Source organism: Shewanella sp. 10N.286.51.B8, from assembly GCF_041469325.1.
Lineage (GTDB): Bacteria > Pseudomonadota > Gammaproteobacteria > Enterobacterales > Shewanellaceae > Shewanella.
Genome location: NZ_JBFRKG010000062.1, coordinates 1 through 57,671, shown reverse-complemented (window position 1 = coordinate 57,671; position 57,671 = coordinate 1). Strand labels below are relative to the sequence as shown.

Here is a 57,671-nt window from a genome sequence, read left to right as displayed (position 1 = left end):
TGGTGTTCGCTCTATTTGGCTTCGCCATAACCTAGAAAACTTTAAGAAACGGCTTAAAGCATTAGAGGACAAGGTCGCCAATGACGGAATTATACTAACCGATGCCCAAGTTGCTGCTCTTGAAAAGAAAAAACATGATGATGAAGCATGTGGCGAGATAGAAACTCATCATCCAGGCTACCTCGGCTCACAAGATACGTTCTATGTCGGTAACCTAAAAGGTGTGGGTAGGATCTACCAACAGACTTTCGTCGATACTTATAGCAAGGTAGCGTTTGCCAAGCTCTATACGACAAAAACACCAATCACCGCAGCAGATATGCTCAACGATAAAGTTCTGCCTTATTTCGAACAACACGAGCTTCCTATGCTACGAATATTGACTGATAGGGGAACAGAATACTGCGGGCGAGTTGAGCAGCATGACTACCAGTTATACCTAGCAATAAATGATATCGATCATACAAAAACTAAGGCAATGTCACCGCAAACGAATGGTATTTGTGAACGGTTCCATAAGACAATTTTGAATGAATTTTATCAGGTTACTTTCCGAAAAAAGCTATACGATAATTTAGAAATGTTGCAAAAAGATCTAGACGCATGGATAAATTACTACAACAATGATCGAACTCATCAAGGCAAAATGTGCTGTGGTCGAACGCCACTTGAAACATTATTGGATGGGAAACAGATTTGGACAGATAAAAATCTAGCTCAAATCTAAGCTGACAGACACCATAAAAAATGGGTAACTGTCAGATCAAGTCTGAGCTACTACATTTTATTCGATCAAAACATTCCAACCATTGTGGTTTGGTTGTTTTCTCTAATGGATACTTGCCTAAATAAGGATATAAGTGGCGGGAGAATTGTGCTCTATGTTTATCTACATTTTTACGGTTTTCAGTGGCATATTCCACCAACCAATATTCCAGCGCATCTTTAACTGTGACAGCCTCTTTACGTTTAACTTTAACCAATGATAATTCGACAGTGGGATCTTCACCATTGTCCAACCATTTACGACACTGATCTCTTTTAACTCTAGCTTGCTTTATCGACGTTTCAGGATATTTCCCTAAACTGACCCACTTAGGATTCGTTTCACGACCACCAAGCCTATAACGAAAAACCCAACCAATAAAACCTTTCTTTGAAATACGAACTGATAAGCTCCCACCATCAGCAATGACAGATTTACCTATATAGGGTTTCCCCAATATTTTTCGTAAAACGTGTCAGATAATTTATTAACCGCAACCATACAACCTCTATTAACCTACAAATGTGTCTCTTGATGAAGTAACAAATTCACAAACTCTTTAGAATAATGTTCTTCTATAATTATCTGACAACGATCTTTTTAAAAACAAATATCCAGACTACTTAAAACTAAAACTTAAACTTAAACTAAAACATACATAATTTAAAAGCATATAAAATTATTTAATAATCATTTAACGAACTGAAAAGTTATATTTTTAACGATAAATGTAGGCGAAAAGATAACTTAATTCTGAATTGAACAAACAAGTAATAGGTGTTTACTTTATTTGTACATCCATTAAGTATTGAATTTAGCTGACGTTTTATACAAAAATGTTACATTACCGGAAAATACATGTATTTTTATCTTACGTAAAATATCCTTGAATTCACTTATCATGACGTTAAGCAGCCCCGAGTAAACTGGGCTCTACATAATGCTTATCGAGCATATTAACGTTCCCAATTTAGTCAGTTATGCTTAATCTTTGTAATTATAAGGCATTGATACTAATCATCTTTCATCCAATCCAAATTGGGTAATGCGTTCAAATGCTGGATATAACGTGATTCATTGAATGAAACATCATTTTCCATGATATCGGATACTTCAATAGCCAGGGCACAGGCCATCCATTGAACCGCTTCTTCACGTGGCGTGCCCGTCATAACTAAGCGCATTAAGGTTTCTTTTACCTTTTTTGGCTCACCATCTGCGATTTGATTTTCGATTGTTTCAATTAGAGTTTCTTCAGTCATGTAACTGTCTTGCTGGTTGTCCATTATACATTCTCTGTTAAGTATTTAACGCTATTATCTCGTAATCACACTGAAAACAATAGAACTAATATCAATAAATTTATGGGCGTGCTTAATAAAGTGAAATTGGGCAACAATAGTAATGAAACGAATAAAGGCCCGAGTACAGTAGTTTTTAAATCACTTAGGGATATGGAATGTTATGCGTTGTTAATTTGAACAACGTCGATATTTATCAAGTTTATGGTGGTATTAACAATCAACCTAATGATGCTAGTTTAAATAAAAAGGAATGTTGATAATAAATTCTCAACATTCCTTATAGATAGTTTTTAAATAAACGTAAATCGATATTGTGGATTAAATATTATAATTTAATTAATCTACAAACAATGCCAGAGGTTATAACTTGATGTAACGCCCTCTGCCCGATATAAATCTTTGCTTATTTTGGTACTATTTATTAAACGAGCTTACTTATTGAGTAAATAAACACAGTCTATTTTATTCTACCGAGGCCAACTTAACTACCGCGTCGTCTAAATAGATATCAACGCCTACAGCGGCATTTGAAAAATACACCGAGAGCTCAGTTAATTCACAATCAGGGGGGGTAAATGTGCCACTCACTAAGGTCCATTCACTGTCTGACACAGTAACGGCTGGGCCTGCCTCGGTGTAAACCGCCTCTGAACCTTCACAGGTTTGCTTGATGTTAATGCTAACGTTTTCACTGTCAGAACCTGCAACTCTTATCCAACCGCTGATATCATAAGCGGTATTTGCAACTCCTCGCCCCAAAAAGTCGTAGACAGGCCCTTGCCAATCATTGGTACGTGAATTAACTAACGCTGACTTTTCACCTGTGTGAGCAAAATCAGTACTTTCTTCAATGTTTGCCCCCCAAGTTGCCCAGCCATTTATACCCGATTCAAAGGTTGAATTGGTCAATAAGTTATCAGCGTCCACAGTAATGTCACTGGTAATAGACACGCTATCGATATAAATATCGACACCAATTGCGGGGCCATCAAAATATACAACGGCACTAGTTAGCGCACAATTTGGTAACACTAAACTACCGGTTAACTTTGTCCACTCGCCATTGGTAACCGTTATAGCACCATGTTGAGTGTAAGATGCATCAGCTTCTTCATCACCTTCACATAAGGTTTTTAAGGTAATGTTAAGTAGATCTTCACTAGTATTTTCAATGCGGGCATATGTGGTAATTTCATAGGTCTTACCGGTTTCAGCAAAAGGTTGTAAATTAAATATCGGGCCTTGCCAAGTCCCTGTCCTATCACTATGTAAAGCACTGCTATTACCTGTGTTGGCATAGTTTGTTGAGCTGGCTAATGTGCCGCCCCAAACTGACCAACCATCAGTGTTTATTTCAAAGTCGCTGTTTGTTACTAAGTTAGGGCCTAGATCTTTCTTTTCTTGATGAAAAGTGACGTCATCGACATAGATATCAATACCCACTGCTGGGCCTTCAAAATAAAGTATGACATCGCTCATCGCACAGGTAGGTAACGTTACCTGCCCCGCAATTAGAGACCAATCAGTTGAGTTAGCCTCCGTAGCGCCAGTGCCTAAGTACTTAACACCATCTGAACAGGTTGCACTAATTGTTGCTTTAACTTGAGCTAAACCTTCACTAATTGCCGTTCGAGCAAACAATTGGTAAGTTTGGCCTGACTCAACAAGACTCAAAATATTCGTTGATGGCCCTTGATATTCTTGGGTACGTGCAGTACCGACTAGACTTTGGGTTCCGGCAAATACTTTGCTTGTGGTGATTGCAACTGCTGATGTGTCGTAACCTTCCCAACCTGAAGCATCAATTTCAAAATCACTGTTAGCTAAAAGGTTATCGCCAAAACCATCAGTGTTAGGCATTAAAGCTTGTGGTCGAAGGCTTACTGCATCTAAGTAAAAGTCTTCACTTACATCAGCGCCTTCAACTGATAAAGTGGCGTTGACAAGCTCACAATTAGGTACGGAAAATGAACCTGATAATTGGGTAAACTCAGTGTTGCTGGCAACGGCTGAATTAACAACGATAGTGTTCGCTTCTTCAGCGACACATTCGAGTATTACATTGACAGAGCTTGCTAATGTTGTTTCGTTAGCTGACATCACCCAAGCTTTAAGGTCATAGACGCTGTTTGCCTTAAGTAAGCTGGTGATATCAATGCTAGCTGTCGCTTTAGCATCTTCACTTGCTGAAGATAACAGCGATGTTATTCCATTCTGTTGATATTCAGTGGTTCTCATGGCTGTTTCGTCTAAGGTTGTCCACCCGTCTGTGCCTATTTCAAAGTTACCATTGGCAATTAAGTTTGGCATCACACCTGATGCATCAGCTTCAATACCCATAAAGGCATCAGCTATCGCAAAATAAGCCGGTTTTCTTTGGTAATCAGCAGTGTATAAAAGTGGATCATCGGGCCCAAACTCGCTATCAATCCAACTGTATTTGTCTGTGAACCCCCAAACCGTGACAGCGTCACAACGGTCAACATTCATACATGCATTGACTGCACGATGGTATACCTGTTGTTGAATAGCCAGTTTAGTCACTTGGTCCCAAGGTAAAGAGGATAAACGCACATCAATTTCACTGATGTTAACGTCTAAGTCCAAATCTGCAAAACGTTGCAGATTATCGGTCATTTGCTGGGTTGATGGTGCATTTGATGCGTCTAAATGCATTTGAAAACCCACCCCGTGAATCGGGACTTCAGCATTGATTAATTCAGTTACCATGGTAAATACAGCATCAGACTTAGCATTGATGTTGTCGATACTGTAATCGTTATAAAACAACTTCGCTTCAGGAGCAGCATCATGTGCTCTAGTAAACGCATCTGCAATGTAGTTTTTATCTAGCTTTTCAAAGAATACAGAGTCACGATAATTAGCATCATCACCCATCACTTCGTTTGCCACATCCCACGCATATATTTGTCCGCTATAACGCGCTGCCGTAGCATCGATATGCGCATTAATTAATATGGTTAAATCTTCAGCTGTTACATCACCATTAACAAAAGATGGTGCTTGGCGATGCCATACTAAGGCGTGGCCTTTAAACGCTATGTCATTTTCTTCGACAAAATCGATCATGCTATCTAAAGCGTCATAATCCCAAACGTCAGAGCTAGTATTTTGAATAGATCCCCATTTACCGATATTTTCAGGTGTCACATAGTTAAATTCTTTCTTTACTATGTCGATATAGTCAGTCTCGTTATTGCTTAAAACACCATGACTTAACGCGGTACCAATGCGTTTATTTGCTTTGTTTGCTGCTTCGACTAAATTAGTCACTAACGGCTCTGGATCTGGATCGACTTCTACGGCTGGCGGAACTTCGGGTATTGGAGGCACTACGGGTGTTTTTTTGTCATCATCTGAACATGCCGACAATAATAGTAGTAGTAAAGGGGAAACCAGTAAGCTTGTCCTGGATAATTTAAATCTATCGTTTTGTATATTCATTTATATTTCCTGAAGAGTATTGTATTTTTAATTTGTCATTTTATAAAATCACTTTTTTTATTGTGTTTACTACGAGCTAGCTATAAGTCTTATTGACTATAAGCTTATAGTAAAGTAGACCACTTGAATGTTATTAACAATTAAAATAATCTCAAGTTAAGTTGGTTAATGGTGTTTTTTTGTTTGCTATTTTGATTGTATGTAAAGATTTTTGAATCTATTTGATTGTTTTTTAGACGCTTATTGATGTTTGATGAGATCTAAACACTTAGAAGGTTTTATTTTAAATAATGTTATTTGAGCTGCTAACTTATTACTTTGACTAGAGCAGTCTGCTTTGTTGTTCGCTATGACATTGTGAATTTATATTGAAATTTTTTAAGTTTTACTTGGCTATTTCACCAAAGTTACCGTGTGCAAGTTCGTCAATTTAACGAGATGATAAAGCTGATTTTTATAGATTGAGCAAGATGTAATTTCCCTTTACTCGTTTTAATCACCCTAACCTATTTAGAATAAAACAACTTAAATATTACGGCCTTCCAGTCTTACTATTGTCTTTTAAGCAATAGTGTTCCACATATCTCCTTATATATAACCCCATTAAAACCAGTAATAATGGCTTTATCTTAAACATTGCAAGCATCTCTGTTGCAACGAGTTAAATACAAGAGCTTGAATTGTACTTATTCGCTAGTAACAACAATCCTGACATTAAAGATGGAAAACTGATTTATGATTATTTTGCACGGTTTTGCTGCTAGTAACTATTACAACCTAGTAAAACATGTACTCTTATACAAAGAACTGCCATTTCAAGAAAACCTTATTTACGGTGGTAGTGATGAGTTACTGGCAATCAGTCCTGCAGGGAAAGTACCTGTTATAACAACTGAAGGCTTACATCTTTCAGAGTCGAGTGTCATTTGTGATTTTATAGAAGAGACTTACCCTACAACGGCCTTATATCCACAAAGTTCAAGTGAACGTGCTGTAGTGCGACAAATAATGAAAATAGCTGAACTATATTTCGAACTACCCAGTAGACGGCTAATTCCTTATGCGTTTTCTGGTACTGAAGTACCAGAATCAGTTGCCAATGAAGTGCGCCAAGTATTAACCCGTGGCATTACAGCTTTAAGCCGTTTATGTCAGTTTTCACCATGGATTGCCGGCGAGCAATTTACCATGGCTGACATCTACGTTTATTACGTAAATACCATAGTAAGCACTTTTGGCGCCAGCCAACTTCATTGGGATGTACTCGCTGAGGTGCCGGGAATGAAACAGTGGCATGACGCCATGAGCCAGTCTGCTATTGCCCAAAACGTTGAGGCAGACCGATTAGCGAATATGCCTGAGTTTATGCAAAAACTGAAAACTCAGTTACAAGCACCGGCTGCAACTAACGATTAAAACAACTAAAGCTAATTATTAATAAAACTATTTCCCAATCAATAACAGTATTGATTCAAAAATTATCACGACTTTCAGGAGTAACACCACATGACAGAGTCAAATATCCAACTCACTTCAACAATCAGTGAAGACAATAAATTAACCTTGGCATTACGAAACATAGATATGCCACAACCGGGTGTTGATGAGGTGGTCATTCGAGTTGAAGCCGCGCCATTAAATCCGTCTGACTTAGCTGTACTTTTCAGTGCTGCTGATATGACAACAGCGGCTCAATCAGGTAGCGAACTAAACTCTATCATTACTGCTGATGTTCCACCTCAGTTCATGCCAGCGGTAAAAGCCCGTGTCGGTAAAGCAACGCCAGTTGGTAATGAAGGTGCCGGAACCGTCATTGCAGCAGGTTCTTCGGCTGCAGCGCAGGCATTGATGGGTAAAACCGTTGCTGTGATTGGTGGCGGGACTTATCGTCAATATATATGCGCTAATGTGCGAAGCTGTTTAGAATTAAAACCAGGCACCACGGCTAAAGAAGGCGCATCTTCTTTTGTAAACCCGCTAACCGCTTTAGCAATGGTTGCAACCATGCGCGCAGAAGGACATAAAGCGATTATTCATGCCGCAGCAGCATCTAACCTCGGTCAAATGTTAAACCGTATTTGTATTGCTGATGGTATCGATTTAATCAATATTGTTCGTAAAACTGAACAAGAAACGCTATTACGTGACATGGGCGCAAAATATGTTGTTAACTCTAGTAGTGACACTTTCCTAGCTGATTTAACCGCCGCGATTATTGAAACCGGTGCAACAATTGCCTTTGACCCGATCGGTGGCGGAAAATTAACAAGTGACATTCTTAACTGTATGGAAGTCGCAGCGGCTCGTGATATGGAAGAACACAGCGTATATGGCTCAGACACTTTCAAACAAGTCTACATTTACGGCGCATTAAACCGTGGACCTATTACGCTTAACCGTAACTTCGGTTTTGCTTGGGGTGTTAATGGATTTTTATTATTTAATGCACTGGGCAAACTCGGCACTGAAACGGTCGTCGCTATGCGTAAACGTGTCGCAGATGAAATTACTACAACATTTGCAAGTCACTACACACATGAAGTGACATTAGCTGAGGTTTTGAATTTAAAATCGATAGCTGGTTATGCTAAGCAAGCGACTGGTGAAAAGTACTTAATTACACCTCAAAGACAGTAATATTTAAGTAGATTATTTTGTAGATAAGTAAAAGCAGATACTGATTAGGGTATCTGCTTTTTTACCGTCTTATGGCAGTTAAACAGTAACTTAAGCTAATTATTTAACTAAATTTCATACTTTATGAAGATATAGAATGAGCTAACGATGCCTTTTTAGCTGCTTTATTTTTTAAGTAAAATGCTCTCAAATGATCGTAACTTAAGTTGAAAACAAATGCATAAATGGTAATAAAAATGGTAACCCCTAAATCAAGAATAAAAGCATCCCATAAGCTGATCTTGAGGATATAAGCCATCACTGGAATCGTGAAGAATAATAACCCAGCTTCAAACAAACCAACATGAATAATACGTGTTGAAAAGGTTCTTTTTTCTTTTTCACCCTTAACTATTCGGTCAAATGCCATATTAAAAATATAGTTCCAAACCATGGCAATTGAAGCGATTGTTATCATAGTTCCTGATAATGAACTAACCTCATGATCTGTAAATAAAGCCAATCCTGCAATTGACATTGATACTGCTAAAACTTCAAACAAAACCGAGTGAAAAACCCTTTCTAATGTCCCCATAACTATCGCTCCAACAAGCATTACTGAATAAAACAAGTAGCTATTATGACTTTTAAAACCGCTAAACAAAGTTAACAGCCATCAGCTTTCGTGATACCTTGTGGTAATTAATTTATTCGTGGTCAGATTATGTATAGTTTTGAGCAATTAAAAGTCTTTGTAACTGTGTGTGAAACGGGTTCCTTTTCCGCGGCCGCGCGAAAATTAAAAAGAGCACAATCTGGCGTAAGTCAGGCTATTGCTAACCTGGAAATATCGGTTAACCAAGAGTTGTTTAACCGTGAAAAAAACATCCCTGTATTAACGGCAAACGGTGCAGCTTTACTACCTGTAGCCCAATCAATATTGCATCAACAGCAGTATTTTGATCAAAAAGTGGAGTCCTTGACGAACAAGGATGAACACGAGTTAGTGATAGCGATAGATGAAAGTCTAGTTGACCGTAAACTGTTATCCGTTTTAGCCTCATTGGCCGACAAATTCCCTATTACAAATGTCGAAATTATCACTGCCTCTTCATTTGATATAGAAGAATGGATTCGAATAGGGAAAGTGCAAGTAGGTATCATATATGCTGATGGTGAACTAAAAGTTGATATGGATTTTTTCCTGTTGGGTCAAGCGAGGTTTTTTACCATTTCATCAAAAGATCACCACTTGGCTAATCTTGATATAGTTCAAGGAGCCGATTTAAAGCGCTATCGTCAATGTGTGCATCGTAGTTTTAAACAAAATGAACTGTGGTTTAGTTATGGTATTAGCTCAATGCTTTGGTATGCCAATACACACCAAACATTAATTGAACTAGTGCAGCAAGGCGTTGGTTGGGCAAATGTGCCAGCATTATTAGTTAAACAAATTCAATCAGATGATATTGTTTGTTTACCAGTAGCACATGAATACAAAGGCTGGATAACGCCTGTTGGTTGCTTAGTTTCTCGGCAACATCAATCAGGGCCAGTACTAAGCAGTTTAATTGCTTTATTGCAGCAACTTAGTTTTGAGGATGCTCATTGGGAAATGGCTGATTAGCCTTGTAAAACACATAACCCGCAAAACCTACTTTGCGGGTTATATGAATAAGGTCTCAAAGTTTAGAAAACAAAATCTTTGCTATCTAATGCCATCATCGAATCTACACCGTTCTGAATACAGGCGGCATGACCTTTAGCTCTTGGCAACATACGTTGGATAAAGAACTGTGCGGTTTTTATTTTCGCTTGGTAAAATGCTTTTTCAGATGTATCAGTCTTTAACTTTTCTTGAGCCACTTTTGCCATTCTTGCCCAGAAAAAGGCTAATGTAACGTAGCCAGCAAACATCAAGTAATCTACTGAAGCCCCGCCTATTTCATCAGGGTTCTTTGTTGCTTTAGTACCAATAGTAACAGTAAGTTCATGCCACTCTTTAGCGTATGCCATGATGGGTTGGATAAACTCAGCCATAGCTTGATCGTCCATATTTTGTTGGCAAAATAGCGTCACATCTTTTGAAAATGGTTTTAATATTTCACCTTGGGTACCTATTATTTTTCGCGCTAATAAATCCAGTGCTTGAATACCGGTTGTACCTTCATATAAACAGCTAATTTTAGTGTCTCGCATGAGTTGCTCCATGCCCCACTCTTTTATAAATCCATGACCACCAAATATTTGTACTCCATGACTGGTCGCTTCAAAACCAAGTTCAGACAAAAATGCTTTTGCAATTGGGGTTAATAAAGCCAATTTAGTTTCAGTTTCAGCTTTTACTGCTTCATTTTTTTCTGCATGGACAATATCAACTAGTTGGGCTAAATAAGATAATAAAGCGCGACCACCTTCAGCAATTGATTTTTGAGTTAATAGCATTCTTCGTACATCTGGATGCACAATAATAGGATCAGCTGGTCCTTGTGGATTTTTCACTCCGCTAATTGATCGCATTTGTAGACGGTCTTTGGCATAGGCTAAAGCACCTTGAAATGAAGCTTCTGCAGCAGCAACCCCTTCGCTTGCAACACCTATTCTGGCTGCATTCATAAAGGTAAACATGCACTTAAGGCCACGGTTTGGTTCGCCAATTAAGTGGCCAGTAGCAGCATCGAAATTAATCACGCAGGTGGCATTACCATTGATACCCATTTTATGTTCGATAGAACCGCAGCTCACGCCATTACGATCTGAAATACTGCCATCTTCGTTTACATTAAACTTAGGCACGATAAATAACGAAATGCCCTTATTACCTTCTGGTGCGCCAGGTATACGCGCAATAACAATATGAACAATATTATCTGATAAATCATGTTCACCTGCAGAGATAAAGATTTTTGTCCCTGACAACGAATAGGTGCCATCTTCGTTAAGCTCAGCTTTGGTGCGCAACATGCCTAAATCAGTGCCACAATGTGGTTCAGTTAAGCACATGGTGCCAGTCCATGTTCCTTCAACAAGTTTTGGCATAAACTGCTGCTTTTGGGTTTCACTGCCGTGGGCTTCAATCGTTGCCAAAGCGCCATGACTTAAGCCTGGATACATGGCAAAACTATGATTCGCACTAGAAAACATCTCGGCAATGTTCATATTTAATGAGTGCGGTAAGCCTTGCCCACCAAATTCAGGTGATTGCGATAACGTTGGCCATCCACCTTCTACATACTGTTTATAGGCATCTTTAAAGCCATCAGGAGTTGTGACGTTTCCGTCAGTCCAAGTACAACCTTGTTGGTCGCCAATTTGGTTTAATGGTGCCACGACTTGTTCAGTTAATTTAGCCGCCTCAGCAATGATGGCATCAATCATATCTATACTTGCATCTTCATAACCAAGACCTTGGTAATGGCTTTCACAGCCAAGTAACTCTTGCATCACAAATTTAAAATCGCGTATGGGCGCTTTGTAGTCAGGCATTGTCATTCTCCAAATAATTATTTTATTTAAGGTGGTAACTGACTATTTGGATGATAATTCACACAAATAACATTTCCGAATATTCGATGCTAAGTTAACTAAAGCTATTATCCAAATGCATAATACTTATGACGATCTATTAGTAAAAATAATATGGTATTGATTTATGCTATTTAGTTAATCGGGACAGTGGGTATTTGTTCCTCAATGTAATTCCCATACCTTATACATAGACTGAGCCCTGCCTGTATTCCTTACATGAATAGTAATCTATTAAAACAATTGATTGGTTAAATACAGAAACTCCACATAGCATGATTTAGCGTTTAAACGTTCATAAAAGTGGTAGTTAGTTATATTCAGAAGCTTAGGTTAGCTTCTAATTTATTCCCTTGCAGTTATTGAATAACGCAAATAAAAACTAGATGTTTACAGGTTATTAATAGAGCACTTAAGTGCCACAAATAACTTAAGTAAATCAGTTTGTTGACAAGGTTACTTAATAACTATTAGTCATTATTGGGGATAAATATGAATGTAAAAAAATTACAAATCTTTAAGCACTCTTTAACCGCGTTAGCAGTTTGTGGGGTACTTAATTCATCGGCTATTGCTGAAGAAGTAAACACCAACTCAGAAGAAAAAGATGATATCGAAGTCATCTATGTCACAGCCTCCAAACGTGTTAAAAGCCTGCAAGAGTCACCAGTGGCGGTAACCGTAGTGGACGGCGCTGCAATTAAACAGTCAAATACGCTTGATATGAACGATCTACAAACATTGGTGCCCACTTTACGGGTTACGCCATTACAGCGCTCTACCAATACTAACTTCTCAATTCGTGGATTTGGTAATGGCACCAATAATACCGGGATTGAGCCATCGGTTGGTGTGTTCATTGATGGTGTCTACCGCTCCCGCGCAGCGGCGCAAATAGGTGACTTACCGCGAGTTCAACAAATAGAAGTGCTCAGTGGCCCCCAAAGTACCTTATTTGGTAAAAATGCATCTGCTGGTGTGATCAGCGTAACTACCATGGAACCTTCATATGATTTAGAAGGCATGGTTGAATTAGGCTATGGCAATTACAATCAGCAAATAGTTAAAGGCTATATAACTAATGGGCTCTCTGATACGTTTGCCGTGAGTTTATCGGGCGGTTATAACGCTCGCGATGGTTATGCTGAAAGTATTGTTGGTCTGTCAGATGTTAATGACCGCGACCGTTGGAACATTCGAGGGCAAGCTTTATATGAACCCACTGAAGATGTTAAATTTCGCTTAATAGCCGACTATAGCGAAATTCAAGAGGCCTGCTGCGCTGTTGAAAATTCAATTAATGGTCCTACTACTGCTGCCGTTCGCGCATTAGGTGGCATTGTTATCGACGAAAATGATTCATTTTCTTATCAATCTGCACTTAATTCAAATCCTGACAATAATGTCGAAGATGGCGGTGCCTCACTACAAATTGACGTTGATTTTGATGGTTTTGCATTAACGTCAATCAGTGCTTATCGCAGTAATGATTCAGGATTTAAGAATGATGTTGATTACACGTCTTTAGATATTCTCACTGAAGGTGGTCACACTGAAATAGAAACCGTCACTCAAGAGTTGCGCTTAACTTCAACAGGCGAGCGAGACTTTGAATGGATGGTCGGTGCCTATCTGTTCCATGAAGAAGTGATTTCTGGCGATACTTTATATTACGGTAATGATATCCGAAACTACTTTGATGTATTAACCGCTGCAGGCGGTGCCCCAGGGTTATTAGCAGGTGTTGAAGGAGTATATGGTCTTGAACCAGGAACATTTTTTTCAAACACCTCAGCCGTTAACTCAGAGTTTGAACAAAAAAATGATGCCTATTCTCTGTTCGCAAGCTTTGATTACCATATCACTGAACAGCTAACGGCTATTTTTGGTGTCAGTTATATTAATGACCAAAAAGACATCACCATAGAACAAACTAATACTGATGTATTTTCTGCAATTGATTTAGATAATGATCTTACCTTGTTTGGTGTGCCCATTGGTTCGATCCCCCAACTAGCTCCTGCAGTTCCAGTATTGAAAGGCTTACAATTTTTACCGCCAATGATGGAATTACCTAACGTGGTAGAAAACCATAAAACAGATGACAGCAAAACCACCTGGTCATTTCGCCTAGCCTACGAAATCAACAATAACGTCAATATATTTGCCACAGCTGCAACAGGCTTTAAAGCGACGTCATGGAATTTGTCCCGTTATAGTAGCCCTTTTGCATCAGATCAAGAGGCATTAGAAACTGCCGGTATTTCACAACCTAACCAAGCTTATGGCGGACGTTATGCCTCTCCTGAAGAAGCTACCGTTTACGAGCTTGGTATTAAAACACGTTTTGAAAATGGCGCTTTTAATGCCACATTTTTTGATCAAACTATTGAAGGATTTCAATCATCTATCTTTATCGGTACTGGATTTGTGCTAGCTAATGCAGGTAAGCAAAGTACTCAAGGGATTGAATTTGACTCCAAATATAATTTAAACAGTGATTGGTCAATCACCTTTGCTGGGACTTACCTTGACCCTGTTTATGATTCCTTTGTTGGCGCATCAGGTCTAGACGGGCCTGTGGATTTATCCGGTGAAAAACCAGCTGGTATCTCTGATTTAAGCCTGACAGCAGGACTTGCTTATAATTATGAAATCGGTGAGGACATATATGGCTACGCTAGAGTTGATTACTTATATGAAAGTGACACTAAATTAGCTGAAAACGTGCCTGATTCATTAACTCGCGAAGTTAATACCGTTAATGCCAGCACCGGATTAGCCTTTGGCAATGGTATCAATCTACAGCTTTGGGTACGTAATTTAACCAACGACGAATACTTATTGTCAGCATTCCCGCCTCCGATTCAAGCAGGTAGTTTTAATGGCTACCCAAATCAACCTCGTACTTTCGGTGCTAACATTTCCTATGAGTTTTAGTTAAGAAAAAGCCAATAGTGACAATGACTTACATTGTCGCTGTTGGCTTTAACCTTTAACGCAATTATTAACACTCTACATTTTTATACTAAGTAAAGAGTAAGCAAATGCCTATTGAAACGATTTTAAAACAACGCTATTCAGCACGTGCGTTTTTGAATAAGCCTGTACCACAAGAAACCTTAAAACACATTTTTGAAACGGTGCAATTATCCCCTTCCAATTGTAATGTTCAACCTTGGCAAGCCTGTGTGGTGTCGGGAAAAACAAAACACAAATTACAACATCAATTCATGGAATTATTAATGAGCGGCGCCAAGCCAAACCCAGACTTTAACTGGACGGCACAATACAGTGGCGTACACCGCGAGCGTCAGTTTGGATCAGCAAATGCGCTTTACACCGAATTAGGCATAGCCAGAGAAGATAAGAAAGCGCGTCAAATGGCAATGCTGCGTAACTGGCAATTCTTTGATGCTCCCCATGCGGTATTTTTTACCATGGATAAATATTTAGACATTATGGGTGCAGTAGATTTAGGTATTTACGCGCAAACACTTTCATTAGTTCTTGCTCAGCATGGCATATCAAATTGTATGCAAGGTGCCTTAGGTCAATTTCCTGATCCTGTGCGAGAAGCATTAAACCTACCTGAGGAACGCGGCATCTTATTTGGCATGTCTTTTGGCTTTGCTGATGACACTAATCCTGTAAATAAAACTAGAACAGACAGAGAGTTAATCGATAATGCAGTCAGTTTTTTCGAATAAATGCCTTTTTATATATGACATTAAAAGAGAATCAACATGCAGTTGGAGCATAAGTTTGCGTTAATAGATCAGACCAACATTCACTATGTTGAATCGAATCTTGTATCAGGCACAGTAGCAAAGCCAACGATCATTTTCCTTCATGGTTTTCCTGAATATTGGGGCGTTTGGCGTAAGCAATTAAGTTATTTCGCTGAAAATTATCGGGTTATAGCGCCTGATTTACCTGGGTACAACTTAAGTGATAAACCTACTGAAGTTGATTTTTACTCTGTCCCCAATTTAATCGCTTTCTTTTCAAAGTTTATTAAACACATTAGCCCAAATAGCGCAGTGATTTTAGTTGCCCATGATTGGGGCGGCGCCATCGCTTGGCCCCTTGCAGCCTTTCATCCACAACTAATATGTAAACTGATTATTTTGAATGCCGCGCATCCAAGTACCTTCACCCGAGAAATGGTTAATAACCCACTACAACGCCAAAAGAGTACCTATATTCATGACTTAATTAGTCAAAATGCAGAGCATTTATTACAGCAAAATAACTATCAATACCTAGCTGAGAACATCATGGTAAGTGCTTATAAAAGTACATTTAGTAATAAAACCAAAGCTGAGTACCGTCAGGTTTGGAGTCAACAAGGCGGCATTAATGGCATGCTGCAATATTACCGTGCAATGCCGCAATTAGCGGCAAAAGAAAACACTAATCATTCAGCGCTAAAACAACAAAATAACTGCTCGTCAAAAAGTGAAGACTCGGGTCAATTGAGTCCAATTAAAGACATCGCGACAATAAAAATACCCAATATACGTATTAACCTTCCAACGCTTATTTTATGGGGTGAACGAGACCAAGCCTTTGTTAATGAGAATCTTACCGATATTAACCAATACGTTCCGGATTGCACCATAGTGCGTTTCAAAAATTGCAGTCACTGGTTACAACACGAAAGACCTGCAGAGATAAACCACGTCATGAATCATTTTATTAATACATAATCACAAAAATAAAGGCTTGTTATGACCCAATCACAAACGTTAACCCACAGTGCATTTGTTTTTGAAGTTTCAAAATCAAATTTAATCCAAACCCGAGTAGTACCACTTAATATTGAACAGCCTTTAGCTGAAAATGAATTACTGCTGAAAGTAGATAAATTTGCTCTTACAGCAAACAACATTAGTTACGGCGTCACCGGAGATGCTTTAGGTTATTGGCGATTTTTCCCAACGGCAAATAGCACTGAGCAAGCCCAATGGGGGCGACTCCCAGTAATGGGCTATGCAGATGTTATTGCTTCAAATTGCCAACATATTAAGGTGGGAGAAAGGCTTTGGGGATTTATGCCAATGGCGACTCATTTAACCGTTATTGCTGGCAATATCGCTACAACGGGATTTTCTGATATAAATTCATGCCGAGAAGGTCTTTCACCTGTTTACAGTCGCTTTGATCGGGTTAATACTAATCCTTATTATCAGATAAATAACGAAGAATTTGATATTTTACTTCGAGGTTTATTTACCACTTCATGGTTAGTTGATGACTTTATGTTAGATAATAATTACTTTGACGCAGCTCAATACCTCATCACCAGTGCATCAAGTAAAACCAGCATTGCCCTGGCCTTCTCAATTAAAGACAGAGGCGAACGCCCTGCTATTGGTATCACCTCTGAATCTAATCGTAAATTTGTTGAGTCATTAGCTTGTTATGATCAAGTTGTCAGCTACCAACAAATAGCGTCACTCGACAGCGGTGTCACATCAATTTTAGTTGATATGGCTGGCGGTCAATCAACACTTTCAGCAATACATTACCACTTTGCAGACTCACTGCGTTATTCGTGTCGAATAGGGGCAACTCATCACCAAGATATTGATATCTCAGATGGTTTTAACGTTGCTAGCTTGCCGGGCGCAAAACCAGAGTTCTTTTTTGCACCAAACCAGCTTAAAAAACGTGCTGCAGAATATGGTGCCACCGAAATGATGAACCAGATGAATTTAGCATTACTGCGTTACATTGAGTTTTGCCGTGTGAACATAACCATCAACACAACTCATAACGTTACTGAATTAGATGCCATTTACCAACAAGTATTAGCTGGTAAAGCCGATGCATCTGTGGGCCAAATTGTTTCTTGGTAATTAATAATATCAATTCATTTAAATTGGCCAGCAGCAAGGTCTGTTAAACCTGAGGTTCGTATGGAAAGTATTGAATTAGTCAAATTTGTAAACACAAAAGTGATTCCAATTTGTATATTTTTAATCATGATGGGAATGGGGCTTTCTCTTATTCCTAAAGATTTTAAGCGAGTGGTAAAGTACCCTAAAGCTGTATCTATCGGTTTGATTAATCAACTCATACTTTTGCCGCTTATAGGGTTTGTATTGGCAAGTGTCATGCCTTTAGAACCAGAATATGCCGTAGGCGTCATGCTGTTAGTACTATGTCCAGGTGGTACGACTTCGAATATGTTTACCCATTTAGCCAAAGGAGATGTCGCGCTGTCAGTTTCGATGACAGCAATAGCCAGCATCATAACGGTATTTACCATTCCAGTGATACTTAACTTATCGCTTGAGCACTTTATGGGTAAAGGTACTGAGTTCTCATTACCGATTATTACCACCATGATAAGTTTAATGAAGCTGACAATATTGCCTATTAGCATCGGGATGTTAATAAAGCGATTTGCCCCCAAATTAGCTGACAGTACACAAGTTCATGTGTCTAAATTTGGTATTTTATTTTTAACCTTATTAATTATCTTTTTGACATACATTCAAAAAGACATTGTGGTTTCAGCCCTTATCGCTGCAGGGCCAGTTTCAATATTGCTCAATATTTCAACCATGGCGGTGGGCTACTATTCAAGTAAGTGGCTTGGTTTAAACCTTGCTCAGCGCACTTCAATTACCATCGAAGTAGGTTTACAAAATAGTACTTTATCCATGTTCATGGCGCTGACCTTATTGGCCAATTATAAAATGTCATTTACACCTGCTATTTATACGTTAACCATGCTATTTACTGCAGGTGTACTCGTCAGAATATTTAATTCAAAGTTTAATCGCGCCGATAAACCGAAAGTGCAGTTAGATATCGCGAAATGAAGCCCTTTAAAAAATTAACAACACGGAAGATACTCATATGATTACAGTTCACCATTTAGTTAAATCAAGATCTAAACGCGTTTTATGGTTACTTGAAGAGATGAAGTTACCCTATGAGTTAGTCATACATCAGCGTGATCCAAACACTAACCTCGCACCGAAGGCGTTATATGCCATACACCCTCTGGGTAAATCCCCCATCATGGTTGATGATGACATAACCATATGTGAGTCTGGTGCCATTATGGAATATATCTTAAACCAAGATTATTCAACGCATTTAAGACCAGACACAAATAGCAGCCAATATTATCAATACCTTGAATGGTTACATTTTGCCGAAGGCTCACTGGCTTTACCCGTTATCACGACGTTATTACTGCAAATGGAACCCCGTGCCGGTAGTTACCCACTAGATGGTTATATTGCCAAAGAATTAGCAATCGACTTTGCTTATATTGACCAATATTTAGCAAGCTACAGTTACTTTGCTGGCAATGACTTTAGCGCCGCCGATATCATGATGACCATCATGTTAGAGATTGCCATGAGTTTAAAATTGCTCAAGGGTAGAGATAATATCAAAGCTTACCTCAGCAAAGTTCAACAAAGAGCGGCCTATCAATTAATGTTAAAACACGGATAGGACTTTTTATTAGAGTAAATACTGTATAAAGTAATTAACAGCAACAATATTACAACCAACGATTGACAATAAAAACAGACAACTAAAACTAAAAAGGTAGCAAATGGAACTTATCAAGGTCGAAATCGACAACAATATACATGTAATTACGCTAAACAATGGCAAAGTTAATGCTATCTCGCCAGAGATAATTACAGAAATTAATGTCGCTTTAGATGCTGCTGAGCAGCAACAAGCCGTAGTTATTTTAACAGGCCAAGCCGGAATATTTTCAGGTGGCTTTGATCTTAAAACCATGAAGTCTAGTTCAGAGGCTGCAATAGCACTGGTAACCGCAGGCTCTAAGTTAGCCCGCAGAATGCTGGCGTTCCCGACCCCTATTATTGGGGCATGTACCGGTCATGCTATTGCCAAAGGGGCATTTTTATTACTCAGTTGTGACTACCGTATTGGCTGTGCGGGTGATTTTAAAATTGGTTTAAATGAAGTCGCTATAGGCATGACAATGCACAATGCCGGTATTGAGCTTGCGCGAAATCGTATCCCACGTAATTATCTTACTCGTTCAGTTATAGTCGCTGAACTGTTTGCCCCACAAACAGCGGTTTCAGCAGGTTTTCTTGATCAAGTTGTTGAACCTGAGCACCTGATGGCCACTGCCTATGCAGTGGCTAAGCATATGCAATCTCTTGATATGAAATCACATCACGGCACCAAACTAAAAGAACGTCACGCAATCCTTGCCGCGTTAGATAGCGCGATAGAAATCGATGCCCAAAGCACGTTAATTTTATAAGGTTAATACGATGAATAACAATGAAAAGTTTAACAGTTTGACTGTAGAAGTTAACGCTAAAATTGCTCATATCAAGCTTAATCGTCCAGATGAATTTAATTCAATGAATATTGATTTTTGGGATGAATTCCCAAAAGTGATTCAACAGATAAATGATCAAGCTGCTGCTCGTGTCATTGTTATTTCATCAACAGGTAAACATTTCTGTGCAGGAATGGATCTAGCCGTTTTTACCCAAAGTAATAATGATAAGAATATTGAATTAGGCCGTAAACATGAGCAATTACGCCGCTTAGTATTAAGGCTACAAGAGTGCTTCAACGTATTAGAAAGTGCCAGAATGCCAGTATTAATGGCCGTTCAAGGTGGTTGTATTGGTGGCGCGGTTGATATGGTCAGCGCTGCTGATTGTCGTTATTGTACCAGTGATGCTTTTTTCAGTATTGAAGAAACTAAATTAGGCATGACCGCTGACTTAGGCACATTACAGCGTTTACCTAAATTAATCTCAATGGGTTTAGTTAAAGAATTAGCCTATACCGGTCGCAGAATGCCAGCCAATGAAGCCAAAGATGCAGGTCTGGTTAATCAGGTATTTGAAGATCAACAAAGCATGTTAACAGGCGTAATGGCAATAGCAGCTGAAATTGCTGCTCGCTCACCATTGGCGGTAGCAGGCTGTAAAGAGATGATAAATTATGGCCGCGATCATTCTGTAGCAGACAGCTTAAATTATATGGCAGCTTGGCAAAGTGGTATGTTCCAACCGCAAAATGACATGATGGAAACTTTTACTGCCAAAGCGCAAAAACGAGCACCAGAGTTTCAAGAGCTAACACCAATTGATAATTCAAAAATATTCTAACTCGCTGTAGGGCTATTGCTCGATTGAATTAACCAAACAGTGTTTAAATCGACAATAGCCTTTTTATAAAAGCTTTTATAACAAGATTTTATAAAAAGATTTTAAACCAAAAGTAATCAAACATGGTATGAAGTAACTATGACCAAGCCACTGATTAACCTCGTTCACGCCAATGGATTTCCTGCAGGAAGTTATAAAACATTTCTCGGTGAATTTAATGAAAAGTTCAGTACCATTGCTCATGATCAATATGGGCATAATCATAAATACCCTATACACACTAATTGGCAGCACTTGGTTACTGAGTTGCTTGATTATTTAAAACAGCAAGATGAAAAAGTGATATGTATTGGTCATTCATTTGGTGGCATTCTGTCATTTCTTGCAGCATGCCAACATCCAGAGTTGTTTCGTGGTGTAATCATGTTAGATCCGCCTGTGGTGACAGGTCCTTTCAGTCATGTGCTTAAAGTTGTTAAAAAGACTCGTCTTATTGATAAATGGTCTCCTGCAGGCCGGGCACAAAACCGTCAACGTCATTGGCCGCTAAACACTAACTTAGTTGGTTACTTCGCACAGAAAAATTTATTTAAAAACTTTGATCCAAGGTGTTTAAAAGATTACGTTGACCATGGTGTAACCCAGCGCAATAAACGCTTAGAATTAAGCTTTACCCCCGAAGTTGAAGCCGATATTTTCAGACATTTACCTTGTAACTTAGCCAGATATAAAAACCAACTTAAGGTCCCAGCTGCACTTATTTATGGCGAAAAAACTGACGTATTCCCGGTTAAGTATTTCACTCGCTTTGCAAACTTAAACAACATTGAAGTTTCCATTATGCCCAATGGTGGTCATATGTTCCCCCTAGAGCAACCACAAAATACTGCCAATATGATTAAGGCCATAGTCAAAGACTGGTAACAACGCTAATGGTATTAATAATGTTATTACTTAATAGCAGCTAAATTAGTCAGCTATATTTATAAAGTAAAACTAACAATAGTCTTAGCTTCTGGCGGCCTATTTTTATTTACTACAAGGTGCGAAACTTTTTGCATATTTATCTTTAAAGTTAACTCCATAGTAATTTACTTAGTGACTGCAATGGTCATTCAGCCGTTTGAACGCCCTATTCGCTGTTAAGGTTTACAAGCATTGCCATACCTAGCCAAGAGAACCACACTATTTGGCTTAAGCCAAATATTTCAGTGAGGATTTCAGCAGGATAAATTGTAAGAACACCGACAGTTCCAATTAATAGTCCGAAATAGTGTAACCATTTCGGTAATTCAATCGCTTTTAACCCTGCAACACTCAATAATAGAACCCATAAGCCGCCGACAATTTCGTTGCCGCCTCCAAAAGCCTCAACGATTGTGTTTATAACCATTAAAAGGGTCATTGCTTGCTGTGGATTTTGGGCTGACAAATCGATAACAGCTGCTAATCCAACATTTGCAATCATGCCACTTGCGATGACAAGGCCAACCCAAATAATACCGAAGACTGTAGCCGTTTGTGACAAAAGAGGCGCTTTGGTTTTCATCCGTTGATGGATCGCTATAACTAATATGGCTAAAAAAAGCCCAAAAGCGACATACATAACAAAATTAACGATTGATAAAATTGATTGATGATGAATTAGATAACTGAGTTTTTGTGTATCACCTGCACTGACTGGGTAATCCCAACACGCACCAAAAAATATAAAAGCTGATATGTAAATAACAGCTTCAAAAAGTGCAGCAACGCCAGCTATTTTTTGTATGTTATTCACACCTAATCCTTATTCATAAAACCTTGTTGTTACAGCGGTTAGCTTCCGCTAGTGTTGTTGATTAACTGTACGGTCTGATATTCAAACGCTAGGCTAGTTTGTCTACCTTTAACGGTTAATGTATCACCTTTTTTTAACCTAAACCAAAGCGATTTAGGTACCCCGCATATACGGTCATTGCCGAATAATTGGTAACTTTTAATGTAAACAGCGCCAGTACAATATTGACTGCTATAGGCTGTACTCACATATTTAACAATGAACTCATGGTTAACATGCTCATATTTACCTAGCGTAGTCAGTAAAACATGACCATATCTTGCTGTGGCGAGTGGACCACAAAGGTAAATTGCAATAAACAGTAGACTATAAATACCTGTTTTTTTTAAACCTTGATGGTGAATTTTATTTTGTTTGTTGGGGCGGATATCTAGCCGATATAGGCTTAATATGATAACCGCTAAGGCTAAATACCAAAGATGGTTAGCGGCTAAGGTATGTTCATTAATGATAATGTCATTTAGAAAAACACTGACAACAATGGCGATTAAAAACAGCTCAATGGCTTTTTGGGTGATATTAATCTCTTTTATAATCATAATTTTAAATACGGTTTTTGTGATACCTCACAAAAGCCACTTATTTCTTCCTTGAATTATTTTAGCTCAATATGAAGCTGTAGTTTGTCGATTTTATATCGCGAGTTAAATCAGTTCCTTAATCGCCCTACCAATACCATCTACCGTTAGCGGGTACATTTTGTTATCCATTAACTGCTGAATTATCGATATCGACTGATGATAAGACCAATGCTGCTGGGGTTGTGGATTTAACCAGGTCACTTTATTGAAGTGGCTTAATAGCCGATTCATATAATCACTGCCAGGTTTCTCGTTCCAGTGTTCAACACTGCCACCGCGGGCGACAATTTCATAAGGCCCCATTGTCGCATCGCCGACAAATATGACTTTATAATCTGATCCGTATGTTCTGATGACTTCTTCAAGGTCAATTGTTTGTTGATAGCGTCTGCTGTTGTCTTGCCATACTTTGTCATATAAACAATTATGAAAATAGAAAAATTTTAATTGTTTGAATTCAGTATGGGCGGCTGAAAAAAGCTCTTCACAGGTTTGAATGTAATCATCCATTGAGCCGCCAACATCAAAAAACATTAGCACTTTTACCGCATTGTGACGCTCAGGCTCCATGTGTACATCTAACAAGCCACCATTTTGAGCAGTGGAGCGAATAGTGGTGTTTATATCTAACTTTTCACTGGCACCAGTTCGGGCAAATTTACGTAATTTTTTTAATGCTAACTTGATATTACGGGTACCTAGCTCTCGGTCTTGGTCGAAGTTTTTAAACTCACGTTTATCCCAGACTTTAACGGCGCTATTGTTACGGTTACCCTCTTGCCCCACTCTTATGCCTTCAGGATTATAGCCATAAGCACCAAAAGGTGATGTTCCACCGGTACCGATCCATTTATTGCCACCAGCATGGCGTTTTTTCTGTTTTTCAAGTCGCTCTTTTAATGCCTTCATTAGCTGTTCAAGGCCACCTAAGGCTTTCAGCTGTTGCTTTTCTTCATCACTTAAATGCTTTTCAAATTCTTTATGTAACCAATCTTCAGGCAAGATTTGATCAAACACATTAATGCTTTCGATGCCTTTAAAGTATTCCGCAAAAGCGTTGTCATATTTGTCATAGTAAATTTCGTCTTTCACCATCACGATTTTGGCTAAGTTATAAAAATCTTCAACATTTGCAAACACCACGCCTTTTTTTAATAAGGCAATAAGATCTAATAACTCCCGCAAACTGCAAGGTACGTTATGTTTTTTCAACGTAAGAAAAAAATCAATAAACATGATTTCACTACCTTTCTTTAGCGATTAGCGGTTTCTACGACTCATAAAAGCGAGCTTTTCAAGCAATGACACATCTTGTTCATTTTTAAGTAGCGCACCAAATAACGGAATTACGTCTGAATTTTTATCCAATAGACTCGCTTGAGAAATATCATCTGATATTAATAGCTTGATCCAATCAATCAGTTCAGAGGTTGATGGTTTTTTCTTAATGCCATTGACCTCTCGTAAGTCAAAAAACACCTCTAAACTTTGCTTGAGTAGTTGTTGCTTCACATCTGGATGATGCACATCGATGATTTTTTCCATTTCGACTTTGGTGGGGAATTTAATGTAATGGAAAAAGCAGCGTCTTAAAAAGGCATCTGGCAGTTCTTTTTCATTATTTGAGGTAATGATGATAATCGGACGCTGTTTGGCTTTGATCACTTGCTGAGTTTCATAAACATGAAACTCCATCTTGTCTAATTCTTGCAGTAAATCGTTGGGGAATTCGATGTCAGCTTTGTCTATTTCATCAATAAGTAAGATGGGTCTTTGCTCTTCTTCAAAAGCCTGCCATAACTTACCTTTAACGATATAGTTTGAAATATCATGCACACGTGCATCACCTAATTGACTATCTCTTAGGCGTGACACAGCATCGTATTCGTACAAGCCTTGCTGCGCTTTAGTGGTCGACTTAATATGCCACTGATACAACTTACAATTTAAAGATTTAGCTAACTCTTCCGCTAATTGAGTTTTACCGGTACCCGGCTCGCCCTTAATCAATAACGGTTTTTCTAATGCTATTGCGGCATTCACAGCCATAGTGAGATCACTTGACGCAATATAGTTGTCAGTACTTTTAAACATGCTTTTACCTATTGGTGATAGTTATATTGTTAGTTTTAGTTCTAGTGCTATTTTTAGTTAGCGTTTTATTTACCGTGTCTTATTCGGTCCAGGGAAAAGATATTAGTTGTTTGTTGGTAGGCCTTATATTCAGGGCGTTTTTGCACTGAATAGAAATCAGAAGGCACTGCGCCAGTATAAACAACTAAGGTGGTGTGCATTATTTTGGAGGTGATCAGTAAACCTACACCTAATAATCCACATATAACCACCGATTCTTGTTGCTATAAAGCTAGCCATGATGGGATAGCGGTAATGACTAATCCATTCCACACCATCCATTCAGCAAAATAATTTGGATGACGACTAAATCGCCATAAGCCCACATTACAAACTTGATTGTTAATCCCTGTCGATTTCATTGCTTTCAAAAAAGCTAACTTTTGTATATCGGCAATAGTTTCCATCGCAAATGCAGCCAGCCACACAATAATACCGATAATCTCAAATATAGAAATTTGCGCGCCTGTATTGCTGCAATAATAAATGCAGGTAATGCCAAATACGACGCATTGGCCAAACCTTGTATTATCGCCTCTATTTGCTGCGCTAACGCCACGTTAGTTTTACCTGCTTTTTGCCAGCAACGTTTTTGGTATTCATAACGTGGCAATTCTTTTTGCAGGTGACCTGATGTCCACAGTTTTAACGCCCCAAACCTCATTCGGCTACCAGCAAAAATATAAGCCATACTGACTAATGCGACACGGGTTGAATCGCCGTCACTGTAACACCAAGTCATAATACCAATGAGTGTGAGCCCCATGGCCAACCTATATCAACCTAGGACATTCGGCCTGTACGCCATGTAGGTATACATACCACCAAGGTGAACATGAGTAATTGCAGCAAACCATTAACAAGATCAATTGTCGCCAAAGTATCACTAAATATTAAGAGTATCCAACCAGCAATAAAAACAAATAACGGTGTAAAGTATTTCATCTGTCATGTTTCCCCTACAGTTACGCAAGTTCAATAGCAACGGGTATACCATTAAGTACGGCATTACCCGTTAACGTGTCGACCTTACTTGCATCCGTTAAGTCATTCATACTGACACCCGCCTGTGTTGCTGCAACTGACATGCGTGTACCTTGTTGATTATGCCCCCAACCTTGAGGCATACACACCACGCCTTGGAGAATGTCATTGGTAATTGCGGCTTCTATGTGGATTTCACCCACCCGAGAACTCACCTTAAGCAATTGTCCTTGTTTAATACCGAGGGTTTGCGCATCTTGGGTATGGATCTCTAAGGTACAGGGATTTTTACCTTTAACTAAACGCGCCGAGTTTTGCGTCCAGGTATTGTGACTTTTCACTAAACGGCGGCCAATTAAATCAAATGGATATGTTTGATCTCTTGGCGCAGTGCTCATCAGTGCATTTAAGCGTGATAAATCATCGAGGTATATTCGCGGCGCTAAGTCTATTTTACCTGTAGCCGTTTTAATCCTTTGCTCAATACACGGCATCAATGGGCCCATATCAATCCCATGTGGATTATCAATCAGCTTTTGTAAACTCATACCTTCTTCGCCATAAGGCCCTTGGGTTAATTCCCTATCTAAGATCATCTCAGGGGTATAAGGATCCATGGGGGTATTGGTCATACGTGATGATATTTCTTTTAAAATTTGCCAGTCACTACGCTGATTAGCATTTTTTTCAAACAATGGCGCTGAGTATTTAACCGTGTTCCTTACTGAAAAAGAGTTAAAGAAGATATCAAAATGCGAATTTTCAACGCCAGTGGTGCCGGGTAGAATAATATCGGCGTATTTTGTGGTTTCATTAAGGTAGATATCCACCGACACCATGTAATCCAACTCAGTAAATGCATCCGCTAATTGCTTGCCATTGGGCGCAGACAGTACCGGATTGCCCGCAATAGTAATCAAACTCTTTATTTGACCTTCACCTGGTGTTTGTATTTCTTCAGCCAAGGTGGAGACTGGGAATTCCCCGTTAAAAAATGGCAGCTTTCTAACCCGAGAGTGATATTGGCCAAATGATGATTTATGCCCTTTTACGTGGTTTCTTAGTAAATCATAAGCAGGCTGAGGAAACATAGCGCCACCAGCACGATCAAAATTACCTGTGATGATATTCAGTACATTGGTTAACCATTGGCATAAACCACCAAAGGTTTGTGTTGAGGCGCCCATACGGCTATAACAAACGGCTGAATCTGCGGCGGTCATATCAGCAGCTAGCTGGCGAATACTCTGTGCATCGATACCAACAAATTCAGCAACATCTTCAGGCGCATAGTCTTTTGCGACAGATTCAAGTGTCTCAACACCATCAGTCATGGCGGCTAAGTGACGTAAATTAACCTTGTTAGACGCAAATACACAATGAATGAGGGCAAAAAGAAACAAGGCATCTTTTTCTGGGCGAATAAACAGATGTTGATCGGCAGTTTTAGCGGTGCGTGAACATTTAGGGTCTACGACAACGATCTTGCCGCCTCTTTTTTGAATCGCTTTCATGCGTCCGATAACATTGGGCGCGGTCATCATACTGCCGTTTGACACCACGGGGTTGCCGCCAATAATTAACATGAAGTCGGTGCGATCGATATCTGGTACCGGGATTAACATACCAGCACCAAACATGAAGTTAGATGCTACATGATGGGGTAATTGATCAGCCGAAGCTGAGCTAAAACGGTTTATGGTGCCCAAAGACTTTGAAAAGGGTTTTAGCATCATGGCATTGCCAAGGCTGTGGGCATTAGGGTTGCCCAAATAAACTGCCAATGCGTTTTTGCCATGTTTATGTTGAATCGCTTTGAATTTCTCGGTTATTTCATCAAATGCCTCTTCCCATGAGATATCAACCCAACCTGATGTAGTACGTTTAATGGGGGTTTTTAAGCGATCTTTGTCGTAATAAAAATCTTCTAACGCGGTGGCTTTAGGGCAATTGTAACCTTTACTAAAAGGATCGTTTTGATCGCCCTTTATCGATAAGATTTGTTTGTCTTGATATTTAATTTCCAAGCCACACATGGCTTCACAAATATTACAATTTCGGTAATGGGTTTTGACTTCATTCATGTTCATCCCTGACTTGGTTAATCTTACTTTTAAAATTTCCATAAAAAAGAGCAAAGCTTATTCACTTTACTCTTAATAGCAGTGTGGTTAAAAAAGGTCTTCAAACCACTTTTTAACCGAACCAATAACCACCATGGTTTTTAATTTAAATAACGCCATACTGTCGCCAGATTCAAGTGCTTCTTCGCCGCAGCGAGGATCTGAGCGTTGCAGCGCACCCGTCATGCTGTGATCGATTGGAATGGGTTCACAACCATGATTTGATTCACAGATAAAGTCCCACTTATCGCGAGCAGGTAAATGACAAGTAAAACAATTGCCGCCAAAACGGTTATTGACATCAACAAAGCCGCGATTAACTATTTTTGAGCCGTCCTCACTGACTTCTAACTCAAAAAATTCCCAATCACCTGTGACAGGAGATGAACCCGCCTTGCCTTTTACCATCACTTCTGTTGGTACCAACTGTACTACTGAGCCTGGAGGATATTTTGCGCCCTCAGGGGCATTGGCTACTGCCAATGTTGCGTCAAGATCACCAAGTATGTTGTCCACATAAAAATGCCTTACTGGTGTCATATCGCGGATACAGCTAAAGCTGTTTTCATCAATATCAATAGCAGCTTTAGCTGCATCTAATTCAATACCCACCTCTGCTAAATCATTAGCTTGTAACGTTACTGAGCCTGCTAAAAATAGCATAATAGAAACTGACAGTTGGCTTATGGGCAGTTTTTTAAATTTCATATATTTGTTCCTGTATTTCTTGTTATTTTTCAGATGGGTCACACTAAGAAACTAAGCTTTGTCATTAATGAATATCTATAATGATTGCTAAATCATGGCAGCGGAAAACAGATCAGGTCATTATGCCCCTGATCTGCTATTAAAGTATTGAAATTTAGAACGTTAAATTCAAATGCAATCTTACTACTAGGTTATTGACTAAGAACGAAGCTCTTTTCTAAGTACTTTACCGACATTACTTTTAGGTAATTCATCTAAGAAGGTCACTTCTTTAGGGCGCTTATAATTAGTCAGTAATTCAGTGCAGTGCTCATATACCGCGGCTTCGTCTAAATCAGGATCTTTTCTAACCACAAACACTTTGACCATTTCTCCAGTTGCATCACTTGGCGCTGCAACAGCAGCGGCTTCTAATATGCCTTCATGGCTAACGAGTACTTCTTCAATTTCGTTAGGGAAAACGTTAAAGCCGGAGACAATAATCATGTCCTTTTTACGGTCAACAATGGTAAAAAAGCCATTTTCATCCATGGTGGCAATATCGCCGGTTGCTAACCAGCCATCGATAAGGATTTCATCAGTAGCATCTTGGCGATTATGATAACCCTTCATCACTTGTGGGCCTTTAACCCACATTTCACCGGGATCACCATTGGCAACGTCTTCACCATCGGCGCCTACTAAGCGGATATCCGTTGACGAGGCTGGCACGCCAATGGAACCGTTATAACTTTGTTGGTTATATGGGCTCATGGTGACTAATGGGGCGCATTCTGTTAATCCATAACCTTCTAATAAGCGAGTCTTAGTTACTTTTTCCCACAGTTCTGCGACGGGCCGTTGGACTGACATACCGCCACCAAAGCCCATTTTAAGAGAACTAAAATCTAGTTTGTCAAAACCTGGGGTATGTAATAAGCCATTGAATAAGGTATTCACCCCTGTAATAGCAGTAAAAGGATATTTAGCTAACTCTTTAACAAAGCCGTCCATATCACGTGGATTGGTGATTAGAATATTTTTACCACCAAAAGGCATAAAGGCTAGGCAGTTCGATGTGAGTGCAAAGATATGATAAAGCGGCAAAGCCGTAATCATGATTTCTTTACCTATTTCATAAACATTCTTAGTTACAGCTTTAGATTGCTCTATATTTGCCACCATATTACGGTGGGTTAACATAGCCCCTTTTGATGGGCCTGTCGTGCCGCCGGTGTATTGTAAAAAAGCTAAATCAGCACCGACAATTTCAACTGGAGTAAAAGATAATTTACTGCCTAAAGCTAAGGCTTTATTAAATTTTATTGCTTGAGGTAAGTTATATTCTGGGACTTGTTTTTTTACATGTCTTAGCGCGGTATTAATTAAAGCACCTTTAATTGTTCCTAAGCGGTCACCTACAGCAGTGATAATCACTTGTTCTACAGCGGTCTTATCAATAACGGCTTGTAGTACATTGGCAAAGTTTTCGAGAATGAGAATAGCTTTGGCACCAGAATCCTTGAGTTGATGCTCAAGTTCCCGAGGAGTATAAAGCGGGTTAACATTGACGACAGTAAGCCCAGCTATCAGCGCACCAAACAGCGCAATGGGATATTGCAATAAATTAGGGATCATAATGGCAAATTTATCACCTTTTACTAGCCCTAGCTCTTGTTGTAGATAGGCCGCAAAATCAGTAGCCTGTTGCTCAAGTTCTGCATAGCTAATAGCAACATCCATATTAACGAAGGCGGTGTTGTCTTTATATAACTTGGTATATTTAAAAAACAACTCAGCTAATGAACTGTATTTATCTGGATCAATCTCAAATTCAACCCCAGGTGGATAACTTTTTTCAAGCCAAATCTTTTCCATAATACTTGCCTCTTATTTATTATTGTTAAACCTTAAAGCACTTCAAACAAGCCCGCTGCACCTTGTCCGCCACCAATACACATACTTATGACTACGTATTTAACCCCACGACGCTTACCTTCAATTAATGCATGCATTACCATTCGAGTGCCACTCATACCATACGGGTGGCCGATAGAAATTGCACCACCATTAACGTTTAACCGATCTTCTGGAATATTTAAGTATTCTGCGCAATACAACACTTGAACAGCAAAAGCTTCGTTTATTTCCCACAAACCGATGTCATCCATGGTTAAGCCGTGACGCTCGAGTAATTTAGGAATGGCATAAATAGGACCAATACCCATTTCATCGGGTTCACAGCCTGTCACCACTGAACCGCGATAAACCCCTAATGGTTCAAGACCTCGCTCTTTGGCGAGTTCACGCTCCATAACAACCACTGCAGCAGCCCCATCTGATAACTGTGATGCGTTACCGCCAGTTATGGAGCCATTGTCTTTAACGACTTTTAAACCCGATAAACCCGCTAAATTGGTTGATGGACGATTGCCTTCATCTTTAGACAAAGTGACTTGTTGCTGAGTAATGGCGCCAGTTTGTTTATCCATGACTAATTTAGTGCAAGTTACTGGCACTATCTCATCATCAAACTTTCCAGCCGCTTGCGCTGCTGCAGTACGTTGTTGTGATAATAAAGCGTAGTGGTCTTGTTGTTCTCTAGAAATGTTATACCGCTTTGCGACTACTTCAGCAGTATCAAGCATCGGCATATAAATGGCGGGGCGATAAGCTTTTACGTTTGGATCAACTACCCTGTAGCTATTTATTTTATCGTTTTGCACTAAACTGAGGGATTCACAGCCCCCTGCGACAACGATTTGCGAACCATCACAGACAATTTGGTTGGCCGCGATTGAAATCGACATTAAGCCTGAAGAACATTGACGATCAATTGTCATTCCGGGAACTGAAACGGGTAAATTAGCCGCCATGGCAACCTGACGGCCAAAATTCATTCCTTGATTGCCCTGAGTTAACACCACGCCAAAGATGCAGTCATCAATATCACTTGGCTCAATTCCAGCTCGTTCTATGGCGGCTGTGACCGTAGCAGCTGCTAAAGTCGGCGCAGAAAGATCGTTAAAAGCGCCCCGATAAGCTTTGCCTATCGGTGAACGTGCAGCTGAAACTATGACGGCTTCTCTCATAAATCCCCTCTCTTATTTTAATTATTTTAGTTTTTATATTGTTAGGTTCGGTATAAAGCAAACAAAACTGAGTCGCTAAATTTATTATGATTGTATGTAAAATTATTAGTTTAAGAATTAGTGCTAAGATTGCATAAACGCCATTGCTTTCATAACAAATTTCTCACCTTGCTTGGCGCCTGAAGTGAGTTCTGTTTGGCTTTCTTGCGCCGTTAACTCATCCCAATGAGCACGGACTTGTTCTGGGGTTTGTGAAGATTGAGGTAAAAAGCACCCGTCCGTTTCAAAGATGCTTGCGCTAGAATACCCGCCAGCTCCGGCACATAAAATGAATCGATTAGGCGCTTCATCATCACATAAGGTTAGCATCCCAGCAGTTACCGCCTCAGGTGCGAATGCTTTTACAATTTCTTCTGGCATTAAATCTTCCGTCATTCGTGTACCTGCAGTAGGCGCTAACGCATTAATTCGAATGTTATTTTTAGCGCCTTCAAGTACTAAGGTATTCATCAAACCTAACACCGCCATTTTTGCAGCGCCATAATTTGACTGGCCAAAGTTACCGTACATGCCACTTGAGGATGTGGTCATCACAATACGGCCATAATTTTGCTGTTTCATGATTTCCCAAACAGCTTTAGTGCAGTTCACGGAGCCCATAACGTGGACATCCATCACTAACTTGAAGTCATCGAGGCCCATTTTAGAAAATGATTTATCGCGTAAGATACCAGCATTGTTGATAAGAATATCAACCCGCCCCCACTTCGCCATGGCCTGCTGCACCATGTCTTCCACTTCGTTAAAATTAGCCACATTAGCACCATGGCTTATGGCTTCTCCGCCCATAGTCTCAATCAATCTAACCACTTCTTGAGAGGCTGCACTTGAAGCGCCGCTGCCATCTCGAGCGCCGCCTAAATCGTTAACCACCACCTTGGCACCTCTTCTGGCTAACTCTAATGCGTGAGAACGCCCTAAACCATTTCCAGCGCCAGTAACTATTGCCACTTTTCCGTCAAAACTCATCGTCATAATGATTTCCTAATTGTTATATTTCTTTCTTGTTATTGTGGTTCCAGAAAAGTCTTTATTTAACCATTTGTACTGAAATCCATTGAGCAACCAGCGCTGGTGTATCACAGCCTTCTATTTCTATTGTTACTTCGGTAGATAATCTAAATTGTCCTAGTTTTTTCTCTTCAATAGATAAGGTTTTTGCAAAAGCACGAACACGACTGTTAACCGTTACAGGTTGTAAAAATCGCACTTTATCGAAACCGGCATTTAAGCCCATATAAAAACCATCGATGATGACGCTGAAGTCTTCGGCAAAATGAGACAACATAGACAAAGATAAAAAACCGTGAGCAATGGTGCTGCCGAAGGGGGTCGATTTGGCTTTTTGTTCATCTACATGGATAAATTGATGATCGAGCGTGCAATCTGCAAATTGGTTTATTTGCTCTTGAGTAATGGTATGCCAATCAGTAGCCTCAGTTTGAAAGCCGATATACTTTCCAATGTCTTCTCTATTAATTACTGTTGGCATTATGTTGTCATTCCCTTGTCACATTTAATTAATGAATAAAAATTAAGCATTAACTCATGCTAATGTGAGCAACAAGATTAAACAAATGAATAGTTTTGATACCTTCACATTCCCGTAGCGAATAGTAGATGTGGAAGTTAAAAAGATAAATTGAATGAAAATTTACCCTGATAATAAAAAAGCATGACTGATAAAATCAATCATGCTTTTGAGGGGGTTATAAATTAATTTATAAGTTAAGCTTCAAAATCACCAGATACACAATACAACCTTTAAAACCAATCAGGTTGCATATCAAAACTTGTACTGTCAGAGGTTAACAAAATGGTTGACCAGTGCTCAATTTTCGGTAGTTCAAATCGATAAAAATATTGCTGAGCCTGCAGCTTACCTTGATAAAAGTTTTCATCTGCTTGATGCGGCTTTTTACTGAGTGCTTCTGTGGCTACTATCGCTTGTTTTAACCATAGCCATGCAATAATAATGTGGCCAAACAATTCCAGATATTTAACTGAATTGGCTAATGCTAAGTCTATATTTTCAGTCGACATTGCCGTTAATACTGAGTCAGTAGTAACTTTTAATAACCTTACTGCATCACTTAACCGACTCGAAAACACTTTTAAATTTGGGTGTTTTTTTGCTACAGCAATGGTTTTAGTTATTTCGTCCAATGTTGCTATATAACCCTGCATCTTGTTCATAGGCACTTTGCGGGTCATTAAATCTAATGATTGAATGCCTGTTGTGCCTTCGTGTATCGGATTAAGACGGTTATCACGATAGAACATTTCCACAGGATGCTCATTAATATAACCATGGCCTCCCATTACCTGAATCGCATAGGAGTTGGCTTTAGGCCCATATTCAGATGGCCAGGTTTTAATGATGGGGGTTAAAAAGTCTAATAGCGTGTGAGCATATTGTCGTTGCTCTATGGTTGGCGCTGTTTTCTCGTCATCACTTAATTGGGTGCCGTATAACACTAATGATAAAGCACCTTCTGCAATGGCCTTTTGCGCTAATAGCATACGTTTTACATCTGCATGCTCAATAATATTGACCATAGGGGATAACGGGTCTTTACAAGAAGGTAAACGACCTTGTGGACGGTTTTTGGCATAATCAACTGAGTACTGATAACCGGCGACAGCAAGTACAGCGCCACTCATGCCGACCATGATGCGGGCTTCATTCATCATGTGAAACATGTATTTCAAACCGCAATGTTCTTCACCCACCAAGTAACCTATTGAACCATTTTTTTCACCAAAACTCAGCGCCGTTGAGGTTTGCGCCCGGCCGCCCATTTTATGAAATAATCCTGCCAATGCCACTTCATTATCGTTACCGATTGTGCCGTCTTCATTTAATAAAAATTTAGGGACGACAAAAAGTGAAATACCTTTTACCCCTTGCGGTGCGCCACGGAGACGGGCAAGCACCAAATGGACGATATTTTCACTGAGATCGTGATCACCGCCCGAAATAAATATTTTATTACCCGTTATGCGATAACTGCCATCTTCAGCTTTAATCGCTTTGGTGGTTAAATCCCCTAAACCAGAGCCACTTCCCGGTTCAGTCATCGCCATGGTACCCATGAAGCGACCTTCACGCATTGGTTTAACCCAGGTTTCAATCAGTTCATCACTGCCGTGGGCTTCAAGTAAATTGGCGTTTGCCGTTGTTAGCATGTTGTAACCCATACCTACGCCCCCAGCCACACTAAGATAAGCGCCAGCTGCACTGGCGACAATTGGCGGCAGTTGCATTCCACCGACATCGTAATCTGCGGTGGCTGCAGCAATACCTGATTCATTGACGGCATCAATAGCAGGTTTTAATTCAGGTATGAGATGCACTTTAGTGCCATCAAATGTCGGTTGATGTGTATCTAACTTTTGGCGAATGGGAAGAAAATGCTTCTCTGCAATGGCTTTAGCGGTATTAACGACTTCATTAAATGTTTGTCGATCATGATCTTGGTAACGCTCACGAGTAATCAAAGCCTCACTATCAAACAGTTCATAAAGCATAAATTCAAGATCGCGTTGATTCATTAAACTAGCTGGCATAATTTGTTCTCTTTATTGGTCAAAAACTCGCTGTAAATCCTGTAAAACAGTGATTCCCTAAGCGTGACTAACTCACTCTGGCTAAAAGTTGCCTTTTAAAGGGCTGATACTCCGCCATCTACTGCGATACATTGGCCTGTCATATAGGTATTTGCTGGCGATAGCATCATCAACATCACCGCGACTATTTCTTTGGGCTCACCGAGGCGTTTCATAGGTGCGCCGCGGCTCATTTTTTGTTGCTGCTCAGCATCTGCAAAATTGGTGACCATAGGGGTTAGCGTAAAGAATGGACAAATTGCATTAACCCGTATATTGGCGCGGCCATATTCAACCGCAGCGGTTTTGGTTAAGCCAATAACCGCGTGTTTTGCCATTGAATAAGCACTGCCTAATGCCGCGCCGCCAATACCCGCCATAGAACTGACATTAAGAATGACCCCTTCTCCTTGGGTCAGCATTTGTTGTATTTGATGACGCATGCCAAATTGCACACCTTTAACGTTTACCGCAAATTGGCTATCCATAATAGATTCATCTATCTGATGAAACGGCATAAACTCATGGGCAACCCCGGCGTTATTGACTCCAATATCTACACGACCAAATACCTCCATGGCAGTGTCTACCATTAATTTACACTGGTCATTTTTTGAAACATCGCATTTCATGGCTAGAATTTCTGCGCCTGTTGCCGCAATATCATCTGCCACTTTATGAACACCTGCTTCATTGATATCGCTGATCACTAGTTTAGCGCCGCGATTTGCTAGTTCTTGGGCAAGTAGTTGTCCAAAACCTTGTGCCGCCCCGGTTATGATGGCGACTTTACCGCTAAAATCTAATAATGGATCCATGAGATAACTCCTGTAATTCGTGGTTTATTTGGTTATAGCAGTGAAAGCTGCAAGTTATTTTTGGGCGATTACTTGTAGGGCCATTTTTGCTAACGGTTCGACAAATGCGCCGACTTTATTAGCATTTTCGTTTGATGCATTGCCTTGGGATGCGCGTTTAGCAACGCCTTGAGCAATAGCGGCTAACCTGAAGAAACTAAATGCGAGATAAAACACCCAATTTTCAATGCGCTCGATACCCATTCTTTGGCAATATCGGGCTACATATTCCTCTTCGGTAGGGATACCTAAACTAGTACGATCGACACTTTTCAATCCGTCGATGCTACCCATACCTGCAGGCATTCTTAGTTGCATACATTGATAAGCTAAATCAGCATACGGGTGGCCTAACGTTGATAATTCCCAATCCAGCAGTGCAATGACCTTGGCTGAGTCTTTGGCAAACATCATATTGTCTAGGCGAAAATCGCCATGGACTAGACAGCTTCGACCGTCATCATTAGGTAAATTCGCTTCTAGCCATTGGCTTAGATCATTCATCGCTTTAATGGGGGTAATTTCAGTCTGGCGGTATTGAGAAGTCCAACGGGCTAATTGACGCTCAAAATAGTTACCTGCTTTACCATAATCACTTAACCCTACCTGCTCGACATCAACACTATGCAGCGCTACCAATACTTTGTTCATTTCATCATACATTGCTGTACGTTGCTCATTCGTGGCTATGTCAGATAAAGATGCACTCCAATACACAGTGCCATCGCAATACTCCATCACATAGAACATCGAGCCGATGATGTTTGGGTCCTCACATAAGTGATATACCTTTGCGACTGGCACCTTAGTATCTTGCAATGCTTTGATCACTTTATATTCGCGATCCACAGCATGGGCTGACTTTAGCAACTTGCCAGGTGGTTGCCTGCGCAGCACATAGTTACCTGTTGCCGCTTGCAATTTAAACGTCGGGTTAGACTGGCCACCGGCAAACTTTTCAAGCGTAATGGGACCCTTAAAACCCGCAATATGGCGCTCTAGATACTGAGTTAATTGTTTAAGGTCTATTAAATTATCGTCTAACATTGGCAATTCTCTTTTAGACCACTTAGGGTCAATAGTTAACTTAATTTAGTGTCGCGAATCAAAACCACTTCACCCTTTTGATTACAGTCAGGTGATGCCAGATGTTAATTCGCTACCTTCTTAACTAAGTCACGTCCCAGTTGCATCATATGCACCTGATCGGGTCCATCAGCTAAACGTAAGGTTCGTTGCCCAGCCCAAGCATGAGCTAAAAATGTATCTTGGCTAACACCCACAGCCCCATGACATTGGATTGCACGGTCGATGACATCAAGGGACATATTCGGGGCAACAATTTTAATCATGGCGATTAAATCTTTAGCGGCTTTATTGCCTTCGGTGTCCATTTTTTGGGCTGCTTTTAACGTCATCAATCGCGCTTGTTCAATCTGACAGGCTGACTTTGCAATATCTTCACGTACCGATTGTTGTTTTATCATCGGCTGACCAAACACAATGCGTTCACTGACACGTTTACACATTAAATCTAAAGCCCGCTGGGCGATGCCAACTGAGCGCATGCAATGATGTATCCGCCCAGGGCCTAAGCGACCTTGAGCGATTTCAAAACCTTTGCCCTCACCAACAATAATGTTTGCAACAGGTACACGGACATTGTCAAACATGACTTCAGCGTGGCCTTCTGGCGAGTCATCAAAACCAAATACCTTCATCGGCCTGACTAAAGTCACACCAGGGGTATCCATTGGTACCAGCACCTGTGACTGCTGTACGTAGCGATTGCTATTTGTTGGATCCGTTTTACCCATCACAATCATAATTTCACATTGCTTGCGGCATGCGCCACTGATATAGAATTTACGGCCATTAATGACATATTCATTACCGTCACGTTCTATACGTAATTCAATATTGGTCGCATCACTTGAAGCGACTTCTGGCTCTGTCATCGCAAAAGCTGAACGAATTTTGCCTTCCAGTAATGGTTCTAACCATTGTTTCTTTTGGGCTTCGTTACCGTAACGAGCTAATACTTCCATATTGCCAGTGTCAGGTGCAGCGCAGTTAAACACTTCAGGCGCCCACATGACTCGGCCCATTAACTCTGCCAGCGGTGCATATTCAAGGTTGGTTAACCCTGCACTATATTTGCCATAGGTAACCGGTAAAAATAAATTCCATAAGCCTTCCGCTTTTGCGATTGCCTTGAGCTCTTCCATTAAAGGAGGGGTTGACCAAGGTTCAAGTTCAACTTGTTTATGCATTGCTGCTTCGTTAGGAAAAATATGTAAATCCATAAATTTGCTGACACGTTTCATTAGCTGCTGAACTTTAGGACTGTATTCAAAATCCATTTTATTCCCCTTTCAATCTGAACATCATTTTTTGCATTACAAACAGTGCAGTACGCAGGTCATGTCGTCAGTTAACAATCAACTAAGCGACATCAGTGATTTTTTGTTAAATGGTTTAATCTCGTCTATCGCATTGGACTTAATCTTATTTACCCACTGCGGATCAACGAGTAAAGCGCGGCCAATACCCACTAAGTCAAACTCATCGTTATTTAAACGGATCAGTAATTCATCAATACCCGTTGGGTTAGATGTGCCAGAAAGATCGGCGTTACCTTCACCGATAAAGTCAGCATCTAAACCAACATTACCCACTGTAATAACGGGTTTATTGGTAAGCTTTTTAGTCCAGCCCGCTAAATTAAGATTTGAACCTTTAAACTCAGCAACCCAAAAGCGTCGGGTACTTGCGTGGAATATATCGACACCGGCATTGCTGAGTAAACATAAGAAAGTTTCTAATTCCTCAGGGGTTTGGCAAAGCTTGGCGCTATAATCTTGTTGTTTCCACTGAGAAAATCGGAAAATAATTGTAAAGTCTGCACCTACAGCTGCACGTATGGCTTTGACAATCTCAACACCGAAACGAGTGCGATTTTCAAGTGAGCCACCATATTTATCATGGCGTTGGTTGGTGCCTTCCCAGAAAAACTGATCAACTAAGTAACCATGTGCCCCATGCACTTCGATAGCATCAAATCCAATATTTTTCGCATCCAATGCTGCTTGGGCAAATGAAGCAACAACGTCATCAATATCGGCCTGAGTCATAGCGACACCATTTTCTGCGCCAGGTTTGTATAAACCAGACGGACTATGGGCAGGCGCTTCTTTATCTGGACCTATGCCTAATTTTCTGACAGACCCCACATGCCAAAGCTGAGGGGCAATTTTTCCGCCAGCGGCGTGTACTTCATCTACCACATGCTTCCAGCCTGCAAGGGCCTTCTCTCCATAAATCGCGGGCACGTTTTCATAACCGTTAGCCGCTTTATGGGAAATAAAGGTACCTTCGGTAATAATTAAACCTACATCACCTTCTGCGCGGCGACGATAGTAAGCCGCAACATCTGCAGTAGGCACATAGTTTGGCGAAAAGGCACGTGTCATTGGTGCCATCACGGTTTTATTTTTTAATGACAAACTTTTGCTGCTGAAAGATTCAAATAGTTTATCGATACTATTATTGGTGTTATTCGGAGTGCTGTTGTTAGAAATAGTGCTGTTGCTTGAAATAGTGCTGTTTTGACTGCTCATAATTTTTTCCTAACACGGGTTTTTATTGGTTATTGTTTTTAGTTATTTGATGCGAATTGACTGCTATTAATAACGGTTTTTGCCATAATCTCGTTAATTAACCGATTAAATAGCCACCATCCACATTAATCGCGGTGCCTGTGGTATAGCTAGAAGCGTTAGAGACGAGATACAATACTGTGCCGGCCATTTCGTCTGGCTGCGCCACACGTTTCATTGGCACGTGATGCATCATTTGTTTGAGGATTTTAGGGTTGTCGACTAATGCCGAGGCAAATTTAGTATCTGTGCCGCCAGGTAGTAACGCATTAACTCGAATATTAAACTGAGCACATTCTTTGGCAAAAGCGTGCGTCATTGAAATTACCGCAGCTTTGGTTATCGAATATATACCTTGATAATCACCCGGGATAACGCCATTAACGGATGCCACATTGACAATAGATCCACCGCCACTTTGCTTCATCAATTTAGCGCCTTGGGTAGACATAAAGAAATAGCCACGAATGTTAACGTCGACAGTTTTTTGAAAGGCACTTAAATCAGTATCCATAATGTGGCCGAAATATGGATTAGCGGCGGCATTGTTCACTAAAATATCTAACTTGCCATGCTTTTGTGTAATAGCGGCAAACAGCGAGTCTATTTGTTCCATCTCACCAATATGACATGCAATTGCCTCTGCACTGCCGCCAGCGATAACAATGTCATCGACCACTTTATTACACGCATCAAGTTTTCGACTTGAAACGATAACATGCGCGCCGTACTGGCCTAAAAGTTTCGCAATACTTTCACCAATACCACGACTCGCGCCAGTGACTAATGCTACTTTCCCTGTTAAATCAAATAAGTTGATCTCTGCCATGCTTAATCCCTATCTATTTTTAAGTTGTTTTATGCGGCGTTATCTAAAGGTTACCCAGTCTTCTCCTGCTTGCTCTAAATGACTATAATTATTTAAATAATCGATACTTAGCATCTGTTCTGAAAATAATAATTTAGTGACACTGGTATTTCTAACCTGCTGATTTATCATCAATAATTCTTTATTGGTTAATTTAAGGATATGTTGAATGATGACTGAAATTGTTCCGCCGGAAGTAAATACCAATATATCTTTTGATTTTTTTGCATTGTCATCATTAGCACTAAGCTGGCGTTTAGTGGCCAACTCTTGATCTATTATATTTTGTAGCGCACGGATGCAGCGTAACTTGAACTGCGGCCAGCTTTCTTTATATTCGTCATGTTTATCACTGAACATCCAGCGTTCTAACGCCAGTGCAAATTCTTTTTGAAAGGTTTTATTGGGGTGCTGCAATTTATTGATATCTTCACTCATCTTGGGGAAGTTTTGCCATTGAGGGTGGTGTTTTTTTAAAATATCAACATGGTCAAATTCATTAAAGCCCGAGTGAATAATCATCGGGACTGTGCTGGTTTGATAACCTTTATTAAATCCAGATAATGTTTGCCCATGGCGTAACAGATCGCCACAATAAAACTTACTTGGCTGGGCTCTTGCGCGCCAATATTCACCAAGAAGCTGTGCTTGTTGTTCACCTTTTTTTGACAGCTGATCGTAATCAGCACTTCCAAAAGAAGCTTGCCCATGTCTTATCAAATATATTGCAGCCATATAAATACTCAGTGTGATATTGGGTTTTAAGCAGCGAAACAAAAAACGTTTATTGATGCTTCAATTTGTTTATAGCTTTTAATTACCACCTGCACGTTTATTGACTAACAACTGCTGGTGGTTTAGTTACCTTTGTAATCGGGCTGTTTAAAATCGACATGACTATGCTAAGGTTGCAACCTAGATTAAACAAATGAATAGTTCTTATACCCTACTATTTATATTTTAAATAGTTAGGCTGATAAATTTTGACCAGCGTAGGTTGAATTTTTTTGATTAAAGTTAGCAGTGTAGATTTTTAGCAAGGATGCAATGGTGTCAGCATGAAAATAGATTTAAATTTGTTTGTGGTTTTTGATGCAATTTATTGTGAGGGAAATATTACAAAAGCGGCTTCTGTACTAAATTTGTCTCAACCCGCAGTCAGTCATTCCTTAGGTAAGTTGCGTGCTCACTTTGATGATGCTTTATTTGTGCGACAAGGTAATGAAATGAGACCGACGCCGGTGGCAAAGAATGTTATTGCGGATGTGCGTGAAGCCTTACATCAGCTACAGGTTTGTTTGGTGCAATCAAGGCAGTTTGAGCCGTCAACCTCCCGTGAAAATTTTTCACTGTCATTGCATGGTTCATTAGAACCCTACTATTTACCGCCACTACAGCAAAGTTTATCTAAAGAGTCTCCGACGATAAATCTACGCAGTAATAAACGCGTAAGGCGTAGTGATTTAGAAAATAAATTAGCCAGTGGCGATATCGATTTAGCCATTGATGCACTTATTCCTGTTAGCAATAATATTTTGCATACCCAACTAGAACTAGATCAAGTGGTGGTGGTGGCACGCAAGGAGCACCCTACTATTAATAGCAGCTTAGATTTGGATACTTATTTACATCTTCAACATGTTTTAGTGTCTTCGCGCTCAACAGGGCCAGGACTTGAAGATTTTGAATTATCACGCTTAGGCTTACATCGTAAAATATCATTACGCTGCCAACATCCTTTTTCGGCATGCCGTATTATCACCAATAACGATATGTTGCTCACATTGCCTAGAAGAGCAGCTGAGATGTACAGTGAATTGTTTGATATCAACATTTATCCGATGCCTGTTGAATTGCCGGGCATTGACGTGCATTTATATTGGCATGTGAATGTCGATAAAGAGCCCGCTAATAAGTGGCTTCGTAATAAAATGATTATGGCGGCATCAAATAACTAAACTAACAATTAATTGGCCCGTTAAAAGCTTGTCAGTAACTGAACCTAGACTTAATCAATAATATTGGCTTTGATTTGAAAGTTTGATGCAAGCTGTAGTTAAGCACTGTTAACGTTTTGAGGTACCAACTCGTCATCTACTAATGAAGTTTGACATTCACTATGTCGGTAGTACTAACTTGGTTTAAAGAAGGTGATTTTAGTTTTCATAATGCTCAAATCACCCTAACTCAGAAAACATTTCTATTAAGTTGTTAGGGTTATCGGCAGGATGCTGGCAGTGTATCCGTTCTTTACAACTGAGCAGACATAATTGCCATAACTGTTGCTTTGTTTGAGTGTCTAAACTTCTAAAGTCAGCAACGCACAATTGGCCTGATTGAATTAACTTAGCAAGTTTATCGATGGATATTGAAATGTTTAATTGGGACATACTATTTTCTCAATTGATTTTTTGGCTATTATAACCAATTGAGAATGATTATCAATAAGGTTCAGCCTTTATCTTTGACTATTTATTGTCAGCTAAAAAATCAAACCATGTTGATTGCGGCTTTCCGTCAATTGAATAGTTAACTAGCGCGCGCCAAACCATATAATTACTACTACAGGAACCGTAAATAGCACTACCTTTATAGTGGTTAGGATTACTGTTTTTTTCTGCAGTAAGATTTACCGGTATTACCCCCATAAACATGTCTCTTCCTTCGATTCGCATTTTTACATCAGTGACAGGGACGGAAAAGTGTAAATCAATACTCAAAGGTTTTTCACTTGGTGTGAAAACGGGGTTAATCATCAGCATAATGTCGATACCGTTAACATTTAACTTACATACCCCTTGTTGAAATTGGCACAAACTGCTGTCTATTGCATCAGATGTTACTGTTTTAGTGTTTGATTGAGGATTACATCCACCTAAAAACACTATAAAAAAAGAGCCAACAATCCATTTTGTTAAAAACTGCACAACTTTTAACCTCTCGATTCATATTGATAACATTATCTTTAGGAAATTGATCTAGATCAAGTTTACACCTAGCTCACATATATCTTTTTTGACTTAGCTCAAGTATCATTGCATTGCCTCGTGATAGTTATAAAAAACATGAGGTAACACCTTGACAATAATTAAAAAAGCAACTCTAAAACAGATACTTTTTTAACCACCTGTCACCCTAAACAGGTAAAGATCTTTCTTTACTAATTTTAAAGTAAAAGTAATAAGCCGTGGAAGCATTATGATGAACCATTCCCAGCCTACAGGCGCTGATTACAATTACACCGTTGTTCGCCAATTTGCATTAACCACAGTATTGTGGGGAATCGTTGGTATGGCAGTTGGTGTATTGATTGCGGCCCAGTTAATCTGGCCACAACTAAACTTTGAAACTCCATGGTTAACGTATAGTCGTTTACGACCTTTGCATACGAATGCCGTGATTTTCGCGTTTGGTACTTCAGCCCTTTTCGCAACATCCTACTATATCGTACAACGCACTTGTCAAACCAAACTGTTTGCACCTAAATTAGCTGCTTTCACGTTTTGGGGATGGCAAGCCATTATCCTCTCTGCTGCAATTACATTACCAATGGGTTTCACCTCTGGTAAAGAATATGCAGAACTTGAGTGGCCAATTGATATCGCCATTACCATTGTCTGGGTGAGTTATGCAATTGTGTTCTTTGGTACCATTATCAAACGAACAACATCGCATATTTACGTTGCAAACTGGTTCTTCGGTGCTTTCATCATTACGGTTGCAGTATTGCACATTGTTAACTCAATGGCGGTACCAGTAAGCTTATTCAAATCCTATTCAATGTATTCTGGCGCAGTAGATGCCATGGTGCAGTGGTGGTATGGCCATAACGCTGTTGGTTTCTTATTAACAGCAGGTTTCTTAGGTATGATGTACTACTTTGTACCTAAGCAAGCTGGTCGTCCGGTATATTCTTACCGTTTATCAATTGTTCACTTTTGGGCATTGATTGCGTTATATATCTGGGCAGGTCCGCATCATCTTCATTACACTGCTTTACCTGATTGGACACAAACATTGGGTATGGTGATGTCGCTAATTTTATTCGCACCTTCTTGGGGCGGTATGATTAACGGTATTATGACACTGTCTGGTGCTTGGCATAAACTGCGTACAGATCCAGTATTACGTTTCTTAGTTGTTTCATTATCTTTCTATGGTATGTCTACCTTCGAAGGACCAATGATGGCAATTAAAACCGTAAACGCACTGTCTCATTACACTGACTGGACTGTTGGTCACGTTCACTCTGGTGCGCTTGGTTGGGTTGCGATGGTTTCAATTGGTTCTTTATACCATTTAATTCCTGTGCTATTTGGTCATGGCCGTATGTACAGTACTAGCCTAGTTAACGTCCATTTCTGGTTAGCGACAATTGGTACAGTTTTATACATAGTATCAATGTGGATCTCTGGTGTGATGCAAGGTCTAATGTGGCGCGCAGTTAACTCTGACGGTACTTTGACTTATAGCTTTGTTGAAAGCTTAGAAGCATCTTATCCGTTCTACTTTGTTCGCTTTATTGGTGGTGTGTTCTTCTTAACGGGTATGTTTATCATGGCGTATAACGTGTTGCGTACCGTTAATGCCCCTAAAGACACCCTTCCAGCATTAGCTGAAGCCAAAGCATAAGGAGCAGAACGATGAAATTTAATCATGAAATAATCGAAAAAAACATCGGCCTGCTTGGTATTTTTACTGTAATCGCAATTAGTTTCGGTGGTCTAGTACAGATCACCCCTTTGCTTTTCCAAAAAGATACTACTGAACCAGTTGAAGGTTTAAAGCCGTACAATGCTTTGCAGATTGAAGGTCGTGATATTTATGTCCGTGAAGGTTGTTACAACTGTCACAGCCAAATGATCCGTCCTTTACGTGCCGAAACTGAACGTTACGGTCACTACTCTGTTGCTGGCGAATCAGTTTGGGACCACCCATTTCAGTGGGGGTCTAAACGTACTGGTCCTGACTTAGCCCGTGTTGGCGGTCGTTACAGTGATAAATGGCATGAAGTGCATTTAATCGACCCACGTAGTGTAGTGCCTCAATCTAATATGCCTGCTTACCCTTGGTTAGCAGATACCAAATTAGATGGAAAACTAACGGGCAATAAAATGCAAATCTTAAGTAATTTCCACCCGGATCATAATTTGTATACCGCGGAAGAAATTGCAGGTGCTGAAGCTGCTGTTAAAGGCAAAACTGAACTTGAAGCGTTAATTGCTTATCTTCAGTCTTTAGGTCATGCACTGAAATAAGGAGGCAGTTATGGATTATGGAACATTACAAGGCATTCTAACCATTATTGTTATGGTGGTATTTGCCGGTATTTTCTATTGGGCTTATAGCTCAAAAAGCAAAGCCAAATTTGATGAAGCTGCTAATCTGATTTTTTCTGAAGAAGAAATCGCGACACGCGCTAATAATTCAGGAGATAATAAGTAATGAGTATCTTTTGGAACGTTTGGATTATTTTTCCAACATTATTAGTTATCGCCGGTTGTTTTTTCCTGCTTAGAGCTTGCTCTAAGAACAACACAGGAATTGATGAAGGGGAATCAATGGGTCATAGCTTTGACGGCATTGAAGAACTTAATAACCCACTACCAAAGTGGTGGTCTTATATGTTCTACATCAGTATCGTGTTTGGTTTGATTTATCTAGCACTTTACCCCGGTCTTGGCAGCTATCAAGGGCTATTTGGTTGGACAAGTTCGAACCAAAGTGTTCGTTCAATCGAAGAGTCTAAAGCAGCGGTTGAGTTAGCTACTGCAGAGCAACGCCTTTCTCAGTACGATCGTGAAGTCGCAAGTGCTGACAAGCAATACGGCCCTATCTTTGCTGCTTATTTAGCTACGCCAATTGAAGAGCTAGTTAAAGACGAAGAGGCACTTAAAGTTGGTGGGCGTTTATTCCTACAAAACTGTGCTCAATGTCATGGTTCGGATGCTCGCGGTAGTGTTGGCTTCCCAGATTTAACCGATGGTAATTGGTTATATGGTGGCGATCCTGCAACTATTAAGACAACGCTGATGAATGGTCGTAACGGCATGATGCCTCCTAAAGGCGGATTACCCATCGAAGATAGTGAAATTCGTGGCTTAGCTGAATACGTGTTTAAACTATCAGGACGTGATCATGACGCTACGTTAGCAGCTCAAGGTCAAGGTTCATTCATGAAAGGCTGTTTTGCTTGTCATGGTATGGATGGCACTGGTAATAAGTTTATGGGCGCACCTAATTTAACTGATGATGCTTGGTTATATGGCGGAAGCCGTTTACAAGTTATGCAATCAATTGCAAATGGTCGTTCAGGTGTTATGCCAGCGTGGAAAGATATCCTAGGTGAAGAAAAAGTTCATGTAGTATCTGCATACGTTTATAGCTTATCAAACAAATAGTTACAGCTTGATAACAAAAAAGGCCTCGTTTAAACGAGGCCTTTTTTTTAAGTGATTATTAATGGTTTTCAGGTTAAAATAGATTAATAATAAAAGTTAATAATTAGGACCGTTTTATGTCTGCTCCTCTTCCCTGGTATAAGCACTTTTGGCCTTGGTTTATCGTTGTTCTTCTTTTTGTTGTTGTCCTTAAAAGCATGGTTGCGATGAGTATCGCCATTGATAATGCTGACTCCTTGGTTTCAGATGATTATTACAAAGAAGGCAAAGCCATCAATATGGATTTGCGTAAAATTAAGCAAGCTAAAAACTTAGGCATGCAATACTTAATTGAAGTTGACGATCACGAACTTAAAATATCTCAACATGGCGGTCCTGCATACCAAGCCGTATTGAAAGTCAGTTTTATTCACCCAACCCTTGAAGAAAAAGATTTCAACATTAATGCCACTGCTGATGGCAACGGCACATATCGAATTGGTTTATCAGAAGCGATTTCTGGGCCATGGAATGTCCGACTTGAAGGCTTTGATGCAAGCTGGAGAATCCAGCAACGTATTGAAATTCATGATGATGTCGAATACTGGTTGAATTGATATATATAATGCAAAACTGCTATCACTGTAATGAACCTGTTTTAACTGGCAATGAATTCACCACTTTTATCGACAACCAAGATCAGCTTATGTGCTGTCCTGGTTGTCAGGCGGTTTCACAAGCTATTATTGATTCAGGTCTGGCGAGTTATTACCAATATCGAAGTGAACCGGGTAGCAAACAAACTGCCCTGGTCCCAGCTGAATTAGCGCAATACTCAGCTTATGATATCCCTGAAGTTCAACAAGACCTTACCCACAAAGTTGATGGTATCAATACCATTTCAGTTTCGATTGACGGTATAACCTGTGCGGCATGCGCATGGTTAATTGAACATAAGCTAAAACAATTAGCGGGTATTACTAACATAAGCGTAAATTCTACCACGCAGCGCGCTTTAGTTAGTTGGCATGAAGAGTCACTGAAACTCAGTGAAATTCTTGCGGCGATAAGCCGTATTGGCTACCAGGCTGCGCCTTATCAAGTGGATGAGCAAGAAAAGCAAAGTAAAACAGAAGGCCGAAAGTTTTTATTACGCTTAGGCTTAGCTGGTTTTGCTACCATGCAAGTGATGATGTTTGCATTGGCCTTGTACTCTGATTACTTCACCCTCCAAGATACTCAAATGCGCGATTACTTTCGCTGGGTCAGTATGACCTTGGCCGCGCCAGTGGTATTTTATTCTGCTCAGCCTTTTTATTTCAGCGCCATAAGAAGTTTACTTAGCGGTAAACTCAATATGGACTTATCGGTATCAATTGCAATCGCCGGAGCTTATATTGCCAGTTGTTTTGCAACGATTAATGGCAATGGAGAAGTGTATTTTGAATCTGTCTCCATGTTTACTTTCTTCCTATTACTTGGCCGCTATTTTGAACAAAAAGCCAAACAAACTGCATCCGTCAATTCAAGTAATCTTCATAAACTGGTGCCATTAACAGCTCATTTAAAACTTGATGGTGATATTTCAGAAATACCTGCCAAGCGATTAAAATTAGGCGATATTATCCTTGTTAGACCGGGCGATATCGTTGCCGCTGATGGGGATATTATTGAAGGGAAATCGGGTCTTAATGAATCAATGCTCACAGGTGAGCAAATGCCTCTCATTAAAACCATTAATGACAGTGTATTTGCTGGCACAATTAATATTGATCAAGCCCTGACGGTAAAAGTCACCGCTTTAGGACAAGATCAACTCGTCGCTGAAATTATTCGCTTGCAAGAAGTGGCTTCAAACACCAAACCTGCTATTGCGAAACTGGCTGATAGGTTAGCGCGTTATTTTTCAGGTACGATTTTAGCAATTGCGTCGTTAACCTATGTGGTGTGGTTACAAATTTCACCAGAAGATGCTTTTTGGGTGACATTATCGGTATTAGTGGCAACCTGTCCTTGTGCCCTCGCCCTTGCTACGCCAACTGCGATTACTTGCGCGACGGCTATTTTTACCAAACTGGGTATAATCACCCGAAAAGCTGGGGTATTTGAAAAACTGCCTCGTATCAACCATGTCGTATTCGATAAAACCGGTACCTTAACCTGCGGCACTATTTCACTTGAAAGTATTGTATTAACCGATAGCCAAAATGAACAAACCGTTTTAGCCTATGCCGCCGCATTAGAAACTGGCTCACTTCACCCAATTGCCAGTGCATTTAAAGCCCATGCTCACAGTGATATTTGTGCCACCGACATACAGCATCACGTTGGCTTAGGCATATCAGGTAACATTAATACTGATGTCGTTAAAATTGGTAATGCTGAATTTGTGGGAGTCGATGCCAATCAGTGCAACGGCAAACTGTTGTGGTTGTCTGTGAATGGCATTATTACAGCCTGTTTTTCCCTAAAGGATGCTCTCAGGGTAGATAGTCTAGAAACCATAAAACAACTTCAACATCAAAATATCGATGTTAGTATTGCTAGTGGTGACTGTGCCAGCCATGTGAACGCTATCGCGCAGCAGCTTAATGTTAAAAATAGTTATGCAGGACTTAACCCTAAAGATAAACTAGATTTGATAAACAAATTACAACAAACACAAGATGTGGCAATGTTTGGAGATGGCATTAATGATGCTCCCGTTTTAGCCGGAGCCAATTTATCCGTCGCGATGGGAAGTGGCAGCGCTATCGCTAAAAATAGTGCTGATTTGATTTTACTTGGTGATCAACTATCTAAGTTTAATCAAGCAATTACAGTTTCAAAGTTAACAAATAAAATAATAAAACAAAACTTAATTTGGGCGTTTGCTTACAATGTCATTATTCTACCGCTAGCGGTTACCGGTCATGTAGTACCGTATATTGCAGCGATTGGAATGTCAGTTAGTTCGATTATTGTCGTATCTAACAGCTTACGCTTACTCAGGATAAAAATATGAGTATCATCTACGTACTAATTCCTATCGCAATGCTATTTGTTGCAATTGCTGTTGCCATCTTCTTTTGGGCAGTCAAAAGTGAACAATTCGACGATTTAGACCGTCAAAGTGTTTCTATTTTATTTGATGAAGATAAACCAAGTGAAACAGAATCAGAGAAAAAGAATTGATTGAATACAATGTATGGGGTGCTTTTTTAGTTGGATTAATGGGTGCGGCACATTGCTTTGGCATGTGTGGTGGTTTAGTTGGCGCATTTGCATCTAACTTACCCAATACAGCATCAAATCAGCTCGCCAATCAGTTAAGTTTTTTATTAAGCTACAATCTAGGCAGGATACTCAGTTATACCCTAGCTGGTGCATTAGCTGGAGCCAGTACCGCAGCCTTAGGTTATATGTTTGACCTTGATAACTATCTTATCGGCCTGCGTATTTTTGCTGGCATTATGATGATAGCCACAGGGCTTTACATCGCCCAGCTTTGGTTTGGTATCGTGCAAATCGAAAAAGTGGGCAAAATGTTATGGCGTTTTTTAAAGCCATTGGCTAACAAATTGTTACCCATTAAACATAAACATCAAGCCGTCATGGCTGGTATAATATGGGGTTGGTTACCATGCGGTTTAGTCTATAGCACCTTAACTTGGGCTGTTGCGGCTGGTAATGCCCTTGATGGCGCCTTAATCATGTTAGCTTTTGGTTTAGGTACATTGCCCGCGTTACTCAGTGCCGGTGTAGCGGCGAAAACGTTAGCTCAATGGGTACAAAAAAAGCAGGTCCGAATGATAAGTGGGATCTTGATTGTAGTATTTGGGCTACAAACTATATATATCGCCATCATGCAGCTAAACTAGCTGTAACTTTGTTATTAGTTTAACATGGCTAAGTAGTAATTAATTGAGAGTACATATGCCTATAGACCCAACTAAACAACTTCGAGCATCAACCGGAGGTTGTGCGATACATTGTCATGATTGCAGTATGGAATCATTATGTATCCCCTTCTCGCTTAATAACAACGAGTTAGATAGACTCGATGAGATTATTGAGCGTAAAAAGCCAGTGCAAAAAGGTGACCAAATATTTAAGTCTGGTGATCCTCTCAAGTCTTTATTTGCTATTCGATCTGGAACAATTAAAAGCTACACCATCACAGAGCAAGGCGATGAACAAATCACTGGCTTTCATTTAGCTGGTGACGTTATCGGCTTTGATGGTATTCATTCTCAAATTCATCAGAGTTTTGCCCAAGCATTAGAAACTGCAATGGTATGTGAAATACCGTTTGATACTTTAGATACCTTAGCGGGCAGTATGCCAAAACTTAGACAACAGATAATGCGTCTCATGAGTAATGAGATCATGAGCGATCAAGAAATGATTTTGTTGTTATCTAAAAAGAATGCCGAAGAACGCCTAGCCGCATTTATCAGCAATCTGGCTAACCGTTTTGGTAGCCGCGGTTTCTCACCTCATGAATTTAGATTAACCATGACCCGTGGTGATATTGGTAATTACCTTGGGCTAACAGTTGAAACAATTAGCCGCTTACTTGGCCGTTTTCAAAAGTCAGGCTTTATTGAAGTTAAAGGCAAATACATCACTATTGTTGATCATAAAGCACTGAGTCAGTTAGCGGGTAATTCGCGGATTGCAACCTAGGCCTAACAACTTTTCAAAGTTTGATCTCTCTCAAAGTATTTTATGGCAATAACAGTGATAGTTAATTAACAGAGTTTAACATTTTAGCTTGGAGGTTTTATGAAGGATTATAATAAGATACTCGTTGTCATAAACCCTATGACAGATCATCAACCTGCGTTAGCTAGAGCTGTTGAGCTAGCGAGTAAGTCCAACGCAACTATCACTGCATTTCTCACTATTTTTGACTTCTCCTACGAGATGACATCAATTTTATCCAGTAATGAGCGTGAAGCTATGCGTCAAGGCGTTATAGCTCAACGTGAAACCTGGTTAAATGAAGCCATCGAAAGTTATACTAAGACTGGAATGTCTATTGATGCGAAAGTAGTTTGGCACAATCGCCCATTTGAAAGTGTTATTAAATACGCTATCGATGAACAATTTGATTTGTTGGTCAAAAGCACCCACGAGCACGATAAACTCAAATCAATTATTTTCACACCTACTGATTGGCATTTATTACGTAAAGCGCCTATTCCTGTTCTTATGGTTAAAGAACACGATTGGCCAGTAGCAGGTAATATTGTTTGCGCAATAAATGTAGCGTCTGAAGATGAAGATCATCAGACTCTTAATACCAAAGTTATTAAAAACGCCTTAAATTTAGCCGATAAGTTTTCAGCTAAAGTGCATTTAGTTAATGGCTATCCAGGTACCCCTGTCAATTTAGCCATAGAATTGCCAGAGTTTGATGCCGCAAGTTATAACGACACGGTCCGAATGCAGCATGAACAACGGATCCAATCTATCGCCCATAGCTTTGATATTCCATTAGAAAATTGCCATGTTGAAGAAGGTCTGCCTGAAGATATTATTCCTGAATTAGCCACAAAGTTAGACGCTGAGTTAGTTATTTTAGGTACAGTGGGTCGTACAGGTTTTTCTGCCGCACTAATTGGTAATACAGCAGAACATGTTATTGATAGCATTAACTGTGATCTACTCGCTATCAAGCCAGATGGGTATAAGTCACCTCTAGAAGAGTAAATCCTTTACCCTAAGGCAGAATGCTGGAATAATACGCGCCCTGAAACAAATGGTTACTGGGCGCTTTTTTATGTCGCAAATGCAACAACAAAACAAACTACAATTGGATCGTCAAAATAAGCTCGAAAAAAAGCTCCGCCATGAAGTTGGTCGTGCTATCGGCGATTATCAAATGATTGAAGAAGGTGACATTGTTATGTGTTGCCTTTCAGGCGGCAAAGACAGTTATGCCATGCTTGATATTTTATTAAATTTACAAAAACGTGCCCCGATTTCTTTTGAAGTTGTCGCGGTAAATTTAGATCAAAAGCAACCTGGGTTTCCAGAAGATATTCTACCTGCCTATTTAGATAGTTTAAAAGTGGCCTACCATATCTTAGAAAAAGACACCTACTCGATAGTCAAAGATAAGATCCCTGAAGGTAAAACCACTTGCTCTTTATGTTCTCGCCTTCGTAGAGGAACCCTATATGGTTTCGCACAGCGGATCGGCGCCACTAAAATTGCCTTAGGTCACCACCGTGATGACATCATTGAAACATTATTCTTAAATATGTTCTTTGGTGGCAAGATGAAAGCAATGCCACCAAAATTACTTTCGGATGATGGGGCTAACATGGTGATCCGTCCATTAGCTTACTGTAAAGAAAAAGACATCGCTGAATACGCAGAATTGAAACAGTTCCCGATTATTCCATGTAACCTTTGCGGATCACAAGAAAATTTAAAACGTGGTGCAGTTAAAGACATGCTAAAACAGTGGGATGTGGATTTCCCTGGTAGAATCGAATCCATCTTCACGGCGATGCAAAATACCTCGCCGTCACAAGGTGTTGATCGTAACCAATTTGATTTCTTATCACTTGAAAGAAATGCTGACGCACCTATGTCTGGCGCTGTGGCTGAATCAGAGCTACCTGCATTTGATTTTCTTGATATGAGTAACAACGGCCATATTAATCTTGATGCTGCAGCAAGAATTGATGTTGTGAGTACCTACAAGCCGTAATCACATAACGTTCGATTATACAGCACTTTAATAAGTGCTGTAGATATACAAAAGCCCTCTATTGAGGGCTTTTTCAATCTATCTAAAAAGTTTTACTCGACAAACGGGCTAATGACTGCAGGAGTAACAGAAAAAGAAATCTCATTTAATTCATTGAGTGTAAAGTTAGCCAATTGTAGCGGCTCACTAATAAGCTGCTGTTTATTATCAATGCTAACAGTTACCGGATAGTCAGTATCGTTAAAACTGAATGTAACACCAGATATTGGCTTTCTAAAATACTTCATTGGAAAACCTTGCTGGCCATCCAATAACGCATCCATATCATCTTTTACCGCAAGGATTTGCTGCTGATTATATGATTTAAGCTGTTGCTTCGCCCTCACCTGCATTGCTATGCCACATCCTGTGGGATCACCCTTCATGGTTAAGTTAATTAAACCGCGATCAGATTTTAACTGAGCATCATAAGGTAAAAAAAGCCGCTGCTGCTCATTAAAAGTTAATGGATATTGGTTTTTCTCAGTACTGATATCCCCGCTTAAAATAGTGCAAGCTTGAGTTTTAGGCACACTAAACACAATTTCAACTAACTGATAGTTGGCTTTGTTGACCTGCTTTAATCTTTCGTAAAAACCGGCATAAGGAATAGATACCGTATCGGCAATTGAAAAAAAGCTTACCGAGAAAGCCACTGTAGCCATTGCTAATCTTGTTGTTATTTTCATTAACTATAATCCAGCTAAATAATTTTTATTATGACGCATCATTTGAAGTAATTCGTCGATATATTCATGTTTACGTTCTGAGTAATGTAACAGGCCAAAGACCAATTCTTCTGCAGTGGGCTCAATATCTTGGGCTCTTAGATCCGCCCTGATTGAACGTAATAAATGGTAAGCCGAATTAGTATTCAAATTAAGCAGGTATGCAGCTATTGAGTCCTCTGGGGTATCAAACGATGCAACTTCATGATTAAGCCCTGGGGTTCTTGATTGCGGCACTAAACCACAGCCTTTAGAAAAGCACCATTGCCCAAAATAATTATTACCTTCTGTAGCGAAGCGAGAGCTGCCCCAACCAGTTTCATTGGCGGCTTGAATTAGTACCATTTTAACTGGCAAGGTATCGACGCGTTCAAGTAACGGTGTCAGAGTGATTAAATCAAACTTTTTTACTTGATATCGATATTTTTGAGTTAGCTTTTGCAATTTAAAAATATCAGCATCAGTAAGCGGTTGCCCATTACGAAGGTTATTGAGAATAACAATTAAAAATTTTCTTTCTGCACTAATAATTGCATTTTGATGTTTGACTGCAGGCGTCATGTAATCAAAAAACGTTTGTTTCTTAGTTGGGATATCTGAAATGCTCGAAAAATCTGGCACTTGATTTGAAAGCTGTGGGTTTTCTTTTATATCAGGAGTGGTTATCAAGATTTGTTCAATCGTTGGTACTAGCCAAGCTCTGATAAAAAACATAACAATGATGACCCCCGCTAAAGCAAGGGTAAACTTTCCAATTCTACCTGTTTTCAATTAAAAGCCTTTATGTAATTTTTTTAGTGATTATACCGAGATTTGCACGTAATAGAAGGTATGACTTAAAGCGATTAATCGCTATTTTAACAGACTGAAATATTTCAATAATAGAGATTAAAAATGGACTACCTTAAGCGCTTTTATATCAAGTTTAGATAACTGATTAAGTAAAAATAATGGGCCTTTAAGGCCCATTATCGTTAAAGCACCTGTGCAATCGCTTTACAAATCACAGGGATATTTTGTTTTGTCATTCCTGCAACGCTAATACGACCTGAGCCTACAATATAAACACCAAACTCTTCTTTTAAACGAGTTACTTGTTGCTTATTTAAACCAGAAAAACTAAACATACCGTTTTGACGTGATATAAAGCTAAAGTCTTGTGATACGCCTTCTTGCTTTAAGGTATCTACAAATAAGGTTCTCATTTCTGCGATACGTTGACGCATAGCACTAAGCTCTGATTCCCATTCTTTACGTAAGCCATCATCAGATAAAATGGTACTCACAATTAAGCCACCATGAGCTGGAGGGTTTGAGTAACTCGCACGGATAGTCTTTTTGATTTGGCTAAAACTTTTTTGTGCTACAACTTCTGTTTCAGCAACAACGGTTACTGCACCGATACGCTCATTATAAAGACCGAAGTTTTTTGAGAATGAGTTAGCGACTAATAATTCAGGCACTTTGGCAGCTACAGCACGTAACCCTTGTGCATCTTCTTCAATGCCGGCGCCGAAGCCTTGATAAGCAAAATCAAATAAAGGAACCAATTGCTTGTCGCTACATAGTTGACCGATGATTTGCCACTGCTCAATAGTCAAATCAATGCCTGTAGGGTTATGACAGCAGCCATGTAAAAGCACCATGTCACCAGCTTGCGCAGTATTTAGATCGGTGACCATAGCATCGAAATCCATGTCATGTGTTTCAGCTTTGTAATAACCGTATTCTTTTATCTCTAAACCAGCAGTTTGAAAAATATTTTGATGGTTTGCCCATGTCGGGTTACTCACCCATAAGATATTTGAGTCAGTGTTGTTTACTAAAAACTCAGCTGCAACTCGTAAAGAACCTGTTCCGCCAGGTGCTTGGGCGGTAAATGCTCTTTTGTCACGAATGATGGCACTGTCTTTACCAAATAATAAGCTTTGAACCACTTGGTTATAACGCTCCACACCTTCAATTCCAAGATAGTTCTTTGTTTTCTCAGTCTCTAATAAAATGGCTTCAGCTTTTTTTACCGATGTCAGTACAGGAGTTTGACCTGCTTCGTCTTTGTAGATCCCAACACCTAAGTTAACTTTGTCTGTACGAGTATCTTTTTTAAAGGCATCGGTTAAACCTAAGATAGGATCTGCTGGCGCTTGAGGGATTTGAGAAAATATCATTACATCTTTCCTACTATTGAAGTGAACAACTTTTTTCTATTTATACCATTGTATGACTTTAGGAAGTAGTCACAAAAGACATTCTGGTAATAATTAGATCACAGTTTGAAGATTCATTAAAAATATTCCCATAAAACCAAATATTCTTGATAAAAAGAACTCTAACTTAGTTCATGGTTCAGTATTGTGTGTTCTTTATTTCAGATAGTCTGAATTGAGTACATCGAATAAAGAAAGACCAGCTAAAGTTTAACTGATGTTGTCTATTTAAAAACGACGAGGGATTATGAGTAATATGTTTTATTAAAATAAATTTTGGATACAAAAAAGCCCCAACT

General features: G+C 39.7%; 54 protein-coding genes (1 of these 54 running past the window's edge). 25 read left to right on the top strand and 29 right to left on the bottom strand.

Annotated features, from left to right (window positions below):
• Positions 1–727 carry the 3' portion of an IS481 family transposase gene (locus tag AB4160_RS18960; RefSeq protein ID WP_372006015.1) on the top strand. It extends 314 nt beyond the left edge of the window, so only the last 727 of its 1,041 coding nucleotides appear in the window; the start codon falls outside the window, past its left edge; the stop codon is at positions 725–727.
• 31 nt (positions 728–758) lie between these two features.
• Here AB4160_RS18960 and AB4160_RS18955 read toward each other — a convergent pair whose 3' ends face one another.
• The 3 genes from AB4160_RS18955 to AB4160_RS18945 all read right to left on the bottom strand — a co-directional run bounded on the left by AB4160_RS18955 (position 759) and on the right by AB4160_RS18945 (position 5,535).
• The gene (locus AB4160_RS18955; RefSeq protein ID WP_372006013.1) at positions 759–1,223 is read right to left on the bottom strand and encodes an Arm DNA-binding domain-containing protein; all 465 of its coding nucleotides are present in this window, start codon (positions 1,221–1,223) and stop codon (positions 759–761) included.
• Positions 1,224–1,779: 556 nt separating this feature from the next.
• The gene (locus tag AB4160_RS18950) at positions 1,780–2,052 is read right to left on the bottom strand and encodes a hypothetical protein (RefSeq protein WP_303446172.1); all 273 of its coding nucleotides are present in this window, start codon (positions 2,050–2,052) and stop codon (positions 1,780–1,782) included.
• A 480-nt stretch (positions 2,053–2,532) separates the two neighbouring features.
• On the bottom strand, positions 2,533–5,535 hold the full coding sequence (locus tag AB4160_RS18945; RefSeq protein ID WP_372006011.1) for an endo-1,4-beta-xylanase: 3,003 nt from the start codon (positions 5,533–5,535) through the stop codon (positions 2,533–2,535).
• Positions 5,536–6,270: 735 nt separating this feature from the next.
• Between AB4160_RS18945 and AB4160_RS18940 the strand changes: the two genes are divergently transcribed.
• On the top strand, positions 6,271–6,951 hold the full coding sequence (locus AB4160_RS18940; protein WP_372006009.1) for a glutathione S-transferase family protein: 681 nt from the start codon (positions 6,271–6,273) through the stop codon (positions 6,949–6,951).
• A gap of 90 nt (positions 6,952–7,041) precedes the next feature.
• A complete protein-coding gene (locus AB4160_RS18935) occupies positions 7,042–8,172 on the top strand; it encodes a zinc-binding dehydrogenase (RefSeq protein WP_372006008.1) in 1,131 nt (376 codons plus the stop codon).
• Between the two features lie 121 nt (positions 8,173–8,293).
• Here AB4160_RS18935 and AB4160_RS18930 read toward each other — a convergent pair whose 3' ends face one another.
• Positions 8,294–8,746: a PACE efflux transporter gene (locus AB4160_RS18930; protein WP_102439293.1), complete on the bottom strand. Its 453-nt coding sequence runs from the start codon at positions 8,744–8,746 to the stop codon at positions 8,294–8,296.
• Positions 8,747–8,875: 129 nt separating this feature from the next.
• Between AB4160_RS18930 and AB4160_RS18925 the strand changes: the two genes are divergently transcribed.
• Positions 8,876–9,778, top strand: coding sequence for a LysR family transcriptional regulator (locus AB4160_RS18925; RefSeq protein ID WP_102532147.1), 903 nt, complete (start codon positions 8,876–8,878; stop codon positions 9,776–9,778).
• A gap of 62 nt (positions 9,779–9,840) precedes the next feature.
• Here the strand turns inward: AB4160_RS18925 and AB4160_RS18920 are convergent, their stop codons facing one another.
• A complete protein-coding gene (locus AB4160_RS18920) occupies positions 9,841–11,637 on the bottom strand; it encodes an acyl-CoA dehydrogenase C-terminal domain-containing protein (RefSeq protein ID WP_372006006.1) in 1,797 nt (598 codons plus the stop codon).
• Positions 11,638–12,168: 531 nt separating this feature from the next.
• Here AB4160_RS18920 and AB4160_RS18915 point away from each other — a divergent pair.
• The 9 genes from AB4160_RS18915 (at position 12,169) to AB4160_RS18875 (ending at position 21,743) form a co-directional block, all read left to right on the top strand.
• A complete protein-coding gene (locus tag AB4160_RS18915) occupies positions 12,169–14,616 on the top strand; it encodes a TonB-dependent receptor (protein WP_372006003.1) in 2,448 nt (815 codons plus the stop codon).
• 107 nt (positions 14,617–14,723) lie between these two features.
• Entirely contained in the window at positions 14,724–15,386 is a 663-nt protein-coding gene (locus AB4160_RS18910; RefSeq protein WP_102439297.1) for a nitroreductase, read from the top strand.
• Between the two features lie 36 nt (positions 15,387–15,422).
• On the top strand, positions 15,423–16,388 hold the full coding sequence (locus AB4160_RS18905; RefSeq protein WP_372006000.1) for an alpha/beta fold hydrolase: 966 nt from the start codon (positions 15,423–15,425) through the stop codon (positions 16,386–16,388).
• A 21-nt stretch (positions 16,389–16,409) separates the two neighbouring features.
• The gene (locus AB4160_RS18900) at positions 16,410–17,540 is read left to right on the top strand and encodes a DUF2855 family protein (protein WP_372005998.1); all 1,131 of its coding nucleotides are present in this window, start codon (positions 16,410–16,412) and stop codon (positions 17,538–17,540) included.
• A gap of 60 nt (positions 17,541–17,600) precedes the next feature.
• The gene (locus tag AB4160_RS18895; protein ID WP_372005995.1) at positions 17,601–18,512 is read left to right on the top strand and encodes a bile acid:sodium symporter family protein; all 912 of its coding nucleotides are present in this window, start codon (positions 17,601–17,603) and stop codon (positions 18,510–18,512) included.
• Positions 18,513–18,549: 37 nt separating this feature from the next.
• Complete coding sequence (locus tag AB4160_RS18890) at positions 18,550–19,158, top strand: glutathione S-transferase family protein (RefSeq protein ID WP_372005992.1); 609 nt, start codon at positions 18,550–18,552, stop codon at positions 19,156–19,158.
• Between the two features lie 103 nt (positions 19,159–19,261).
• Positions 19,262–19,954, top strand: coding sequence for a crotonase/enoyl-CoA hydratase family protein (locus AB4160_RS18885; RefSeq protein ID WP_102476800.1), 693 nt, complete (start codon positions 19,262–19,264; stop codon positions 19,952–19,954).
• 10 nt (positions 19,955–19,964) lie between these two features.
• A complete protein-coding gene (locus AB4160_RS18880; protein WP_102439303.1) occupies positions 19,965–20,819 on the top strand; it encodes a crotonase/enoyl-CoA hydratase family protein in 855 nt (284 codons plus the stop codon).
• A 138-nt stretch (positions 20,820–20,957) separates the two neighbouring features.
• Positions 20,958–21,743 (top strand): alpha/beta fold hydrolase, encoded by a 786-nt coding sequence (locus tag AB4160_RS18875; RefSeq protein ID WP_372005989.1) that lies wholly within the window; start codon positions 20,958–20,960, stop codon positions 21,741–21,743.
• A 208-nt stretch (positions 21,744–21,951) separates the two neighbouring features.
• Here the strand turns inward: AB4160_RS18875 and AB4160_RS18870 are convergent, their stop codons facing one another.
• From AB4160_RS18870 to AB4160_RS18780, 19 genes are all read right to left on the bottom strand, one after another.
• The gene (locus tag AB4160_RS18870; protein WP_102476798.1) at positions 21,952–22,599 is read right to left on the bottom strand and encodes a DUF4386 family protein; all 648 of its coding nucleotides are present in this window, start codon (positions 22,597–22,599) and stop codon (positions 21,952–21,954) included.
• Positions 22,600–22,637: 38 nt separating this feature from the next.
• Positions 22,638–23,198 carry a hypothetical protein gene (locus AB4160_RS18865; protein WP_102476797.1) on the bottom strand — a complete coding sequence of 187 codons (561 nt, stop codon included), beginning with the start codon at positions 23,196–23,198 and terminating at the stop codon, positions 22,638–22,640.
• Between the two features lie 105 nt (positions 23,199–23,303).
• Positions 23,304–24,476 carry a VWA domain-containing protein gene (locus AB4160_RS18860; protein WP_372005986.1) on the bottom strand — a complete coding sequence of 391 codons (1,173 nt, stop codon included), beginning with the start codon at positions 24,474–24,476 and terminating at the stop codon, positions 23,304–23,306.
• Positions 24,477–24,500: 24 nt separating this feature from the next.
• Positions 24,501–25,334 carry a MoxR family ATPase gene (locus AB4160_RS18855; protein ID WP_102439454.1) on the bottom strand — a complete coding sequence of 278 codons (834 nt, stop codon included), beginning with the start codon at positions 25,332–25,334 and terminating at the stop codon, positions 24,501–24,503.
• Positions 25,335–25,597: 263 nt separating this feature from the next.
• Entirely contained in the window at positions 25,598–25,801 is a 204-nt protein-coding gene (locus AB4160_RS18850) for a DUF1295 domain-containing protein (protein WP_241903545.1), read from the bottom strand.
• Positions 25,750–26,139, bottom strand: coding sequence for a hypothetical protein (locus tag AB4160_RS18845; RefSeq protein ID WP_241901097.1), 390 nt, complete (start codon positions 26,137–26,139; stop codon positions 25,750–25,752). Before AB4160_RS18845 ends, AB4160_RS18850 begins: the two co-directional genes overlap by 52 nt.
• 199 nt (positions 26,140–26,338) lie before the next feature.
• On the bottom strand, positions 26,339–28,441 hold the full coding sequence (locus AB4160_RS18840; protein ID WP_372005983.1) for a molybdopterin-dependent oxidoreductase: 2,103 nt from the start codon (positions 28,439–28,441) through the stop codon (positions 26,339–26,341).
• Positions 28,442–28,528: 87 nt separating this feature from the next.
• Entirely contained in the window at positions 28,529–29,188 is a 660-nt protein-coding gene (locus AB4160_RS18835; protein WP_241905016.1) for a hypothetical protein, read from the bottom strand.
• Positions 29,189–29,386: 198 nt separating this feature from the next.
• Complete coding sequence (locus tag AB4160_RS18830; protein WP_372005980.1) at positions 29,387–31,045, bottom strand: AMP-binding protein; 1,659 nt, start codon at positions 31,043–31,045, stop codon at positions 29,387–29,389.
• A gap of 32 nt (positions 31,046–31,077) precedes the next feature.
• On the bottom strand, positions 31,078–32,259 hold the full coding sequence (locus AB4160_RS18825; RefSeq protein WP_102439456.1) for an acetyl-CoA C-acyltransferase: 1,182 nt from the start codon (positions 32,257–32,259) through the stop codon (positions 31,078–31,080).
• A 123-nt stretch (positions 32,260–32,382) separates the two neighbouring features.
• Positions 32,383–33,294, bottom strand: a complete 912-nt coding sequence (locus AB4160_RS18820; RefSeq protein WP_372005977.1) for an SDR family NAD(P)-dependent oxidoreductase — start codon at positions 33,292–33,294, stop codon at positions 32,383–32,385.
• Positions 33,295–33,349: 55 nt separating this feature from the next.
• Complete coding sequence (locus AB4160_RS18815) at positions 33,350–33,811, bottom strand: MaoC family dehydratase (protein ID WP_372005975.1); 462 nt, start codon at positions 33,809–33,811, stop codon at positions 33,350–33,352.
• Between the two features lie 272 nt (positions 33,812–34,083).
• A complete protein-coding gene (locus AB4160_RS18810) occupies positions 34,084–35,889 on the bottom strand; it encodes an acyl-CoA dehydrogenase (RefSeq protein WP_372005973.1) in 1,806 nt (601 codons plus the stop codon).
• Between the two features lie 95 nt (positions 35,890–35,984).
• Entirely contained in the window at positions 35,985–36,746 is a 762-nt protein-coding gene (locus tag AB4160_RS18805) for an SDR family NAD(P)-dependent oxidoreductase (RefSeq protein WP_102476789.1), read from the bottom strand.
• A 54-nt stretch (positions 36,747–36,800) separates the two neighbouring features.
• Positions 36,801–37,832 (bottom strand): phosphotransferase family protein, encoded by a 1,032-nt coding sequence (locus AB4160_RS18800; RefSeq protein ID WP_372005971.1) that lies wholly within the window; start codon positions 37,830–37,832, stop codon positions 36,801–36,803.
• A 104-nt stretch (positions 37,833–37,936) separates the two neighbouring features.
• The gene (locus tag AB4160_RS18795; protein WP_102439462.1) at positions 37,937–39,148 is read right to left on the bottom strand and encodes an acyl-CoA dehydrogenase family protein; all 1,212 of its coding nucleotides are present in this window, start codon (positions 39,146–39,148) and stop codon (positions 37,937–37,939) included.
• Positions 39,149–39,226: 78 nt separating this feature from the next.
• Positions 39,227–40,405, bottom strand: coding sequence for an NADH:flavin oxidoreductase (locus AB4160_RS18790; RefSeq protein ID WP_372005968.1), 1,179 nt, complete (start codon positions 40,403–40,405; stop codon positions 39,227–39,229).
• A gap of 97 nt (positions 40,406–40,502) precedes the next feature.
• Positions 40,503–41,273 (bottom strand): SDR family oxidoreductase, encoded by a 771-nt coding sequence (locus AB4160_RS18785; RefSeq protein ID WP_102439463.1) that lies wholly within the window; start codon positions 41,271–41,273, stop codon positions 40,503–40,505.
• Positions 41,274–41,312: 39 nt separating this feature from the next.
• Positions 41,313–42,047 carry a histidine phosphatase family protein gene (locus tag AB4160_RS18780; protein WP_102439464.1) on the bottom strand — a complete coding sequence of 245 codons (735 nt, stop codon included), beginning with the start codon at positions 42,045–42,047 and terminating at the stop codon, positions 41,313–41,315.
• Positions 42,048–42,370: 323 nt separating this feature from the next.
• Between AB4160_RS18780 and AB4160_RS18775 the strand changes: the two genes are divergently transcribed.
• The gene (locus AB4160_RS18775) at positions 42,371–43,270 is read left to right on the top strand and encodes a LysR family transcriptional regulator (protein ID WP_102520578.1); all 900 of its coding nucleotides are present in this window, start codon (positions 42,371–42,373) and stop codon (positions 43,268–43,270) included.
• A 219-nt stretch (positions 43,271–43,489) separates the two neighbouring features.
• Here the strand turns inward: AB4160_RS18775 and AB4160_RS18770 are convergent, their stop codons facing one another.
• Together AB4160_RS18770 and AB4160_RS18765 are read right to left on the bottom strand one after the other, a co-directional pair.
• Positions 43,490–43,702, bottom strand: coding sequence for a hypothetical protein (locus AB4160_RS18770; protein WP_102439466.1), 213 nt, complete (start codon positions 43,700–43,702; stop codon positions 43,490–43,492).
• A gap of 78 nt (positions 43,703–43,780) precedes the next feature.
• Entirely contained in the window at positions 43,781–44,239 is a 459-nt protein-coding gene (locus tag AB4160_RS18765; protein WP_372005965.1) for a hypothetical protein, read from the bottom strand.
• 271 nt (positions 44,240–44,510) lie between these two features.
• On the opposite strand from AB4160_RS18765, the gene ccoN reads away from it, so the two are divergent.
• The 11 genes from ccoN (at position 44,511) to ttcA (ending at position 54,398) form a co-directional block, all read left to right on the top strand.
• Positions 44,511–45,944 (top strand): cytochrome-c oxidase, cbb3-type subunit I, encoded by a 1,434-nt coding sequence (ccoN, locus tag AB4160_RS18760; RefSeq protein WP_102439468.1) that lies wholly within the window; start codon positions 44,511–44,513, stop codon positions 45,942–45,944.
• 11 nt (positions 45,945–45,955) lie between these two features.
• A complete protein-coding gene (ccoO, locus tag AB4160_RS18755; RefSeq protein ID WP_102439469.1) occupies positions 45,956–46,570 on the top strand; it encodes a cytochrome-c oxidase, cbb3-type subunit II in 615 nt (204 codons plus the stop codon).
• Between the two features lie 10 nt (positions 46,571–46,580).
• Positions 46,581–46,757: a cbb3-type cytochrome c oxidase subunit 3 gene (locus AB4160_RS18750; RefSeq protein ID WP_102439470.1), complete on the top strand. Its 177-nt coding sequence runs from the start codon at positions 46,581–46,583 to the stop codon at positions 46,755–46,757.
• Positions 46,757–47,713, top strand: coding sequence for a cytochrome-c oxidase, cbb3-type subunit III (gene ccoP / locus AB4160_RS18745; protein ID WP_102439471.1), 957 nt, complete (start codon positions 46,757–46,759; stop codon positions 47,711–47,713). The genes AB4160_RS18750 and ccoP overlap by 1 nt, the downstream gene beginning before the upstream one ends.
• 116 nt (positions 47,714–47,829) lie before the next feature.
• On the top strand, positions 47,830–48,309 hold the full coding sequence (locus tag AB4160_RS18740) for a FixH family protein (protein ID WP_076536711.1): 480 nt from the start codon (positions 47,830–47,832) through the stop codon (positions 48,307–48,309).
• Between the two features lie 8 nt (positions 48,310–48,317).
• Positions 48,318–50,696, top strand: a complete 2,379-nt coding sequence (locus AB4160_RS18735; RefSeq protein WP_303460904.1) for a heavy metal translocating P-type ATPase — start codon at positions 48,318–48,320, stop codon at positions 50,694–50,696.
• The gene (ccoS, locus tag AB4160_RS18730; RefSeq protein ID WP_102435391.1) at positions 50,693–50,866 is read left to right on the top strand and encodes a cbb3-type cytochrome oxidase assembly protein CcoS; all 174 of its coding nucleotides are present in this window, start codon (positions 50,693–50,695) and stop codon (positions 50,864–50,866) included. Before AB4160_RS18735 ends, ccoS begins: the two co-directional genes overlap by 4 nt.
• Positions 50,863–51,552 carry a sulfite exporter TauE/SafE family protein gene (locus AB4160_RS18725; RefSeq protein WP_102435393.1) on the top strand — a complete coding sequence of 230 codons (690 nt, stop codon included), beginning with the start codon at positions 50,863–50,865 and terminating at the stop codon, positions 51,550–51,552. Before ccoS ends, AB4160_RS18725 begins: the two co-directional genes overlap by 4 nt.
• A gap of 55 nt (positions 51,553–51,607) precedes the next feature.
• On the top strand, positions 51,608–52,360 hold the full coding sequence (gene etrA, locus AB4160_RS18720) for an electron transport transcriptional regulator EtrA (protein ID WP_102435395.1): 753 nt from the start codon (positions 51,608–51,610) through the stop codon (positions 52,358–52,360).
• Positions 52,361–52,459: 99 nt separating this feature from the next.
• The gene (gene uspE / locus AB4160_RS18715; RefSeq protein ID WP_102435397.1) at positions 52,460–53,389 is read left to right on the top strand and encodes a universal stress protein UspE; all 930 of its coding nucleotides are present in this window, start codon (positions 52,460–52,462) and stop codon (positions 53,387–53,389) included.
• Positions 53,390–53,468: 79 nt separating this feature from the next.
• Complete coding sequence (gene ttcA / locus AB4160_RS18710; protein WP_102435639.1) at positions 53,469–54,398, top strand: tRNA 2-thiocytidine(32) synthetase TtcA; 930 nt, start codon at positions 53,469–53,471, stop codon at positions 54,396–54,398.
• Positions 54,399–54,490: 92 nt separating this feature from the next.
• On the opposite strand, the gene AB4160_RS18705 is transcribed toward ttcA, so the two are convergent.
• The 3 genes from AB4160_RS18705 to AB4160_RS18695 form a co-directional block, all read right to left on the bottom strand.
• Positions 54,491–55,126: a DUF2987 domain-containing protein gene (locus tag AB4160_RS18705; RefSeq protein WP_198589348.1), complete on the bottom strand. Its 636-nt coding sequence runs from the start codon at positions 55,124–55,126 to the stop codon at positions 54,491–54,493.
• Positions 55,127–55,129: 3 nt separating this feature from the next.
• Positions 55,130–55,936 (bottom strand): glucosaminidase domain-containing protein, encoded by an 807-nt coding sequence (locus AB4160_RS18700; protein ID WP_102435401.1) that lies wholly within the window; start codon positions 55,934–55,936, stop codon positions 55,130–55,132.
• A gap of 203 nt (positions 55,937–56,139) precedes the next feature.
• Positions 56,140–57,333: an amino acid aminotransferase gene (locus AB4160_RS18695; protein ID WP_102435403.1), complete on the bottom strand. Its 1,194-nt coding sequence runs from the start codon at positions 57,331–57,333 to the stop codon at positions 56,140–56,142.
• Positions 57,334–57,671 lie beyond the last annotated feature (338 nt).

Excerpts from the sequence above, each read along its gene's own strand:
- AB4160_RS18950 (WP_303446172.1), bottom strand. The coding sequence starts at position 2,052 with ATGGACAACCAGCAAGACAGTTACATGACTGAAGAAACTCTAATTGAA.
- AB4160_RS18945 (WP_372006011.1), bottom strand. The coding sequence starts at position 5,535 with ATGAATATACAAAACGATAGATTTAAATTATCCAGGACAAGCTTACTG.
- AB4160_RS18940 (WP_372006009.1), top strand. The coding sequence starts at position 6,271 with ATGATTATTTTGCACGGTTTTGCTGCTAGTAACTATTACAACCTAGTA.
- AB4160_RS18935 (WP_372006008.1), top strand. The coding sequence starts at position 7,042 with ATGACAGAGTCAAATATCCAACTCACTTCAACAATCAGTGAAGACAAT.
- AB4160_RS18930 (WP_102439293.1), bottom strand. The coding sequence starts at position 8,746 with ATGGGGACATTAGAAAGGGTTTTTCACTCGGTTTTGTTTGAAGTTTTA.
- AB4160_RS18925 (WP_102532147.1), top strand. The coding sequence starts at position 8,876 with ATGTATAGTTTTGAGCAATTAAAAGTCTTTGTAACTGTGTGTGAAACG.
- AB4160_RS18920 (WP_372006006.1), bottom strand. The coding sequence starts at position 11,637 with ATGCCTGACTACAAAGCGCCCATACGCGATTTTAAATTTGTGATGCAA.
- AB4160_RS18915 (WP_372006003.1), top strand. The coding sequence starts at position 12,169 with ATGAATGTAAAAAAATTACAAATCTTTAAGCACTCTTTAACCGCGTTA.
- AB4160_RS18910 (WP_102439297.1), top strand. The coding sequence starts at position 14,724 with ATGCCTATTGAAACGATTTTAAAACAACGCTATTCAGCACGTGCGTTT.
- AB4160_RS18905 (WP_372006000.1), top strand. The coding sequence starts at position 15,423 with ATGCAGTTGGAGCATAAGTTTGCGTTAATAGATCAGACCAACATTCAC.
- AB4160_RS18900 (WP_372005998.1), top strand. The coding sequence starts at position 16,410 with ATGACCCAATCACAAACGTTAACCCACAGTGCATTTGTTTTTGAAGTT.
- AB4160_RS18895 (WP_372005995.1), top strand. The coding sequence starts at position 17,601 with ATGGAAAGTATTGAATTAGTCAAATTTGTAAACACAAAAGTGATTCCA.
- AB4160_RS18890 (WP_372005992.1), top strand. The coding sequence starts at position 18,550 with ATGATTACAGTTCACCATTTAGTTAAATCAAGATCTAAACGCGTTTTA.
- AB4160_RS18885 (WP_102476800.1), top strand. The coding sequence starts at position 19,262 with ATGGAACTTATCAAGGTCGAAATCGACAACAATATACATGTAATTACG.
- AB4160_RS18880 (WP_102439303.1), top strand. The coding sequence starts at position 19,965 with ATGAATAACAATGAAAAGTTTAACAGTTTGACTGTAGAAGTTAACGCT.
- AB4160_RS18875 (WP_372005989.1), top strand. The coding sequence starts at position 20,958 with ATGACCAAGCCACTGATTAACCTCGTTCACGCCAATGGATTTCCTGCA.
- AB4160_RS18865 (WP_102476797.1), bottom strand. The coding sequence starts at position 23,198 with ATGATTATAAAAGAGATTAATATCACCCAAAAAGCCATTGAGCTGTTT.
- AB4160_RS18860 (WP_372005986.1), bottom strand. The coding sequence starts at position 24,476 with ATGTTTATTGATTTTTTTCTTACGTTGAAAAAACATAACGTACCTTGC.
- AB4160_RS18855 (WP_102439454.1), bottom strand. The coding sequence starts at position 25,334 with ATGTTTAAAAGTACTGACAACTATATTGCGTCAAGTGATCTCACTATG.
- AB4160_RS18845 (WP_241901097.1), bottom strand. The coding sequence starts at position 26,139 with ATGGGGCTCACACTCATTGGTATTATGACTTGGTGTTACAGTGACGGC.
- AB4160_RS18840 (WP_372005983.1), bottom strand. The coding sequence starts at position 28,441 with ATGAATGAAGTCAAAACCCATTACCGAAATTGTAATATTTGTGAAGCC.
- AB4160_RS18835 (WP_241905016.1), bottom strand. The coding sequence starts at position 29,188 with ATGAAATTTAAAAAACTGCCCATAAGCCAACTGTCAGTTTCTATTATG.
- AB4160_RS18830 (WP_372005980.1), bottom strand. The coding sequence starts at position 31,045 with ATGGAAAAGATTTGGCTTGAAAAAAGTTATCCACCTGGGGTTGAATTT.
- AB4160_RS18825 (WP_102439456.1), bottom strand. The coding sequence starts at position 32,259 with ATGAGAGAAGCCGTCATAGTTTCAGCTGCACGTTCACCGATAGGCAAA.
- AB4160_RS18820 (WP_372005977.1), bottom strand. The coding sequence starts at position 33,294 with ATGACGATGAGTTTTGACGGAAAAGTGGCAATAGTTACTGGCGCTGGA.
- AB4160_RS18815 (WP_372005975.1), bottom strand. The coding sequence starts at position 33,811 with ATGCCAACAGTAATTAATAGAGAAGACATTGGAAAGTATATCGGCTTT.
- AB4160_RS18810 (WP_372005973.1), bottom strand. The coding sequence starts at position 35,889 with ATGCCAGCTAGTTTAATGAATCAACGCGATCTTGAATTTATGCTTTAT.
- AB4160_RS18805 (WP_102476789.1), bottom strand. The coding sequence starts at position 36,746 with ATGGATCCATTATTAGATTTTAGCGGTAAAGTCGCCATCATAACCGGG.
- AB4160_RS18800 (WP_372005971.1), bottom strand. The coding sequence starts at position 37,832 with ATGTTAGACGATAATTTAATAGACCTTAAACAATTAACTCAGTATCTA.
- AB4160_RS18795 (WP_102439462.1), bottom strand. The coding sequence starts at position 39,148 with ATGGATTTTGAATACAGTCCTAAAGTTCAGCAGCTAATGAAACGTGTC.
- AB4160_RS18790 (WP_372005968.1), bottom strand. The coding sequence starts at position 40,405 with ATGAGCAGTCAAAACAGCACTATTTCAAGCAACAGCACTATTTCTAAC.
- AB4160_RS18785 (WP_102439463.1), bottom strand. The coding sequence starts at position 41,273 with ATGGCAGAGATCAACTTATTTGATTTAACAGGGAAAGTAGCATTAGTC.
- AB4160_RS18780 (WP_102439464.1), bottom strand. The coding sequence starts at position 42,047 with ATGGCTGCAATATATTTGATAAGACATGGGCAAGCTTCTTTTGGAAGT.
- AB4160_RS18775 (WP_102520578.1), top strand. The coding sequence starts at position 42,371 with ATGAAAATAGATTTAAATTTGTTTGTGGTTTTTGATGCAATTTATTGT.
- AB4160_RS18770 (WP_102439466.1), bottom strand. The coding sequence starts at position 43,702 with ATGTCCCAATTAAACATTTCAATATCCATCGATAAACTTGCTAAGTTA.
- ccoN (WP_102439468.1), top strand. The coding sequence starts at position 44,511 with ATGATGAACCATTCCCAGCCTACAGGCGCTGATTACAATTACACCGTT.
- ccoO (WP_102439469.1), top strand. The coding sequence starts at position 45,956 with ATGAAATTTAATCATGAAATAATCGAAAAAAACATCGGCCTGCTTGGT.
- AB4160_RS18750 (WP_102439470.1), top strand. The coding sequence starts at position 46,581 with ATGGATTATGGAACATTACAAGGCATTCTAACCATTATTGTTATGGTG.
- ccoP (WP_102439471.1), top strand. The coding sequence starts at position 46,757 with ATGAGTATCTTTTGGAACGTTTGGATTATTTTTCCAACATTATTAGTT.
- AB4160_RS18740 (WP_076536711.1), top strand. The coding sequence starts at position 47,830 with ATGTCTGCTCCTCTTCCCTGGTATAAGCACTTTTGGCCTTGGTTTATC.
- AB4160_RS18735 (WP_303460904.1), top strand. The coding sequence starts at position 48,318 with ATGCAAAACTGCTATCACTGTAATGAACCTGTTTTAACTGGCAATGAA.
- ccoS (WP_102435391.1), top strand. The coding sequence starts at position 50,693 with ATGAGTATCATCTACGTACTAATTCCTATCGCAATGCTATTTGTTGCA.
- etrA (WP_102435395.1), top strand. The coding sequence starts at position 51,608 with ATGCCTATAGACCCAACTAAACAACTTCGAGCATCAACCGGAGGTTGT.
- uspE (WP_102435397.1), top strand. The coding sequence starts at position 52,460 with ATGAAGGATTATAATAAGATACTCGTTGTCATAAACCCTATGACAGAT.
- ttcA (WP_102435639.1), top strand. The coding sequence starts at position 53,469 with ATGCAACAACAAAACAAACTACAATTGGATCGTCAAAATAAGCTCGAA.
- AB4160_RS18705 (WP_198589348.1), bottom strand. The coding sequence starts at position 55,126 with ATGAAAATAACAACAAGATTAGCAATGGCTACAGTGGCTTTCTCGGTA.
- AB4160_RS18695 (WP_102435403.1), bottom strand. The coding sequence starts at position 57,333 with ATGATATTTTCTCAAATCCCTCAAGCGCCAGCAGATCCTATCTTAGGT.